Source organism: Rhodococcus sp. P1Y (assembly GCF_003641205.1).
In the GTDB taxonomy this organism is placed as follows: domain Bacteria; phylum Actinomycetota; class Actinomycetes; order Mycobacteriales; family Mycobacteriaceae; genus Rhodococcoides.
The window spans coordinates 4,670,001-4,727,671 of the sequence record NZ_CP032762.1 but is presented as its reverse complement, the minus strand read 5'-3'; the positions used below and the strand labels follow the sequence as shown (position 1 = coordinate 4,727,671).

Annotated in this window: 47 protein-coding genes and 1 pseudogene (1 of these 48 only partly in view); 20 read left to right on the top strand and 28 right to left on the bottom strand. The window is 62.9% G+C overall.

Features of this window, described 5'->3' with window-relative positions; genetic code table 11:
• Nucleotides 1-433, bottom strand: the 5' portion of a protein-coding gene (locus D8W71_RS21735; protein WP_121116464.1) for an SDR family oxidoreductase. The gene continues 293 nt to the left of window position 1, outside the view; 433 of the gene's 726 nt are visible here — the first part of the coding sequence; the start codon lies at nt 431-433; the stop codon falls past the left edge of the window.
• 373 nt (nt 434-806) lie between these two features.
• Here D8W71_RS21735 and D8W71_RS21725 point away from each other — a divergent pair, with 373 nt between their 5' ends.
• The 7 genes from D8W71_RS21725 to D8W71_RS21695 all read left to right on the top strand — a co-directional run bounded on the left by D8W71_RS21725 (nt 807) and on the right by D8W71_RS21695 (nt 7,573).
• Nucleotides 807-1,493, top strand: a complete 687-nt coding sequence (locus D8W71_RS21725; protein WP_236077551.1) for a nucleoside/nucleotide kinase family protein — start codon at nt 807-809, stop codon at nt 1,491-1,493.
• A gap of 76 nt (nt 1,494-1,569) precedes the next feature.
• On the top strand, nt 1,570-2,349 hold the full coding sequence (locus D8W71_RS21720) for an ATP-binding cassette domain-containing protein (protein ID WP_121116460.1): 780 nt from the start codon (nt 1,570-1,572) through the stop codon (nt 2,347-2,349).
• On the top strand, nt 2,346-3,440 hold the full coding sequence (locus D8W71_RS21715) for an ABC transporter permease (RefSeq protein ID WP_121116458.1): 1,095 nt from the start codon (nt 2,346-2,348) through the stop codon (nt 3,438-3,440). Before D8W71_RS21720 ends, D8W71_RS21715 begins: the two co-directional genes overlap by 4 nt.
• Nucleotides 3,441-3,486: 46 nt before the next feature.
• Entirely contained in the window at nt 3,487-4,452 is a 966-nt protein-coding gene (locus D8W71_RS21710) for an ABC transporter substrate-binding protein (RefSeq protein WP_121116456.1), read from the top strand.
• Nucleotides 4,453-4,554: 102 nt separating this feature from the next.
• Nucleotides 4,555-6,027, top strand: coding sequence for a mannitol dehydrogenase family protein (locus D8W71_RS21705; RefSeq protein WP_121116454.1), 1,473 nt, complete (start codon nt 4,555-4,557; stop codon nt 6,025-6,027).
• 68 nt (nt 6,028-6,095) lie between these two features.
• Nucleotides 6,096-7,142: an SMP-30/gluconolactonase/LRE family protein gene (locus tag D8W71_RS21700; RefSeq protein ID WP_121119743.1), complete on the top strand. Its 1,047-nt coding sequence runs from the start codon at nt 6,096-6,098 to the stop codon at nt 7,140-7,142.
• Nucleotides 7,143-7,195: 53 nt separating this feature from the next.
• On the top strand, nt 7,196-7,573 hold the full coding sequence (locus D8W71_RS21695; protein ID WP_121116452.1) for a VOC family protein: 378 nt from the start codon (nt 7,196-7,198) through the stop codon (nt 7,571-7,573).
• 47 nt (nt 7,574-7,620) lie between these two features.
• On the opposite strand, the pseudogene D8W71_RS21690 reads toward D8W71_RS21695, so the two are convergent.
• The 6 genes and pseudogenes from D8W71_RS21690 to D8W71_RS21665 form a co-directional block, all read right to left on the bottom strand.
• A pseudogene (locus D8W71_RS21690) lies at nt 7,621-8,102 on the bottom strand (SRPBCC family protein).
• The gene (locus D8W71_RS21685) at nt 8,099-8,446 is read right to left on the bottom strand and encodes an ArsR/SmtB family transcription factor (protein ID WP_121116450.1); all 348 of its coding nucleotides are present in this window, start codon (nt 8,444-8,446) and stop codon (nt 8,099-8,101) included. The pseudogene D8W71_RS21690 and the gene D8W71_RS21685 overlap by 4 nt, the downstream one beginning before the upstream one ends.
• Nucleotides 8,447-8,487: 41 nt before the next feature.
• Nucleotides 8,488-9,711 carry a type II toxin-antitoxin system HipA family toxin gene (locus D8W71_RS21680; protein ID WP_121116448.1) on the bottom strand — a complete coding sequence of 408 codons (1,224 nt, stop codon included), beginning with the start codon at nt 9,709-9,711 and terminating at the stop codon, nt 8,488-8,490.
• The gene (locus D8W71_RS21675) at nt 9,708-9,962 is read right to left on the bottom strand and encodes a helix-turn-helix domain-containing protein (RefSeq protein WP_121119741.1); all 255 of its coding nucleotides are present in this window, start codon (nt 9,960-9,962) and stop codon (nt 9,708-9,710) included. Before D8W71_RS21675 ends, D8W71_RS21680 begins: the two co-directional genes overlap by 4 nt.
• 149 nt (nt 9,963-10,111) lie before the next feature.
• Nucleotides 10,112-10,594, bottom strand: a complete 483-nt coding sequence (locus tag D8W71_RS21670; protein WP_121116446.1) for an SRPBCC family protein — start codon at nt 10,592-10,594, stop codon at nt 10,112-10,114.
• Entirely contained in the window at nt 10,591-10,938 is a 348-nt protein-coding gene (locus D8W71_RS21665) for an ArsR/SmtB family transcription factor (protein ID WP_121116444.1), read from the bottom strand. Before D8W71_RS21665 ends, D8W71_RS21670 begins: the two co-directional genes overlap by 4 nt.
• A gap of 94 nt (nt 10,939-11,032) precedes the next feature.
• Between D8W71_RS21665 and D8W71_RS21660 the strand changes: the two genes are divergently transcribed.
• Nucleotides 11,033-12,025 (top strand): isopenicillin N synthase family dioxygenase, encoded by a 993-nt coding sequence (locus D8W71_RS21660; protein WP_121116442.1) that lies wholly within the window; start codon nt 11,033-11,035, stop codon nt 12,023-12,025.
• A 2-nt stretch (nt 12,026-12,027) separates the two neighbouring features.
• On the opposite strand, the gene D8W71_RS21655 is transcribed toward D8W71_RS21660, so the two are convergent.
• Nucleotides 12,028-13,260 carry a DUF2786 domain-containing protein gene (locus D8W71_RS21655; protein ID WP_121116440.1) on the bottom strand — a complete coding sequence of 411 codons (1,233 nt, stop codon included), beginning with the start codon at nt 13,258-13,260 and terminating at the stop codon, nt 12,028-12,030.
• Nucleotides 13,261-13,429: 169 nt separating this feature from the next.
• Between D8W71_RS21655 and D8W71_RS21650 the strand changes: the two genes are divergently transcribed.
• Entirely contained in the window at nt 13,430-14,278 is an 849-nt protein-coding gene (locus D8W71_RS21650; RefSeq protein WP_121119739.1) for an aldo/keto reductase, read from the top strand.
• A gap of 52 nt (nt 14,279-14,330) precedes the next feature.
• On the opposite strand, the gene D8W71_RS21645 is transcribed toward D8W71_RS21650, so the two are convergent.
• Both D8W71_RS21645 and D8W71_RS21640 read right to left on the bottom strand, forming a co-directional pair.
• Nucleotides 14,331-15,872 (bottom strand): FAD-dependent oxidoreductase, encoded by a 1,542-nt coding sequence (locus D8W71_RS21645; protein ID WP_201265159.1) that lies wholly within the window; start codon nt 15,870-15,872, stop codon nt 14,331-14,333.
• Between the two features lie 59 nt (nt 15,873-15,931).
• Nucleotides 15,932-16,969, bottom strand: coding sequence for an AurF N-oxygenase family protein (locus D8W71_RS21640; RefSeq protein ID WP_236077550.1), 1,038 nt, complete (start codon nt 16,967-16,969; stop codon nt 15,932-15,934).
• A gap of 227 nt (nt 16,970-17,196) precedes the next feature.
• On the opposite strand from D8W71_RS21640, the gene D8W71_RS21635 reads away from it, so the two are divergent.
• The gene (locus D8W71_RS21635; RefSeq protein ID WP_121116436.1) at nt 17,197-18,132 is read left to right on the top strand and encodes an ADP-ribosylglycohydrolase family protein; all 936 of its coding nucleotides are present in this window, start codon (nt 17,197-17,199) and stop codon (nt 18,130-18,132) included.
• Between the two features lie 31 nt (nt 18,133-18,163).
• On the opposite strand, the gene D8W71_RS21630 is transcribed toward D8W71_RS21635, so the two are convergent.
• From D8W71_RS21630 to D8W71_RS21605, 6 genes are all read right to left on the bottom strand, one after another.
• Entirely contained in the window at nt 18,164-18,844 is a 681-nt protein-coding gene (locus D8W71_RS21630; RefSeq protein WP_121116434.1) for an NUDIX hydrolase, read from the bottom strand.
• Between the two features lie 171 nt (nt 18,845-19,015).
• Nucleotides 19,016-19,723: an excalibur calcium-binding domain-containing protein gene (locus D8W71_RS21625; protein ID WP_121119735.1), complete on the bottom strand. Its 708-nt coding sequence runs from the start codon at nt 19,721-19,723 to the stop codon at nt 19,016-19,018.
• Between the two features lie 174 nt (nt 19,724-19,897).
• Nucleotides 19,898-21,010: a hypothetical protein gene (locus tag D8W71_RS21620; RefSeq protein ID WP_236077549.1), complete on the bottom strand. Its 1,113-nt coding sequence runs from the start codon at nt 21,008-21,010 to the stop codon at nt 19,898-19,900.
• Between the two features lie 126 nt (nt 21,011-21,136).
• Nucleotides 21,137-22,549, bottom strand: coding sequence for a dicarboxylate/amino acid:cation symporter (locus D8W71_RS21615; RefSeq protein ID WP_201265158.1), 1,413 nt, complete (start codon nt 22,547-22,549; stop codon nt 21,137-21,139).
• 232 nt (nt 22,550-22,781) lie between these two features.
• Nucleotides 22,782-23,135 (bottom strand): VOC family protein, encoded by a 354-nt coding sequence (locus D8W71_RS21610; RefSeq protein ID WP_121116430.1) that lies wholly within the window; start codon nt 23,133-23,135, stop codon nt 22,782-22,784.
• 133 nt (nt 23,136-23,268) lie between these two features.
• Nucleotides 23,269-24,849 (bottom strand): FAD-dependent monooxygenase, encoded by a 1,581-nt coding sequence (locus D8W71_RS21605; protein ID WP_121119731.1) that lies wholly within the window; start codon nt 24,847-24,849, stop codon nt 23,269-23,271.
• A gap of 254 nt (nt 24,850-25,103) precedes the next feature.
• Between D8W71_RS21605 and recC the strand changes: the two genes are divergently transcribed.
• Genes recC through recD form a run of 3 tightly spaced genes read left to right on the top strand, consistent with a single transcriptional unit; the run spans nt 25,104 to nt 33,582 of the window.
• The gene (recC, locus tag D8W71_RS21600) at nt 25,104-28,382 is read left to right on the top strand and encodes an exodeoxyribonuclease V subunit gamma (protein ID WP_121116428.1); all 3,279 of its coding nucleotides are present in this window, start codon (nt 25,104-25,106) and stop codon (nt 28,380-28,382) included.
• Nucleotides 28,379-31,720 carry a UvrD-helicase domain-containing protein gene (locus D8W71_RS21595; protein WP_121116426.1) on the top strand — a complete coding sequence of 1,114 codons (3,342 nt, stop codon included), beginning with the start codon at nt 28,379-28,381 and terminating at the stop codon, nt 31,718-31,720. Before recC ends, D8W71_RS21595 begins: the two co-directional genes overlap by 4 nt.
• Nucleotides 31,717-33,582 carry an exodeoxyribonuclease V subunit alpha gene (recD, locus tag D8W71_RS21590; protein WP_121116424.1) on the top strand — a complete coding sequence of 622 codons (1,866 nt, stop codon included), beginning with the start codon at nt 31,717-31,719 and terminating at the stop codon, nt 33,580-33,582. The genes D8W71_RS21595 and recD overlap by 4 nt, the downstream gene beginning before the upstream one ends.
• On the opposite strand, the gene D8W71_RS21585 is transcribed toward recD, so the two are convergent.
• The 3 genes from D8W71_RS21585 to D8W71_RS21575 all read right to left on the bottom strand — a co-directional run bounded on the left by D8W71_RS21585 (nt 33,544) and on the right by D8W71_RS21575 (nt 41,759).
• Nucleotides 33,544-34,386 carry a TY-Chap domain-containing protein gene (locus D8W71_RS21585; RefSeq protein WP_153275410.1) on the bottom strand — a complete coding sequence of 281 codons (843 nt, stop codon included), beginning with the start codon at nt 34,384-34,386 and terminating at the stop codon, nt 33,544-33,546. The two genes, recD and D8W71_RS21585, sit on opposite strands and share 39 nt — an antisense overlap.
• Before the next feature lie 80 nt (nt 34,387-34,466).
• The gene (locus tag D8W71_RS21580) at nt 34,467-36,251 is read right to left on the bottom strand and encodes a sulfite reductase subunit alpha (protein ID WP_121116419.1); all 1,785 of its coding nucleotides are present in this window, start codon (nt 36,249-36,251) and stop codon (nt 34,467-34,469) included.
• Between the two features lie 21 nt (nt 36,252-36,272).
• The gene (locus D8W71_RS21575; RefSeq protein WP_442971986.1) at nt 36,273-41,759 is read right to left on the bottom strand and encodes a glutamate synthase-related protein; all 5,487 of its coding nucleotides are present in this window, start codon (nt 41,757-41,759) and stop codon (nt 36,273-36,275) included.
• 343 nt (nt 41,760-42,102) lie between these two features.
• Here D8W71_RS21575 and D8W71_RS21570 point away from each other — a divergent pair, with 343 nt between their 5' ends.
• A complete protein-coding gene (locus D8W71_RS21570) occupies nt 42,103-42,330 on the top strand; it encodes a DUF2510 domain-containing protein (protein WP_121116417.1) in 228 nt (75 codons plus the stop codon).
• Nucleotides 42,331-42,334: 4 nt separating this feature from the next.
• Here the strand turns inward: D8W71_RS21570 and D8W71_RS21565 are convergent, their stop codons facing one another.
• Entirely contained in the window at nt 42,335-43,309 is a 975-nt protein-coding gene (locus D8W71_RS21565; RefSeq protein ID WP_121116415.1) for a GTP pyrophosphokinase, read from the bottom strand.
• A gap of 142 nt (nt 43,310-43,451) precedes the next feature.
• Between D8W71_RS21565 and D8W71_RS21560 the strand changes: the two genes are divergently transcribed.
• Entirely contained in the window at nt 43,452-44,426 is a 975-nt protein-coding gene (locus D8W71_RS21560; RefSeq protein WP_121116413.1) for a sigma-70 family RNA polymerase sigma factor, read from the top strand.
• Between the two features lie 74 nt (nt 44,427-44,500).
• Here D8W71_RS21560 and D8W71_RS21555 read toward each other — a convergent pair whose 3' ends face one another.
• On the bottom strand, nt 44,501-44,908 hold the full coding sequence (locus tag D8W71_RS21555) for a VOC family protein (RefSeq protein ID WP_121116411.1): 408 nt from the start codon (nt 44,906-44,908) through the stop codon (nt 44,501-44,503).
• Nucleotides 44,909-45,114: 206 nt separating this feature from the next.
• Here D8W71_RS21555 and D8W71_RS21550 point away from each other — a divergent pair, with 206 nt between their 5' ends.
• Nucleotides 45,115-45,852, top strand: a complete 738-nt coding sequence (locus tag D8W71_RS21550; RefSeq protein ID WP_121116409.1) for an SDR family oxidoreductase — start codon at nt 45,115-45,117, stop codon at nt 45,850-45,852.
• Between the two features lie 82 nt (nt 45,853-45,934).
• Here D8W71_RS21550 and D8W71_RS21545 read toward each other — a convergent pair whose 3' ends face one another.
• Nucleotides 45,935-46,201, bottom strand: a complete 267-nt coding sequence (locus tag D8W71_RS21545) for a hypothetical protein (protein ID WP_121116407.1) — start codon at nt 46,199-46,201, stop codon at nt 45,935-45,937.
• A 399-nt stretch (nt 46,202-46,600) separates the two neighbouring features.
• Here D8W71_RS21545 and D8W71_RS21540 point away from each other — a divergent pair, with 399 nt between their 5' ends.
• The gene (locus D8W71_RS21540) at nt 46,601-47,701 is read left to right on the top strand and encodes a hypothetical protein (protein ID WP_121119727.1); all 1,101 of its coding nucleotides are present in this window, start codon (nt 46,601-46,603) and stop codon (nt 47,699-47,701) included.
• Between the two features lie 45 nt (nt 47,702-47,746).
• Here the strand turns inward: D8W71_RS21540 and D8W71_RS21535 are convergent, their stop codons facing one another.
• Genes D8W71_RS21535 through D8W71_RS21520 form a run of 4 tightly spaced genes read right to left on the bottom strand, consistent with a single transcriptional unit; the run spans nt 47,747 to nt 52,734 of the window.
• Nucleotides 47,747-49,183: a GntP family permease gene (locus tag D8W71_RS21535; RefSeq protein ID WP_121116405.1), complete on the bottom strand. Its 1,437-nt coding sequence runs from the start codon at nt 49,181-49,183 to the stop codon at nt 47,747-47,749.
• Nucleotides 49,180-49,845, bottom strand: coding sequence for a bifunctional 4-hydroxy-2-oxoglutarate aldolase/2-dehydro-3-deoxy-phosphogluconate aldolase (locus D8W71_RS21530; RefSeq protein WP_121116403.1), 666 nt, complete (start codon nt 49,843-49,845; stop codon nt 49,180-49,182). Before D8W71_RS21530 ends, D8W71_RS21535 begins: the two co-directional genes overlap by 4 nt.
• Nucleotides 49,842-51,434: an N-acyl-D-amino-acid deacylase family protein gene (locus D8W71_RS21525; protein WP_121116401.1), complete on the bottom strand. Its 1,593-nt coding sequence runs from the start codon at nt 51,432-51,434 to the stop codon at nt 49,842-49,844. The genes D8W71_RS21530 and D8W71_RS21525 overlap by 4 nt, the downstream gene beginning before the upstream one ends.
• A 10-nt stretch (nt 51,435-51,444) precedes the next feature.
• Nucleotides 51,445-52,734, bottom strand: coding sequence for an alanine racemase (locus D8W71_RS21520; protein WP_121116399.1), 1,290 nt, complete (start codon nt 52,732-52,734; stop codon nt 51,445-51,447).
• A 105-nt stretch (nt 52,735-52,839) separates the two neighbouring features.
• Between D8W71_RS21520 and D8W71_RS21515 the strand changes: the two genes are divergently transcribed.
• Genes D8W71_RS21515 through D8W71_RS21505 form a run of 3 tightly spaced genes read left to right on the top strand, consistent with a single transcriptional unit; the run spans nt 52,840 to nt 55,006 of the window.
• A complete protein-coding gene (locus tag D8W71_RS21515; protein WP_236077548.1) occupies nt 52,840-53,838 on the top strand; it encodes a sugar kinase in 999 nt (332 codons plus the stop codon).
• Entirely contained in the window at nt 53,835-54,584 is a 750-nt protein-coding gene (locus D8W71_RS21510) for an IclR family transcriptional regulator (RefSeq protein ID WP_121116395.1), read from the top strand. The genes D8W71_RS21515 and D8W71_RS21510 overlap by 4 nt, the downstream gene beginning before the upstream one ends.
• 20 nt (nt 54,585-54,604) lie before the next feature.
• Entirely contained in the window at nt 54,605-55,006 is a 402-nt protein-coding gene (locus D8W71_RS21505; protein WP_121119725.1) for a RidA family protein, read from the top strand.
• 73 nt (nt 55,007-55,079) lie between these two features.
• On the opposite strand, the gene D8W71_RS21500 is transcribed toward D8W71_RS21505, so the two are convergent.
• The gene (locus D8W71_RS21500; protein WP_121116393.1) at nt 55,080-56,249 is read right to left on the bottom strand and encodes a T3SS (YopN, CesT) and YbjN peptide-binding chaperone 1; all 1,170 of its coding nucleotides are present in this window, start codon (nt 56,247-56,249) and stop codon (nt 55,080-55,082) included.
• 76 nt (nt 56,250-56,325) lie between these two features.
• Nucleotides 56,326-57,477 carry an alkaline phosphatase family protein gene (locus tag D8W71_RS21495; RefSeq protein WP_121116391.1) on the bottom strand — a complete coding sequence of 384 codons (1,152 nt, stop codon included), beginning with the start codon at nt 57,475-57,477 and terminating at the stop codon, nt 56,326-56,328.
• Between the last annotated feature and the right edge of the window lie 194 nt (nt 57,478-57,671).

The window sequence follows — 57,671 nt, the reverse complement described above, 5'->3', positions numbered from 1 at the left end:
AGATGTGGCCGGTCAGCGCGACGAGGCTGGCCTGGCTCGAGACGTTGACGATGGATCCCGTCCCGGCCGCGATCATCGCCGGTGCGGCGTACTTGATGACGAGTAGGCTGCCGCGGGCGTTGATGCTGATGACTTTGTCGAACACCGAGATGTCGGTGTCCTGAGGTGTGGCGATTTCCCCGCCGAAGCCTGCACAGTTGACCACGCCGTACAGTTCGAGCCCCTCGACAGCCGCCTTGACGCTGTCCTCGGAGGTGAGGTCGAACGGGAGTGTGCGCACCCCGGTCTCAGCGGCCAACTTGTCGAGCGCGTCCACGGATTGGCCTGCCGCGATCACGTCTGCGCCGTCGGCAACCAGCCTTCGTACCGTCGCGGAGCCGATGCCCCCGCTGGCGCCTGTCACCAAGATCGTTCGGCCGTCGAACTGTGCCATGAGGGTCTGCCTTTTCTGTTCGTACTGATCATGTCATCGATGTCACAGGCGGCATGAAATCGCTTGATGTCATCGGTGTCATGAACCGTACCGCAGCGACTTGTTCGGGCGCTCGCAAACGATCGATTCCGGTTGTTTGCCCAGCTGAAGACGGGTCTGTGAACGGATGGGTCAGGGCTGGGGTGGACATTGCGGTGAAAACCGACGCCGTCGTCATGTCACCGGTGACATGAATTCTGGCGAAACACGTGACAAGTGGAGTTGTGTGGGTCACACTGCTAGAACAGCGAACCTCGACACGGGGATCGGCGGCACCGCAGCCCACCTTTCGTGGATGCAGTGCGCGGGCGTCGGCGAAAGATGGAACATGCAAGTGACTAGCGATCGGCCGGTGTACCGGCCAGAGTCCTTCGATCGGATGATCTCCGATCTCGTGGCTCGTGCGCGGACGATCGTCTCCGGTGGACAGAGGCGTCTGCTCGGCATTACGGGCCCTCCCGGATCGGGTAAGTCCACGGTGTGCGCAGCACTCGACGACGCGCTGGGTGTCGATTCCGTAGTGGTAGGGATGGATGGATTTCACCTGAGCAACGAGGAGTTGATCAGGATGTCCCGCCGGGATCGTAAGGGTGCGCCTGATACTTTCGATGTCGACGGGTATGCGGCTCTGCTGCAACGACTTCGGGACCAGCGCACTGATGTGATCTACGCCCCGAGGTTCGATCGCGACCTGGAGCAGTCGATCGGGTCCGCAATCGCCGTTTCTCGAACGACCCCACTCGTCGTCACCGAGGGCAACTACCTCTTGATGCCGGACGGTGGTTGGGAGAACGTCGTTCCGTCGCTCGATGAGGTGTGGTACCTCGACGTCGCCGAGGATGTACGGGCGCGGAGACTGATCGATCGCCAACGTGGACATGGTAAGTCGCTTGCCGACGCACAGCGGTGGACCGAGACGGTCGACCTCCCCAATTCCGACTTCAGCCTCGGCGCCAGGTCACGCGCCGATCTGATCGTCGTCGTTCCTGATCGGCCCTCCCCGGACGGGGACTCGCAGTGACCCTCCCCGGACTGGGAAGCCCAATTGCATCGCCCCACCAATACGTCGAATCATCTCGGTCAATCAAGGAGTACTCATGACAAGCGTTGCACCAGCTGCGACACCGATCCTCGAAGCGAGGGGGTTGTCGCGTAGCTTCGGAAACGTCCGAGCCCTCGACGACGCAGATTTCGACATCTTCCCCGGTGAGGTCGTCGCGCTCATCGGAGACAACGGTGCGGGCAAGTCGACTATGGTCAAGGCGCTGTCGGGGGCCCTCGCGCTCGACAGCGGTTCGATCCTCTTCAACGGCACCGAAGTCGACCTGGGCAGCCCCACCGCTGCAGCAGATCTCGGTATCGAAACCGTATTCCAGGATCTGGCACTTGCGCCTCACCTCAACGCGCAGCAGAACATGTTCCTCGGGCGCGAACTGCCGGCGAAGGGTGTGCTGGGGAGTCTCGGATTCCTCGATGTCGCGACCATGCGCAAGCAATCCCAGGACGCGCTCGACGAACTTGGTGCAACCGTGCGGAGTTTGTCGGTGCCGGTCGGGTCGATGTCCGGTGGCCAGCAACAGGCCATAGCGATTGCTCGCGCCGTCGCGTGGGCGAAAGGCGTTGTCTTCCTCGATGAACCGACTGCAGCGCTTGGGGTGGTGCAGACCCGTAACGTACTCGACACCATCCGCCGAGTTGCGGACAGGGGAGTGGCTGTTGTCTTCATCAGTCACTCGATGCCGCATGTGATCGAGGTTGCCGACCGAGTCCAGGTGCTGCGGATGGGCAAACGAGTGGCAACCCTGGACGCCAAGAACACCACCATGGAAGAACTCGTCGGTGCGATGACCGGCGCAACTACTGGAGCATCACGATGAGTCAGACGATTTCCCCATCCCTCGAGCCGTTGCCGCCGAGCGAGAAGCCCTCACGACACTCGTTCGATCTAGTCGAATCTCTCGGCAAGCTTGCGCGAATCCAGGTATTTCAGATCGTGCTGGTGCTGGCAGCGATCTTCATCGTGTTCTCGATCATGGCACCTGGGAGCTTCCCCGAGTGGGGCAACATCCGCCAGATCATCCAGAACGTCTCCATCCTGGCCGTGCTCGGCATCGGGATGACGTTCGTGATCGTCACGAGCGGTATCGACCTCTCTGTCGGTTCGGTACTTGTGTTCTCCGGTGTCGTTGCCGCCAAGACTATGGCCGCCATCGGCGGAGACGGTTGGGGCGTTGCAGCGATCGGCATCGTCGTGTCCGTATTGTGCGGTCTCGCTTGGGGATTGCTGAACGGATTTCTCATCGGAAAGGCGAAAGTGCCCCCGCTGATCGTCACCTTGGGTACTCTCGGCGGTGCGCTCGGACTGTCGCAGGTCATCACCGGTGGCGTCGATATCCGTGACGTTCCACCCGTGCTGGTCGACACGATCGGATACGGCAACCTACCCGCCACGACGATCCCGCTGATCTCCAGCATCGCTCTTGTTCTCGTGGTCGTCTTCGGAATCATTTTGCACCGCACCAAGTTCGGCCTGTACACGTTCGCCGTGGGTTCCAAGGAGCAGTCCGCGCGGCGGGTCGGAATCAAGGTGGACATGCACCTGGTCAAGATCTACGCTCTCTCCGGTGCCCTCGCCGGACTCGCAGGCATCCTGTCGCTGTCGCAGTACGGAACCACAGCCATCGCCGGTCAATCGCAGACCAACCTCAACGTGATCGCAGCCGTCGTCATCGGCGGCACAAGCCTTTTCGGTGGAATCGGCACCATGTTCGGCACCGTGGTCGGATTGTTCATCCCCGCCGTCCTCCAGAACGGCTTCGTGATCGTCGGCGTTCAGCCCTTCTGGCAGCAGGTCGCAGTCGGCGCGGTTCTGATCGCAGCCGTCTACTTCGACCAGCGTCGTCGAGATGCGGCTAGCCGCGGCCAATCGACGAGCTCCCTCCGAAAACTCTGGTCCCGAAGTCCTTAGTTCTACCTCCTCGTAGCTCACCTCATCCCATACAAGAGAGTCGACCATGTTCACATCACGCACCACTGTCGTTGCACTGAGTGTCGCTTCCGTCTCTGCAATGTTCCTCGCGGGTTGTTCGTCCGACTCGGGCGGTGACAGCAACAAGATCGCGTTCATCCAAGGCGTCAGCGGCGATGAGTTCTACATCAGCATGCAGTGCGGAATCGAAGCCGCCGCTCAGGAAGCCGGCGTCACCGTCGACGTCCAGGGACCGGTGAAGTTCGATCCGACGCTGCAGAAGCCGATCGTGGACTCCGTTGTGGCGTCACGCCCTTCGGCGATTCTCATCGCGCCGACCGACGTGGCCGCCATGCAAGCCCCGCTCGCCGCAGCCGCGAATGCCGGTATCAAGGTGGTCCTCGTCGACACCACTATCGACGATCCGTCGATTGCTGTCTCGGCCATCTCGTCGGACAACAAGGGTGGCGGCGCCGAAGCGTTCAACGCTATCGAGGGTCTCAACCCGTCGGGCGGCAAGATTCTCGTCATCTCGACCGATCCGGGTGTCTCCACCACAGATGCGCGCGTTGCAGGATTCGAGGAAGCTGCGGATGCCAATTCGGCGTTCGAATACCTCGGAGTTCAATACAGCCACAACGATCCGGCCGAAGCCGCTCGTCTGGTCTCCGCCGCGCTGTCGAAGGATCCCGACATCATCGGAATCTTCGCGACCAACACGTTCGCTGCCGAGGGCACGGCAACCGGCGTGCGACAGGCCGGCAAGCAGGACCAGGTCAAGATCGTCGGCTTCGACGCAGGCCCCGCGCAGGTCAAGCAGCTCCGTGAGGGCACAGTGCAGGCACTCATTGCGCAGCAGCCGGACACCATCGGCACCGATGGAGTCGAGCAGGCAATGGCTGCCCTGAACGACAAGCCTGTGACCGCTGAGATCTCGACCGGTTTCCACGTGATCACCGCCGAGAACATCGACGGTGACGGCGCCCAGTACGTCTACAAATCCGCCTGCTGATCCCCGATACTGCGGTGGTGCTCCTGGCGGCAGTGATGCCCGGGAGCGCCACCGCTCACCAACTGTCACCATCGAGGCGCCACCATCGAGGTAGGAACGGACATGTTCGATTTGCGACGCAGCACGCTGGGTGAGATCGGATCGGAGGTCTCGCGACCTGCTTACGCATTCGACGAGCTACACTGCGGGATAGTTCATTTCGGAGTCGGAGCATTCCATCGATCGCATCAGGCCGTCTACGTCGAGCAGCTACTGAACAATGGCAACCTGGACTGGGCGATCTGCGGAGTAGGCGTACTGCCGGGCGATCGCAGGATCGCCGACGTGTTGGAAGCCCAGGACCACCTCTACACGGTGGTGACCGTAGATCCCGAGGGGAACCGCGATGCGCGAATCGTCGGTTCGATCGCTGACTTCGTCTACGCCCCCGATGATCCGGTAGGTGTGGTGGAGTTGCTCAGCTGTCCGTCGACGATGATCGTGTCTCTGACCATCACCGAAGCGGGATACGGCGTCAACGATGCGACCGGTGCGTTCGAGCCGAAAGACGAAGCAGTGCTGCACGACCTGTTGGATCTGTCGGTACCGTCGAGCGTGTTCGGATTTCTGACCGTAGCCCTCGGACTGCGGCGTAACCGCGGCATCCCACCGTTCACGGTGATGTCCTGCGACAACATCTCCCACAACGGTGTTGTTGCGCGGACGGCACTTACTGCGTTCGCCAGACATCATGACGCCGATCTCGCCGCCTGGATCGACACCGAGGTTGCGTTTCCAAGCTCGATGGTCGACCGTATAACTCCCGCAACCACTTCCGATGTGCTCGATGCGGTTCGCGACAGTGTCGGCATCGTCGACCAGTGGCCGGTACGCTCCGAATCGTTCACACAGTGGGTACTCGAAGACACCTTCTCGTTCGGACGGCCGCCTTTCGGTGACGTCGGAGTCCAACTCGTCGCCGATGTGGTGCCGTACGAGAACATGAAATTGCGCTTGCTCAATGCGTCGCACCAGGTCATGAGCTACCTGGGTATTCTCGCCGGGTACACCTACGTTCACGAGGTTCTGGCCGACCCAGACCTGGGAGCCTTCGTCGAGTCGTACATGCGAAACGAAGCGGCGCCCACGCTGGCGGAGGTGCCAGGGATAGACATCTCGCAGTACATCGATCAGCTACTCGCGCGCTTTTCCAGCCTCGCGGTGGCCGATACTCTCGAACGACAGATCGTCGACGCCTCGGCCCGAATCCCTAAGTTCGTACTACCGGTGGTTCGAGACCGACTTGCGCGGGACGATTCGATCGAGCATGCAGCACTTGCTCTTGCAGCTTGGTGTGGTGTCTACGAGCGCGGCGATGTGGCGATGATCGATGGAGAGGCCGAGCACTTACGTCGACTGTCCTGGACCGATCATGACAATCCGGGGCAGTTCCTCGACAATCCCGCGCTGTTCGGGGCTATGGCGTCGAGTCCTCGGCTGCGTGGTGCCTATCAGCGAGCGAAGCGTGCGCTTCAGGATCACGGTGCCATCGGTGCTGTACGGACGATTACGGCAGGTGCGTCCGCTCGGGGTTGAAGGCCGGCAGTAGGCCCGCCGATTCGACTTCCGCCGAGCATATTCGGACATATGGAACACTGGTGAGTGTGAATCGCGCACTCCTCGCCGTCCCTGCCCTCGCCACCGCCGCGCTGCTCGTCGGCGCATGCAGTTCCTCCGAGTCCAGTACCACCGGTGCCCCGACCAGCAGCTCGCCGAGCACGCAGGCGTCCTCCGCCCCGGCGTCGACTGCCGATATCTACACGCTGCCCGGCACGGGCGTGTTTCCCGAAGGCATCACCGCCGACGACGAGACGTTCTACGTGACAGCCACCGGAGACGGCACAGTGTTCCGCGGGACGCTCGGGACACCAGAGCTGCAGGTGTTCCTGCCCGGCGGGGCAGACGGCCGGATCGGTGCGGCCGGCATCGACGTGACCGACGGCGACGACGACGGGGATGACAACGACGTCGACGACGTGAACCGGCTCGTCATCGCAGGCGGCGCGACCGGAAAGGTGTGGGTCTACGACAGCGTTTCCGGTGCCCTGGTCGGAACCTTCACCAACGGACTCGGTGAGGACGCCACCTTCTTGAACGACGTGGTCATCGCCGACAACGGTGACGCGTTCATCACCGATTCGAGAAGCCCGGCCTTGTTCCGTATCCCCGCCGATAAGGTGCGTGACGGCGCTCAAGAGGGACCGCTCGAAGCGTTCGTCGACTTCACCGGTTCGCCGTTTGTCTACGGCGAGGGTTTCAACGCCAACGGGATCGTCGAAGTCGACGACGACGCGCTCGTGGTCGCGCAGTCCTCGACCGGCAATCTGTACCGTGTCGACGCGCGCTCGAAGGAGATCACGCAGGTAGACCTCGGGGGCGAGACGCTCGTGAATGCCGACGGGCTCGAGCTCGACGACGACACGCTCTACGTCGTGCGCAACCGGGACGGGCTCATCTCCCGGGTCGATCTGTCCGACGACGGACGGACCGGTCGTGTTCTCGGTGAGATCACCGACGAGTCGTTCGCGTACCCGACCACCGTGGCTGCAACAGAAGACCGACTCCTCGTAGTCAACAGTCAGTTCGACAAGCGCGGGGGAGAACCTGTGGAGCCGTTCACCGTCAGCTCGATAGGGGCTCCGCGCCCGTGAACGAAAATACATAGCCCACTACGTATTTTCGTTCACGTGGGTAGGGTTTCGGCATGACTACCAACCAGCACCATCGACTGAATTACATCGAGCTGACGGTCACCGATCTGGCCGCAGCGCAGGCGTTCTACGCCGATGCGTTCGGATGGGAGTTCAATGCGTACGGGCCCGAGTACGCCGGAATCAAGGGCGCCGACGGCGAGGAGGTCGGGGGCTTGGCCTTCTCGACTGAACCGCCACTGTCCGGCGGACCCTTCGTGCTTCTCTACTCGGACAACCTCGACGCATCTGTCGACTCAGTGACGTCTGCCGGTGGAGAGGTGACCAACGGACCGTACGAATTCCCTGGTGGCCGGCGTTTCCATTTCACTGATCCAAGCGGAAACGAACTGGGAATCTGGAGTGCGGCGGGAGTGCAGCCTGCGGAATGACCCGTGGGGGCGGGAGTGCCGCCTGCGGAATGACCCGTGCGGTGGCGTCAGCGCAGAATCTCGTCGATCTGACCCATCGCGAGGCTCATGCCCTCTTCCATGCCCATCTCGATCATTTTCTGCATCTGCTCGGCACTGTCGAAGTTCGACGACGTCGTCATCCTGGTCCGGCCGCCGAGGTCTTCCAGGGTGACGACGGCCCGTGTGACACCCAGAGAATCGACCGGATCCCAGTTGTCGTCGGCGAAACCGTCGTTGAAAGCCAGTGAGTTGGTCGCGTCGATCTTTGTGAAAACCCACCAGCCGCGGGCTTTTTCGCCGTCGGGACCGGTCATGTAGTAGTTGGCTTTGCCGCCTGGGGTGAACTCGTGCAGCTCGAACGTTGCGGGCCAGGTGGGTGGGCCCCACCAGCGTTCGAGCTGGCGGGGTCTTCCCAGATCTGCCAGACGCGTTCGACTTTCGCGTCGAACTCGGCCACGATCGTGAAACTCAGTTGTTCTGGGTTCTGCGTGGTGCTGATGACAGTCATGAAAGGTCTCCCTGTTCTTCGGCGAGAATGTCGGCGATCCGGTCGACGCGCTGTCGCCAGATCTTTTCGTACTCGGCCAGCAGTGATCGCGCTCTTTCTATGCCCAGCAGGTGGATTCGCACGATCTGCTCCCGTCCACGCTTCTCCTTCGTCACGACCGAAGCGCGCTCCAAAATCGCAACGTGTTTCTGCACGGCTGCGAAACTCATGGAGTAGTGAGCAGCGAGGCCGGACACCGAGTGCTCTCCGGAGAGAACCCTCGACACGATGTCGCGACGAGTGGTGTCTGCGAACGCCTGGAACAGGCGGTCGAGGTCGGCGTCACTGACTTCATCTACAACCATTTGGTTGTAGATTACGACGCGAGGTCTGCGGCGTCAAGGGCTTACGAGGACAGTTCGCGGCATCGAGTCGTGACGAAGTCGCTGAGCCGCGTGGTCTCGCGGTCGTCGAAGCCAATCGATTCCACCGACAACATAGCCGCGCGAACACCTCCGATTACCTCGTCGAGCATGCGGTGCGTAGCTCGTTCCGGTAGCCCGAGTCGAGTAGCGGACTCCACCACGTGCGCTCGGTTCCATCGGTTCGCGCGGCCGAAGAGGTTCAGTGCCATTGGATCCTTCCATCCTGCGTACGGCTGAGTGCAGAGGAGGTCGTAGCCGGGCGTCACCGACCAGAGTCCGCGCTCGTTCAGGTGAATCGAATAGTTCTTACCGTGGAGGTCGCCGTTGCCGATCAGGTACGAGTATGCGGTGAGCCGCAAAAGCTGAAGCGTTGTTTGACGTGCGGAGCCACCGCCCCGTTCGACGGTGCCAGCCAAGGTCTGGACGACACCTTCGGTCTTCATCCGGTACTTCGCGGCCGGATAGACCGAACTCACTTGGCACGCGTCTTCCTGCGGAATCCGGAGGTTTTCGCTCCGGTCGAACCTTTCGACGAGGAGCGCTGCTATTCCGTTGACATCGTGGATGATTCGGGTATGTGGTGTGGCGATGCCGGCGGCCCGCGCCGCATTCATGAAGAAGTGTTCATTCTGTACGAGCAGGGGAAGCCTCGCCGGCGGCGCGAGTTTCAGGATCGCCGGGCCGGTCGTCGTCGCGATCGGGGTCGAGTACATCTGGGCCGACACCTTGCCCTGCACGCCGGGCAGCGCCGTTGCGTCGAGGTCGAGGGATCCGACTCCGGTTACAGCGTCGAACAGCGCGCGGAAATCGGGACTGGGCTCACGTGGGTCGAAGGCGGCAACTGTGGTGGTGAGTTGCGCTCCGTGTGGAACAACTCGAACGTCGCCGACGGTGTCCGATCCGACGGCCAGCAGAATTGTGAAATGGTCGTCCTCCGAAGTCTTGGCGGCTGTGACCACGCCGGACAATCGCGCCCCCTCCGGTAGAAGGCCTGCAAAGAATGGCGGCACACTACCGCCGGTCGCGATGCTCGCAACCGACGATTTCGGGATGGACCAGGCCAGATCGGCGGACGCTGGATCGTCTAGGTATCCGGGCGAGTACCGGAACTCGACGTTGTTGCCTGCGCGCGTCAGAGTTCCGGCGAATCTGTCCGCCTTGTAGACGTCCGCGACGTCCACCTGGCGCAGGTCTGTGGTGCTCATGGACCGGGCGCGATCGGTGCCCCCGCGCGCGTGACGAGGGTGATGTCGCAGCCCAGTGCATCAGCAACGGCTCGAACGCCGTCCAGTTGAATCGAGTCCTTTCCCGATTCGATGGATTGCACGGTAGATCGCCCGACGCCGGCAAGTGCAGCCAAGTCGGCCTGGGTCAGTCCGAGTCGATGCCTGCGTTGGGTGAAAGCCTCGGCCAACAGGCTGGGTGACGTCTTGGTCCGCCGCCGGGGGAATGCCATCTTCGACTCCTGGGCTTGCGTCGGCATGCTTTAGCTCAATTTAGGCCAAAGGGCCCGGAATGTCGAGAGTTAGGACTGTCGTCGCAAGCTTAAGGGCGCTGATCGAGCGTGTGGGTGCGACATGACCGCTATGCATGTGGACGTAGGCGTTAACCGCTGTGAGTAGCTTCGGTGAGAGCGGCCAGCTGTTCGGTCACCGTTCCCCATCCGTCGTAGAAGCCGAGATCTCGGTGCTGGGCGGCGTCCGCCGTGTCCTTGTGTTTGACCAGCGCAGTGTATTCGGTGCCTTCGGGGTGCTCGGCGAACGTGATGGACGCGGTGATGAACGGATTTTCGGCTGGACGCCAACCGGACACGAGCGCATTGGTGAAGACGATCCGCTCCAGCGGATCGACGGCGAGAAAGCAACCAGCGATGTGTGGACCGAATTCCCCACCGCCCTCGCTGATTTCGGTGAGGAACGAACCACCGGGGGTGAGATCGAGTTCGACGACTCTGGAACGCGCAGGCGCGGGTACCCACCACTGCTCGAGCTGTGAAGGTGTCGTCCAGGCTGCCCACACCCGCGCTCTCGGCGCTTTGATGATGCGCGAGACGGTGAGGTCGAGCTGGGAATCTGTCGTTTGGGTCATAGGGGATCCTCCTGATGTGCGACGGGTGAGGTGACGAAGTGTTCGAGGCGGTCGGTGTGTGCTTCCCACACTCGTTGTTGGTGATGCAGCCATTCCTCGATGGTGGTGAGCGGCGATCGCTGCAGGGTGCACGTCCGAACTCGTCCCACTTTGCGTGTGGTGATCAGTCCGCCGGATTCGAGCATTCGGACATGTTTCATGAACGAAGGTAACGCCATGTCGAACGGTTCGGCCAGCTCGCTCACGCTGGCCGGTCCTCGTCCGAGCCGGTCGACGACGGCTCTGCGTGTGGGGTCCGACAGAGCTTGAAAGACATCGTCGAGCAGGTTCGAATACTGAGCCATAAGGCAAAGTATCAGTCGGTGAACAGTTAGCGCAAGGGCTAAGTGATGGTGGAAACGGTGGCGTTCGTGTAGCCAGTTGCCGATACTGGAATGCATGCTTCCGGTACTCGATTTGGCGCGAGCCGACACCGAACCCCACACCTTTCGCGCAGAACTTTTGGCCGCCGGTCACGAGTCCGGCTTCTTCTACCTGGTGGGTCATGGGGTACCAAGCGGCCGAATTACCGAGGTACTTGGACTCGCGCGCCAGTTCTTCACGCTGAGCGACGCAAGCAAGAACGAGATTTCGCAGCTGAAAAGTCGTCACTTTCGTGGCTACTCGCGGCTGGGCGGCGAACTGACCAACGGTGCCGTCGACTGGCGCGAGCAGATCGACATCGGTCCCGAGCGTGAAGCCATCGCCGATGCCGACGGGTACTGGAACCTCCAAGGTCCCAATCTGTGGCCGTCGGCACTGCCGCGGTTGCAACCAGCATTCGAGGCATGGGAGAACGAACTGTCCGATGTCGGCCTACGGCTGTTGCGTCAATGGGCGCGTGCGCTCGGGGCATCCGAGGACGTGTTCGACCAGGCCTTCGCTCACTACCCCGCGACGCTGATGAAAGTGGTGCGCTATCCCGGTAGCGCCGAGAACCCTCAGGGAGTCGGGGCGCACAAGGATTCGGGTGTCTTGACGCTCCTTCTCGTCGAACCAGGTTCGCTGGGGCTGCAAGTCGAACTGGGTCCCGACGAATGGATCGACGTACCTCCCGTCGAAGGGGCTTTCATCGTCAACATCGGCGAGCTGCTCGAAGTGGCGACGCAAGGATATCTGCGCGCAACTCGGCACCGGGTCCTTGCTCCCAGACCCGGCGCCGATCGTGTGTCGATTCCTTTCTTCCTCAATCCTGCTCTGGACGAGGTGATTCCGATCATCGAGCTACCGGAAGAGCTCGCCGCGCGGTCGCGAGGCGTGGAAACCGATCCGACCAATCCGATCTTTTCGACCTACGGAGAGAACGCTTGGAAGTCGCGGACACGTGCTCACCCCGACGTCGCCGAGCTCCATCACGGCATCGTTCCAACAGGAGAGGCGTCGGCGTACTGACTTCAATCCTCGATCGTCTCGCGCCCACCGGTCAGATCTGCGCGCTCCGCAGCCAACCTGCCCTGAGCGACCCCACCTCGGTTGGATACCGAGATCGTGCTCGAGACGAGGTCCGGGAAAAGGTCATCGAACACCGAGGTGACCGCGCGGTCCCGTTCGGCAAGTATCGGTACCAGCGAGGGTCCGTACGACTCGCCTGCCGCTCGATCCGCTCGTGCGCGCGCCTCGGTGAGACGCTCGCCGATCCTCCATGCATACCCGAAGAGGAAGGCGCGTCTGAAACCCCTGCTCCGAGTGGCAGAGTCGACACCAGCGTGGGCGAGTGCCTGCGCCGATTGCACGAGCAGTGAGGTGTACAGAAGTTCGCACAAATCGAGGTCGATCGGCAGACCGGTGATGCTGTAGAGACCAAGCTTCCGGTATCGCACTGTTCGAGCGCCGTTGGAGTGCGCCACACTCGACATCAACTGCATCTTCGCATCGGCGTAGGGATTGTCGACCACGATTCGCCTCGTCACGACGTGTTCGTCGAACTTCGAGCTCTCGGTCGCGTCGAGGACTACGCTGTCGATCGCATATCGCGTCATCAATTCCTGAGCCTTGGCCGACAGCGAGTCGGATTCCTCGGTGAACGTGGTCGACTCGGCTTTCGCCAACAGGCCGCGAATCTTGGTCAGTACCTTCGGATCCGGACGTTGACCGGTGGTCTTGGTTGCGCCGGTCACCCACCTGGATGGTGGGGGAGCGATGATCGTCATCGACCCCATGTACCTGAGCTGTACCAACAGGCGAAACAGCGACGTCCAAAATGTCCGGGGATGAATCCTACTGGTTCGGCGATGTCGAATGAGATCGGTGCTGGGATCGATTGCGAGTGAACGTAACTGGCAGCGCCATTCGGGCGGTGCGCTCGACAGGGCAAGCGTTCTTCGCGAGTGCGAGCCGATCATGGCTTCGAGCATCGGGACTGCGGTCTTGTCGACGCGCCGGGTGACTACGTGAACCAGCTCGGCTGGCTGCCATCCGCGTTCGAAGGTGTCCGATAGAACGGAGTCCGCGTAGTCGACGCACTTGCTGTCCAGACCGAGCGACGACCCACTCGACTCCAGCTGCAGAATCTGGTCGACCACTCTGCCGAGTGCGCCACGCGAGGTTGCGGGATCGGCTGCCAGCGCCATTGCAGCGCGCATCAGTGATTCGGCGTCGATGGTTCGGTTCAACTGGTGAACGTTCATGGGTCCCCTCGTCCAAGTTTCGGTTCGACGACCAGTGAGGGGGTGCTGGAGCATCGGTGTCCGGGAATTTGTACCAAGAGGCACCGACACGTTCGCCCGACGTGTAGATCTCCGTGCCGCGGGTACCCGAGAGCGACTACTCGATTACCGAACGGAGATGACAACACTCGTGAGCGTTGTACCCACCATCACTTTGAACAATGGTCAGACGATTCCGCAGCTCGGATTCGGCGTTTTTCAGATCGACCCGGACAAGACCGCCGATGCTGTGAAGACCGCCCTCGACATCGGCTACCGGCACATCGACACCGCCGAGATGTACGGCAACGAGAAGGAAGTTGGCCAGGGCATCCGCGACGCCGGGGTCGACCGCGCCGACGTGTTCGTCACAAGCAAGCTCAACAATGGGTTTCACGAGCCGGACAAGGCTCGCCAGGCGTTCGAGCAGACCCTGAAGGACCTCGGCACCGACTACGTGGATCTGTTTCTCATTCACTGGCCGCTGCCGACTCGCTACGACGGTGATTTCGTCTCGACGTGGAAGACGCTCGAAGAATTCGCGAAGGACGGGCGTGCCCGCAGCATCGGTGTGTCGAACTTCCAGCCCGCTCATCTGGAGCGATTGGCCAAGGAGACCGACACGGTTCCTGCGGTGAACCAGATCGAGGTCCATCCGTACCTGGTCAACGAAGAAGCCCGGAGTTACAGCAGGAACAACGCCATCGCGGTCGAAGCGTGGTCGCCGATTGCTCAGGGCAAGGTGCTCGACGATCCGGCGATCGAGAAGATTGCGTCGGCTGCAGGAAAGTCGACTGCTCAGGTCGTGTTGCGCTGGCATCTGCAGCGCGGTGACATCATCTTCCCGAAGTCCGTCACGCCGGACCGAGTCAAGGCCAACTTCGACATCTTCGACTTCGAACTCAGCGCATCCGACATAGATGCAATCACGGCGCTGGACAAGGGCGAGGAAGGCCGGACCGGCCCGAATCCCGACACGTTCGACATGATTCCGGACTGAAATTGCTCCACCGCATGTGAACGAAAATACATAGTGCCCTATGTATTTTCGTTCACATGCGCCAGCGGCGCCTACGCTCGGGCGCGAGTTCGATGTCCGGCAACACGCCCTTGTTGAAGTCGCTGACGAGGTTGAGCACGGTGCCCTGCGCACACGACTTGTTGGTGCCGATGTACCCCGACGGTCCGCGCTTGATCCAGCCCGTGACGTACGTCCCGCGAACCGGTTCGCCACCGGCGGCGTCGAGAACACGACCGTCGCGATTGGGAATGATGCCGCGTCGGTCGTCGAACGGAACGCCCGCGAGTGCTACGCCCTTGTAGCCGATCGATGTCAGGACAAGCCCGGTCTCGACAGTCTCTGTCTCGCCAGTGGGGACGCTCAGTATCGACCCGTCAGCGGCTGTGTCGAGCGACATTCTGGCGAATTCGATACCCGTCGTAGCAGTCTCGCCGAGTACTCGCGTGGGAGACAGCAAATAACGTAGAACTATTCGCTTGTGATCGGTCCCCGGGACATTGTCGACGCGACGCAACAGCTGAAGTTTCTGAGCGACGGCGTGAGGCAGATCGTTCGTCTCTGCAAGCGCGACGGTTGCCGCGTCCAGAACGATTTCGTCGCGGAGGATCGAAACGTCGATACCGGGTGTTGCCAGCAATCCGGCGAACTCGGGAACGGTGAACGCCGACTGTGCAACACCGCGGCGACCGACGACAAGCACTTCCTCGATGTTCGACTCTCGCAACGCTTTCAGCGCGTGCGGGGGAACATTCGTGCCAACGAGACGATCTGGATCGATGGTAAGGATCCGGGCGACGTCGAGCGCGACGTTGCCGTTACCGATGACGACCGCTCGCTTGTGGGAGAGGTCGTAGCGACGGTGCGCGTGGTCCGGATGGCCGTTGTACCACGCGACGAAATCCGTTGCGGAGGAACGGCCGGGGAGGTCTGCTCCGGGGATCGTCAGTTCACGATCGCGAGATGCGCCGACGGCGTAGATCACGGCGTGATGATTCTCGAGCAACTGTTCGTGGGTGACGTCTTTACCGACTTCCACTCCGAGGTGGAACTCGAATCCGGCCTGCGCGGAGATCTGGTCGAACAAGCGCGAGACCTGACGGGTCTTTTCGTGATCGGGGGCGACACCCAGTCGCGCCAAGCCATGTGGCTGAGGGAGCTTGTCGTAGACGTCGACCTTCACACCGGGCTGAGTGAGCAACTCGTCCGCTGCGTACATGGCTGATGGACCGGATCCGACTATTGCGACTCGAAGCGGCTGACGTTCTTTGGTGACGGTGGGTGCAGGTGACACCGGCGCCAGGAGAGGTCGTTTCGGTCGTTCCTGCTTGTAGAAGTCGGCGTTGATCGTGAGAAACGGAAGCTGTGACTCGGTCAGTTTGGACTTCGGGACGATGGCATCGACTGGGCACGCCGAGACGCAAGCGCCGCAGTCGACACACGACGCCGGGTCGATGTGCAGCATTTCTGCCGTCAGGAAGTCCGGTTCGTCCGGAGTCGGGTGGATGCAGTTGACGGGGCACGCGTAGACACATGACGCGTCGCTGCAACAAGATTGAGTGACTACGTGGGGCATGACGGATTCCTGACGGCAGGCGCTGCTGTGGTGATAACTGGCGCTGTGAGGGAGGGAGATCAGGCAGCGAACTGGGCGGAGCTGCGGTCGGGCTCGCTGCGGAAACGTGATGCCTTGCCGTCGATTCCGCACAATTTCCACACGAGCTTCGCCGCGCGGTTCATCATTCCGGTTTCGGTGGCAAGCATGCGCACGTCACCGAAGTAGTCCTGCAAGGTGTGCTGCGCTTCCTCTGAACCCCAGAACAAGTCGTCCTTGACAGACTTCGGGATGTCGAATGTCTGCCAGAACTTCTTCGGCGGAATGACGATGGCGTCGCACAGGATTCGCATGGTGATCGGAAAGAGAAGCGAGAGGAAGAACCGACCGACCTTGGACATCTTGGGGACGCGTCGACGCAGCAGCTGGTGCGCGAATGAAATGTGGCGTGCTTCCTCGGCAACGTGAATAGCCATGACGCCCTGCATGATCGGGTGAATCTCTTCGCCGGACCGCAGCACCGACTTCTGGATGTGGTCGATGGGCTCCTCGCCGGCAAGGACTCCCACGAAGAACAGTTCGGGCGTCAGCGTCGCGAACAGTGGAATGATGGGGGAGAGCATCTTCATCGGGCGGCTCATCCCGGGTGCATCAGCGCCGACGCGGTTGACCATCTCCTGGAACATCAGAGTGTGGTTGCACTCCTCGACCGATTCGTGGGTGCAGTAGCGCGCCTCCGGATCGCCGTTGGGCAGGGAGAAGACGTACTGCATCATTCCGCGAATGAGGATGTTCTCGAACTGCAGGCCGACCTTCGCCACGTTGGCCTGGCGCCACATGCCGATTGCGATCTGCTTGTCCTCGGGCAGCGCCTGATACCAGGAGTGGCTGCCGATCGGATCGGTCTTCGACGGAAGAATCCAGCGTCGATCGTTCGGGGTGACCTCGAACTCCGGGGATTCCCAGTCGATGTCCACATAAGGATCGAAATGCTTGTGCACCGATCCCTCGGACAGAAGCCGCAGAGTCTCGTTGTACTGCTCGGTCTCCGCGTCGTACTGCTCGGTCTCCGCGTCGGTGTCGATCCCGCGCGCCTTGGCTACTGACGTCGTTGTCATCGCTTCTCCCTACGTGGTGCGAACATAGAGTTAATGTAACTCGAAGTATCACCAAATGGAAGCCAATCAGGAATTTTCCTGAATTCAACTCCTCTGCCTCGGGCGGTCTGTCGGATCTGGGCGGGGCAATCGGTCGCCTGCGCCCATGTCGACCAGAGAGGAGTTGCGATTTCGACCATTGCTCGAATGTGCGCTAAGGTAAGCGCAGAAACGAGCTAAGGAGTTCCATGAACTTGAGCAACGAACAGATCGACCGTGCCGCTGGAGTACTGCTCGGTACCGCAGCAGGTGACGCCCTGGGCGCCGGTTACGAGTTCACTCATCCGTCGGCGGACACCGTCGTCGACATGATCGGGGGAGGACCCTTCGATTGGGCTCCGGGAGAGTGGACGGACGACACGTCGATGGCGGCGGCAGTTGCATTGGCTGCGCGAGGCGGTGTCGACATCGGCTCCGGTACCGGGCTCGATGCGGTCGCAGCGAACTTCGTTTCCTGGTACGACACGAAACCTGCCGATATCGGCAATCAGACACGGGCAGTGCTGGGCTACCGGAGTCGATCGGCTGCGGAGATGACGCGGCGGGCGGCGGGCCTTACCGGACGCACCGGAGGAAATGGATCACTCATGCGCACGGCGCCCGTTGCGCTCGCCTACCTGGACGATGTCAACCGGTGTATGGACGCTGCGCTGGTGATCAGTGAACTGACCCACTCGGATCCTCGTGCAGGTCAAGCCTGCCAATTGTGGTCATATGCAATCAGACACGCTGTCCTGTGTGGAACTTTCGACGGAGTTCGTCTCTGGCTGGACACGGCGGAGTCCAGAGATTTCTGGGCTCCACTGATCGACCAAGCCGAGCAGGGAACGCCGTCGGACTTCGCCAACAACGGCTGGGTGGTGCACGCGCTGCAGACTGCGTGGTGGGCGATCTTCGGGGCCGGTCAGGACGGACCGGACCACGTGGTCTTGGCTCTCGAGCGCTGTGTGCTCGCGGGCGGCGATACTGATACCACTGCAGCAATAGCGGGCGGGTTGGTCGGCGCACGTTGGGGAGCATCGGCCGTACCGGACCGCTGGCGCGCGAAGCTCCATGGCTATCCGACACTGGACGGAAACGATCTGGTCGCATTGGCCGCCGACATCACGGGAGAACGCGCATGACCATCGTCGACGCGACTGCCAGACTGTTGACTTAGGCTCTGAAGAGTACTGCGGCCGACTCTGGTAGGGATATTTCGGTCTTTCGCCGGTACATTTCTGCCGGGCGGCCGCCGCCTGCCGTGGACGTGTCTCCAGTTCCTTCGAGCGCGCTGGACACATGCCTACGGAACGTGTCCTTGGGTAGTTCCCGGTCGTAAACGACCTCGTACAGCTTGCGTAGCTCGAGCAAGGTGAACGCATCCCCGAGCAACCGCCCGGGGTCGATGCTTGCTGCATATCGTCGCCGCATGTCCTCGACCGACAAGGTCACCATTTCGGCATGGTCGAACGCCAACGGCGAGGTGGCAGAGCCATCTTCGATCTCGACCTCGACGATGTCGTTCGAATTCGCGAGTGACTCGTGCGGTACGACCGACCCGTGGGCCATCGACAGAACCCAACCGCGGTCGTCGCGGTCCGGTGCGTCGAACATCCCGATCTGGTGAAAGTCGAGGGCCTGAAGGCCGGCCTTCGACGAGAGCGCACGTCTTGCAGCTTCCGCGAGTCGTTCTCCCGGGTGAAGGAATGTTCCGGGAAGTGAAAGCCCCCTGGGGGATTGGACAGCAACTACACGAAGCGCGTCATGTCGAACCGTCAGCACGGCCACGTCCACTGCAACCGACGGCCTCGGGTAGTCCGTCAGTGCCGTCTCGGTCTTTGCGTGCTCGGCCACGAACGGAGCTTAGCGCAGTGTTGAGTAAAGGGGGTCGGGCGTCGAACAGGGCAGGCTCGCCCGCAGCTCCCTGTTCGGGCGCGAAACGCGCTGACCGTCCGCTCCCGATCCCTTTACGCGGTGCGTGCGTAATTACGTCCCTCTGTCATTACGCACGCACGGGGGCCGCACTTACTTCTCGCAGGCGACTCCGTCACCATCTCGGTCGAGCTTGGAGCTGTACCCCGGCTCGCCGGCATAGATCGGTGCTGCACCCGCGGCTTTGACAGCAGTGCAGTTCGCGTAGGACACGGACGACGGAACTTCGGCGACAGCCACCGGCGCAGGCGGCACGTACACCGGCTCCGGCACGTACACCGGCTCCGGCTCGGCAATGTAGGCGGGAGCGGGTGCCGGGACGTACTGCGACGTGGTGGTCGGAGGCGGTGCGTAGACGGTGACGGTCTCGGGAGCTGGAGCGACGGTGGTGGTCGGTGCAGGCGTCGTCGTCGGTCGAGCAGAGGTCGTCGTGGGACGTGCCGTCGACGTCGTCACCTCGGCGATCGCGGGCGCCGCGAATGCGGCAGGGGCGGGCCTCTCGGGTTCGGGGGTTGGACTTGCGATCCCGAAAGCAATGAGTGCAGGGATGGTCGCGACCGCTGGGGTCGCCCAGATCAACCGGCCCTGCGACGGCTTGCCGAACAAGTAGAGCGCACCAGCCGCAGCGGCACAGAGCCCCAGCACGATGCCCGCGATCGAAAAGGTGATCAGTGACGAGAGCAGGATCAGAAGACCGAGCACAAGGCCGACCCAACCGGCAATCTTTGCGAGCACGGGTCGGGCAGGTTCGGGGCGCTTGGCGCCGGGGAAGACGTAGGGCTGAGCGAAGGGGTCGGTCATAGTGGCATTCCTCGGGATCGGCTTGCGATTGCGACGCATGAGCACCGCAGGTGATTGCTGCAGATCGACCGAGGGGCTCGAAGCGGGAATCGACCGTCGCGGACTGGTTCACCACGGTCGTTGCTGTTATCCGAGCACCATGTCGGCGGCGACGGCCCCGCCGTTACAAACCGACTAGAACGATTCCTCGGGATCGTGTTCGCCGAACGGTTCGGCGAGCTCGATGCCGGCCAACACGGCTGCTCGCAACGGGTCCGGGACCGACAATGCGTCGCCGACCGGCACCAGAACGCCCTGCTCCTGAAGGGACCTGATGCGATAGTCGATCAGCTGAGCCGTTCGCAGATCCTCGCCTTCGAGCCCGTCGTAGTTCTCCTCGGCGTTGTCGAGGGGTAGATCTTCGGTCATTGCGGCGAGCAGTGTCTGGATAGCGAACGTATTGGACAGCGCCATCGACACGTCGACCTCGCTCAGGCTGAGTTGATGCCTGATGTGATGGGTGAGAAGTGAACGCAGGACCTCGGCGGAGCGCGTACCGAACCCGTCGAGCGCAGGTCCCGGGGCGACGTCAGTGGCATCTACTTCGAGCACGTCCGCGGCTATGGCAGCCGCCCAGTGATCCAAGAGGACGATGTTCTCGGGCGAGGCGTCGTGGTCGTGGTCCTCGGCGAGAGCCGAGGAGAGTTCGGGTACGTCGGCTACCTTCGACCCGGTCCCGACACGCGCGACGATGGCCTCGACGCCAGGTACGAGCGGCAGGGCCGAGAGCGCGGCCAGCTCGTCCTGCTCGGTGACGACCGGCAATTCGATGTCCTCGGGATCCAGGACGTCGGGGTCGTTGTCGATGAAGTCGGTGAGGTCTTCCATGCAGTGTGCGAAGTCCTCGTCGGTGCCGGTCCAGGTATCGGTCTCGTCCAGAAACGTCAGGAACTCGAGCAGCGTGATGACGATGTTGGTCGCTGCGGCCGCGCCGTTCTCTTCGTCGGATTCCTCGATGCGCTCCACGGCGTCGACGATGAAATGCGCGTCGTTCGGGGTCCACGACGTCACCGAGAATCCGGGATTGGCCCGGTCGATCTGGGTCAGGGTAGTGCGTACGAGACCGACGACGCGCTCGGCATGTTCGCCCATGTCGCGATCGGCGAGCCACTCGGCGAAATGTTCGAGAACGCCGGCCGGGAATGTGGGGAGTTGATGTGAGGACGGAGTGGATTGCTGACGTCGCTGACGTGCCTTCGTCTTGGCCGCGCGCTTCTGTCCTCGACTTGCCGGTCCCTTGGATCCCATGGTGGACAGACTAATGGCTGTGATTGCCGCAATGCTCACGTGGCACTGAACCCCTACTCGAACGCACTGCGTTCGTGTAGGGGGTTCAGGTCGTGGACTACGCCGCAAAGCGCGCAAAGATGCTCTCTAGCTGGACAATTGAGCCTCTTTGGCAGCCGTCGGTTCGACTTCGTCGTCGCTGAAAGGATCGCCGTTTCGGGGAGCGTTGTACCTTTCCTCGTCGAGGATCCCTTCGCGCTTGGCAACGATGGTGGGCACGAGTGCTTGACCGGTAACGTTGACGGCGGTGCGGCCCATGTCGACGATCGGCTCGACGGCGAGGAGCAGTCCGACGCCCGCGAGCGGAAGACCGAGAGTGGACAGAGTCAGCGTGAGCATCACGGTGGCGCCGGTGGTTCCGGCGGTAGCAGCCGAACCGATGACCGAGACGACGATGATCAACAGGTAGTCGGTGAACGTCAGCGAGACACCGTAGAACTGGGCGACGAAGATCGCTGCGATCGCGGGATAGATTGCAGCGCAGCCATCCATCTTGGTCGTCGCGCCGAGGGGAACTGCGAACGACGCGTATTCGCGGGGAACGCCGAGGTTGCGCTCGGTGACCCGTTCGGTGAGCGGAAGCGTACCGATGGACGAGCGCGACACGAACCCGAGCTGGGTCGCCGGCCACACACCCGAGAAGAACTGCCGGACCGAAAGGCCATGCGCTCGAACGATAATGGGGTAGACCACGAAGAACACGATCGCCAGTCCGACATAGATCGCGACCGTGAACACTCCGAGTGAGCCGATCGCATCCCAGCCGTAGGTCGCCACAGCGTTGGCAATCAGAGCTGCAGTGCCGATGGGTGCCAACCGAATGATCCACCACAGGACCTTCTGGACGATGGCGAGAAGCGATGCGTTGAAGGCGAGGAACGGCTCCGCCTTGTCGCCGATCTTCAGCGCTGCGATACCGATGGCAGCGGCGATAACGAGGAGCTGAAGAATGTTGAAGCTCAGCGAAGATGTTGCGGTGCTGGCGAATCCGTCACCGGCAGCCTGTGTCGTGACAGACGTCTTCGAGCCGAGCGCGAAGAAGTTGTTGGGTACGAGGCCGGTCAGGAACGACCACCACGATCCGACACTGCTCGGATCCTTGGCGGCTGTTGCGTCGACACCGGTTCGCGAGCCGGGTTGCGTCACGAGGCCGATGACGATGCCGATGATCACCGCGATGAAGGCCGTGATGGCGAACCACAGCAGGGTCTGGACCGCCAGCCGGGCTGCGTTCGCAACCTGGCGGAGGTTGGCGATCGAGGAGACGATCGCGGTGAACACGAGGGGCACCACCGCGACGGTGAGGAGCTTGACGTAGCTCGAGCCGATGGTTGCGACGGTGCCGACCAGCCAGTTCTCGTTGCCGTCGGCGGCGTCGGGCATCGATCGAGCGATGAGGCCCAGAACGACGCCGAGGATCAACCCGGCGACGATCTGGGGCCCGAACGACTTGGCCCACGTGGGTATGCGGGACGTGCGGGTAGCGCTGGGCGCAGACATGGACATGCCTTTCGAAAAGAAGATAAGCCGAGGAAGTCCCCGAATCAGAGAATGTGTCGCCGAGACGAATCGGTCAGCGACAGAGAGAACTCGCCTGCAGACGGAGGTCGACGTAGCGTCGAGAGGTCAGGAGCGGAGTCACTTACTGGAGATTACCCCCAGCTGATTTCGGATCTTCGGCCTGGCTCCATGGGCCGAAAGCGCGTGTCCGTGAGACGGACGGACCACGGGGTCAGTAGTCGACCCGAAATCCGCCGATGAGGGTGATGGTGTTGCCGTCGGGATCGGTGGTCGTCGACAAGCGCACTCCCTTGTTGGCGTCGACGATCTCGCCAGCGACGATGCCGCGCGAGGCGAGTTCGGTGACCTGAGCGTCGAGGTCGTCGGTGGCGAAATTGAGCAACGTGGAGCCGGCTCGTGCTTCGTCGACGGTCACCTGCACCCAACCGAAATCCGCAACCTTCCACTCGACGAGTACTGGCATCGGGTTGTTGGTGGCGGGCATGCCGAAGAATGCTTCGTACCAAGCGTTCGCCGTGTCGATGTCCGTCACCGGTACGACGGCGAGTACGTGTTCGAGGGCCATGAGCGTCTCCAGTTCACGAGAAGGCAGTGCTTCTTACACAGATGATGACCTGGCGGAACGGCCGAACTCACCGTGAATTCACTCCCTGGTTGTGTGTACTTCGACCAAGAAGCCGTACAACGCGGGGGTAGATCTACGCGAACGTCCCCTTCAAATATGCAAGAACCTCGGCCGACACGGGAAGCCCTCGGTGACCGATATACCCGTCGGGCCGCACGATGATTGCCGACGGACCATCGATTCCGTACGCCGCACGGAACTCGCCGTCGGCGTCGACGATCGAAGGCAGCGTCGACTCGGCCCGCTCGGATGTCACCAGATACACATCGAGCAGGTCGTGTGCAGCCTGGACTGCCTGGGCGGCCAACTCCTCGTACTCGGCGACCGAGCCGTCCGACCACAGCAGGAGTGTGTGGTTCACGCCGGCAAACAGGTCGAACAAACGAAATGGAAAAGCCACGATGTCGCGGCGTAGCCCCCGTGCGTCCGGTGCCCGCTCGCCCGGCTGAACGGTCCCCGACGCCGTGTCGACGGCGGATACCAGCGGTCCCTCCTGGTAGGCGATCAGGAGTTGCGCTTGACGTCGCATCGCCGTCTCGAACGAACTTTCGTGCGCACCGACTCCCTCGCGGGCATCGACGACGGTCCTCCCGACCACTTCCTCGCCGACCGGCCTGCGCTCGGCGTCGTACGTGTCCGTCAAGCCCGCCGCGGCGACGCCTCGAACTGCCAGCGCGACCTTCCATGCGAGGTTGTGCGCGTCCTGGATGCCGGTGTTCATGCCTTGCGCGCCGGTCGGGGGGTGAATGTGGGCAGCGTCGCCCGCGACGAACACCCGACCGCGGCCGTAGGCGTCGACGATGCGGTGACTGATCTTGAACACCGACGACCATCGCAGATTCGACGCCGTCGTCGGCTCGGGTGCGAGCCGATCGAGTACAGCCTGGATGTGGTGGAGTTCCGGCGCCGGCCCGCCCGTGAATCCATGCACGATGCCATCTCCACCGCTGGGAGGTGCGGTCAATTCAGGAGGGACGAGCATCGACAATCGATAGCGGCCGTGGCCGGGAAGGGGAATGGCGACGAGTAGGTCGTCGACCGTGCCGTCGGCAGCCTTGTGGTTGCTCCGGATGCCGTATCCGGCGGGCAACGACCAGTCGACCTCGACGTCGCCGAGCATGTATCCCTCGGCGAATGCCCCGCCCTCGAACGTGAGCCCCAACGACTTGCGGACGACGCTGTGGGCGCCGTCGCAACCCAGCAGGTACTGCACCTGGGCGATCGATCCGTCGCTCAACGTTGCCGACACGCCGCTGTCGTCCTGCTCGAACGAGACCAAGCCGACGCCTCGTTCGACGGTGGTTCCGAATTCGGCCAGCCGCTGCGCGAGTATTCGTTCCGTCTCGTACTGAGGGAGCATGGCGAACCAGTACGGAACATCGGATGGCAGGCTCAGGTCCATTCGACCGATTTCTGTACTGCCGTCGTACGCGATTTGACCTCGCATCATGATCGACGCGTCGAGAACGGTCTTCACGACGCCCATGTTCTCGAAGACTTCGAGCGTGCGCGGCTGTATCCCAACCGCTTTGGCGTACTGGGGCGGCTCGGTCAACGGATCGACGATCCGGCAGCCGATTCCTCGGCGTCGAAGTTCGATCGCGGCCGTCAGTCCAATCGGTCCAGCACCAGCAATCAATACATCTGCACTCAACGTGTCCACCGTCCTCGCTCGACTGCAGACGAGTATGAGCCGGACAAACCGACCACAGGCGCGCGTGGACCGATTTCATGCTTTACGGGTGAACACGGGGTCGGTGAGAGGTGACCCACGATGGGTCGAGCACGTTGCCGACTCCACTGCGTCGTACATGCGGTGCCGAGCCTCGCACCGAGAATTTGTCGGTGGCTCGAGTAGGGTCAAGTGGTTCGGTCGGTCGTGTGAGCTATGCAGGGGGAGACGCAAAGGTGCTGAGGGTTCATCGCGCCGCACGTGCGGATGCACTGGCGTCGGGATTGTCGCAGGTGTTGGCGACGCCTTTGACGGACCCGTTCGCTTCCGAAGTGGTTTCTGTTCCTGCACGCGGCGTGGAACGGTGGCTGACGCAGCGTTTGTCGATGTCGCTCGGTGCCGACGGTGACCGAACCGACGGCATCTCGGCCAACATCGAATTTCCCTCGCCCGCAGCACTCGTCGACCGTGCCCTGTCTGCCGTCGAAGGGGTCGAACCCGCCGACGACCCCTGGTCTCGCGGGCGGATGTTGTGGACGATTCTCGTTCTGGTCGACGAATCGATGAACGAACCGTGGTGCTCCGTGCTCGCAGCACATCTCGGGCACGGTGAAGACGACCACCGCGCAGGTCGACGATGGTCCACCGCAGCGCATCTCGCCGATCTCTTCCGAGCGTACGGTGCGGACCGGCCGGGCATGCTGGTCGACTGGGCCGACGGGCGAAACACCGACGGCCTGGGTGGCGCACTTGCGGACGACCTACTGTGGCAGGCGGACCTGTGGCGCGCACTTCGGATGCGCATCGCACACCCGAGTCCAGCGGAGAGGTTGGATGCGAGTTGCGCTGCGTTGGAGGGGGATCCGGGTATCCTCGCGGACCTGCCCGAGCGGCTGTCGATATTCGGCGCCACGAGGATGACCACCGATCAGTTGCGTGTCGTCTCGGCGCTCGCCGTCCACCGAGAAGTACATATGTGGATCCCGCACCCCAGTGAACCGATGTGGGACCTACTGGCCGGCCGCACGCCTGCTGTCCGACGTCACGACGATCAGTCTGCGGTCCTGCTGGAGCATCCGCTGTTGTCCAGTCTTGCCCGCGACGTACGCGAACTCCAGACTCGAATCTTGGGCCTGCCCGTCGACACCGTCTACACGGTGGCGCCCGAGACCACGCGCCCCTCGACGCTGCTGGGACACATCCAGTCGGATATAGCGCAGGCCAGAACGCCGATCCGATCCGCAGAGCCGGACGGAACGATCGCTGTACACGCCTGCCACGGCCCGGCGCGGCAGGTCGAGGTGCTGCGTGAGTGCCTGCTTCACCTGTTCGACGACGATGCAACGCTCGAACCGCGGGATGTCCTCGTTATGTGCCCGGATGTAGAGACGTACGCACCTCTGATTCGCGCGGCCTTCGGTCAGCGCGGACTCGGGCACCCGGGTCACGAGCTGAGGGTCCGACTTGCCGATCGGGGGCTCAGGCGAACCAATCCGCTCCTCGCGGTAGTGGCGACAGTCCTCGAACTCGCCGTGGGGCGCGTGACCGCAAGCCAGGTCCTGGATCTCGCTGCGTCCGAACCGGTCCGGCTTCACTTCGCATTCGGTGACGACGATCTCGAACGCCTTCGAGAATGGACTCAGGTGTCCGGCGCCCGGTGGGGAATCAACTCACGGCAGCGGAGTCGATTCGGTCTCGGGGACTTTGCGCAGAACACGTTCAATTTTGCTATGGATCGATTGCTGCTCGGTGTCGCCGCGGACGAAACAGCCCATGAATGGCTCGATCTCGCGCTGCCGGTCGACGACGTCGACAGCAACGACATCGACCTCACCGGACGTCTCGCAGAGCTCGTCGATCGTCTGGCCGTGGTCGTCCGCGATCTGCAAGGCCCGCAGACTGTCGAGCAATGGCGAACCGCACTTGTGCGTGCACTCGATCTCTTGACCGACACCAGTACGGCCGATGCATGGCAGCGGGCGCAGGCACTTCGGGAAATCGAGCAGGCGACTCGTCACGGCGGCAGATCGGAACTGAAACTGGCCGACGTCCGTGCGATGCTCACGCAAGCGCTGGCCGGCCGCCCGTCCCGAGCAAACTTCAGAACCGGTGAGCTGACGGTATGCACAATGGTGCCGATGCGCTCGGTGCCGCATCGGATCGTCGTTCTTCTCGGACTGGACGACGAGGTGTTTCCCCGCGCAGGTTCGGAGGACGGTGACAACGTCTTGAGCCGTGATCCGGCACCGGGGGAGCGGGACGTGCGAAGCGAGGACCGACAACTGCTGCTCGACGCCGTCATGTCGGCCGGCGAGAAGCTGCTGCTGTTCTACACGGGGGCAGACCCGGTGAGCGGTGCCGTCAAGCCCCCGGCCATCCCGCTGAGTGAACTGCTCGACGTCGTCCGCACCACGGCCGACGCCGACATCGTCACACGACATGCGTTGCAGCCGTTCGACGCTCGAAATTTCGATCCAGCGGAGCCGTTCAGCTACGACCGCGCCGCTCTCGCGGGGGCGCGCGCAACCGAGCGAGAACTTGCTCCGATGCCGGCCCTTCTCGCCTCGCCCCTGCCCCCGGCGGCGCATGACGACGTCGAATTGAACGATCTGATCGCGTTCGTCGAGCATCCGATCTCGGCGTTCCTCAGACAGCGCCTCGGTGTCCGTATCCCCGAGGCAGGCGACGACGTCTCGGATTCGCTGACCGTCGAGCTGGACGGCCTGCAGAAATGGGACATCGGCGACCGCATGCTCGCCGAAAGGTTGGGCGGAACCCCGGTTGCAGATTTCCGGGCAGCCGAATGGCGACGTGGGACTCTGCCGCCCTTCAAGCTAGGTGAGGTGCAGTTGCAGGACATCACGAGGGCCGTCGACGCGCTCGTGGAGGTATCTCGAGACGTGCACGCAGGACAAGCGGACGTGCTCGACATCTCGGTTCTGTTGCCGTCGGGTCGCCGCGTCACCGGGTCTGTGACCGGCGTGCACGGCGCGACGATCGCTCGAACCTCGTACTCGCGGCTTGCACCGAAACATCGTCTGGCGGCCTGGGTGCGCCTCCTGGCCGCACAGTGCCAGGATGATTCGCGCGTGTGGCGCGCGGTCACCACGGGGCGTGGTTCGGGGCGTCGCGCGGCGTGGCGGTCCACCATCACTGCTCCCGTCGACGCCTTGGCTCAGCTCGAGCGGCTGGTCGAACTCCGCGATCGAGGATTGGCTTCTCTCTTGCCTGTCGGACCGACCGCGTCGGCGGTATACGCAGAGCGACGTTACCGAGGTACACCGGTGAAGGAGTCGATGGAAGCCGCTGAGAAACAGTGGTCCGACAAGTTCGGCGACGTTCACGACCGAAGCATCGTCTACGTTCACGGAAAGGGCGCACCGTTCGCCGCTGTCTCCGGCATCGACGTCCCCGAACATTTCCCGAGATGGTCAGACGAGAGCACGATGTTCGGAACCGTTGCACGCACCCTCTGGGTGCCGCTGCTGGACGCTGAGACCGAGGGGCAACCGTGACGGACTTCGACCTTCTCGGTCCGCTGCCGGCCGGTACCACCGTGCTCGAAGCCAGCGCGGGAACGGGCAAGACCTACGCCATCGTGGGCCTGGCAACTCGGTATGTGGCCGAGGGAATCGCCGAGGTGTCGCAGTTGCTGCTTGTCACCTTCTCCCGTGCCGCGACCCAGGAACTTCGTGAGCGCACTCGAAGTAGATTCGCCGAAGTCGAAGCCGCGCTGGGAAACCCGACAATCCGTAGCTCCGATCCATTGGTCGCATATTTGTCTGCCGCGTCCGAGAGCGAGGTGGCTCTGCGGCGTGCTCGGTTGGCCCGTGCGCTGTCGGAGTTCGACTCCGGAACCATCGCCACCACGCATAGTTTCTGTCAACGCATGCTCGACGGCCTCGGCATCGCGGGCGAGCGCGAACCCGAAGTAACTCTCGTCGAAGCCGTCGACGACGTGACCAACGAAGTCGCCGACGATATTTACCTGCGCCGGTACGGACGTTCGGAATTCGGAGCGCCGATCGGACCGGCCGATGCCAGGCAGGTGGCGCGTGAAGCGGTGCGCGATCGCCAAGCGCAACTCGTGCCCGAGCCCAGCGAGGAGACCGAAGCCGGACACCGCGTGCTCTTCGCTACCGAGGCGCGCGAGGAGGTGCAGCGCCGCAAGCGATCCTCGGGTGTGCGCGATTTCGACGATCTGTTGAGTTTGTTGCACGGAGTTCTGACCGACCCAGTGCACGGCGCAGCCGCCTGTGTTCGCGTGCGGGACCGTTTCAAGGTCGTCCTCGTCGACGAATTCCAGGACACAGACCCACTGCAGTGGGACATTCTGCGCCGAGCGTTTCACGGAACATCGACACTGTTGCTGGTGGGTGACCCCAAGCAAGCGATCTACGCTTTCCGCGGCGCCGAGGTCCTCAGCTACCTCGACGCTGTCGCGCTCGCCGACAGACACCTCGAGCTGACCACCAATTGGCGCAGTGACGCCGGACTTCTGAGGGCACTCGAAAGCGTATACGCCGGTGCAGCATTGGGTCACGACGAGATCGTGGCGCACCCGGTGGGATCCACGCACGACGGCTCACGAATGTCCGAAAGACCGCCGCTTCGCCTGAGGGTTCTGCCCCGAACCGGGGCAGGACCCCTGAACAAATCCGGATTTCCCGCAGTGGGGCCGCTGCGGGATCGAGTCGCCGACGATCTCGCCGCAGACATCGTCGATCTCTTGGAGTCCGACACGAGACTTGCTCTGCCAGCCCGTGATTCCGCGGTGACACCGGGTGACGTAGCCGTGCTCGTGCGCACCCGTGCGCAGATCGCACTCGTTCGCGAAGCGCTCGATCGAGCAGGCGTTCCCTCGGTCCTCGCAGGCGGTTCGAGCGTGTTCGAGACGCCAAGTGCGCTGCAGTGGCTCTGGTTCCTGCAAGCGCTCGAGCAACCTCACCGAGGCGACCGCATACGGCTTGCGGCACTGACCCCGTTGCTCGGGTTCACGGCGGAATCTCTCGACGAGCGAGGCGACGACGCTGTAGCCGAAGTCAGTACCCTCTTTCGCGAGTACGCCGTGTTGTTCGCGCAGGCCGGTTTCGCTGCAGTGTTCGAAAAGGTGGCTGCGCATTCCCGCCTCGAAGCTCGACTGCTCGGATACCGCTCGGGCGAGCGCCAATTGACCGACCTACGCCATCTCGCACAACTGCTCAATCGTGCGTCCGTCGAGGAGTCGTTCGGGCCGAGCGCGTTGACGAGATGGTTGGCTGATCGCGTCGAGGATCCTGCCTCGGGCAGCGTCGCCGATCGGAGCCGGCGCCTCGACAGCGATGCCGCTGCCGTGCAGATCGCTACGGTTCACGCGAGCAAGGGCCTGGAATTTCCCGTCGTCTACGTGCCGTTCGCGTGGGACGCGTCGAAAAACCCGTATCCGAGCACGCTGCTGCTGCACGACGAGGACGGCAGGCGAGTTCTCGACGTCGGCGGTCGGACCGGCCACGGATACGCTGCGCGAAAGATTGTCCGAGATGCAGAAGAAGCAGGCGAAGAACTTCGGTTGCTGTATGTCGCGCTGACCCGTGCTCAGTGCCAGGTGGTCTTGTGGTGGGCCCCGTCGTACTCGACTGCTGTATCACCACTGCATCGGTTGCTCTTCGGACGTGCACTGGGGTCCGCAGCGCCCGAGGACAAGATCAAAGTACCCGAGGACGCGGTATCCCTCCGGCAGCTCGAGGCATGGGCGTCCCCGGCAGGTGGCCTGATCTCGGTCGAACCCGGCGGCGCTGTGCGTCCGCGACCGATACCCGAGCACGTTCACAACGCGGGGGCGAAGCTGGAAGCCGCAACGTTCGGCAGATCCCTCGACATGCTGTGGCGTCGGACGTCGTATTCGGCGCTGACCGCCTCCGCACACGACGGGCCCGGCGTCACCAGTGAACCCGAGCGTCCCGAGAAGGACGACGAACCGAAGGAGGCACCTCCTGTCGACGATGTGCTGGCGGGCATACCGTCACCGATGAACGGCCTTCCCGCCGGGGCCGCGTTCGGAACTCTCGTGCACGAAGTACTCGAGCATCTCGACACCGCGGCGGAGAATCTGGGCGCGGAGTTGCTCGCACGATGCACCGAGGCGATCGAGGAACGACTGGCCGACATCGAACCCCAGGCGCTGGCGGATGCGTTGATGCCAGTGCTGAAGACGCCCTTGGGTTTCGGAACGCTCGCCGACATCTCACCGAACGATCACCTGGCCGAACTGGACTTCGAGCTACCGCTCGCCGGTGGAGAACACCCTGTCGCGCACGCCGTCATGCTCACCGGAATCGCGCGACTTCTGCGCGAGCATCTACCGGCCGACGATTCTCTGCGGTCGTACGCAGACCAACTGGAGAACCTCGAATCTCAGCCACTGCGTGGGTATCTCACCGGCAGCATCGACTCCGTACTGCGCATTCCCATCAGTGGAAGCCCTAGTAGCGACACCACAGACAGCGACACCACGGATGACGACATCACCGGCAACGGAACCTCGAAGTACGTCATTGTCGACTACAAGACCAACAGATTGTCCAGGGGAGACCTCACCGTCATGCACTTCACTCGCGAACGCATGGCGCAGGAAATGTTGCGCTCGCACTACCCGCTGCAGGCATTGCTGTACGCGGTGGCACTGCATCGCTACTTGCGGTGGCGCCAGCCCGGTTACGACCCCGAGCACCATCTCGGTGGCGTTCAGTACCATTTCGTGCGCGGTATGGTCGGTCCTGAAACACCTTCGGGCTGCGGAGTTTTCGATTGGTACCCGCCGGCGAAACTGGTGGCCGACGTATCCGACCTCTTAGCCGGAGTGGAGCCTGCATGATCGACGCGCAGTTGGTTCAGCGTGCTCGGGGTCGCCTCGGGGTCTTCAACGGTGCAGGAATTCTCGCCGCTGCCGATGTGCATGTCGCGCTCAGGCTCGGCGCCCTCGGTGGCGAGACGGACGAGGATGTGCTCTTTGCCGCCGCTCTGGCCGTGCGAGCAGTCAGGTCGGGCTCGGTATGCCTGGATCTGCGGCGCCTTCGAGATGTGACGGTCGACGAGGAATCCGATGTCGACGTAGACGCTCTTCCTTGGCCGGAACTCGCCGACGTGCTGGCAGCGTTGCGCGCCAGTCCGCTCGTCGTCGGCGGACAGCGCGGTCCACTCAGGCCGCTTCGGCTGGTCGACACCGACGAAGGCGAGTTGCTCTACCTCGACCGGTATTTCCTGCAGGAACGAACCATCCGCACGGTGTTGGATACGCGCGAGGGCACCCGACCCGAGGTCGATACGGCAGCGGTTCGGGCATTGTTGGATTCCCTGTTCGTGGATGGCTCCAATCGACCGACGGCTGTTCCGGACCGTCAGCGCATAGCGGCGGCGCTGGCGGCCACGCAATGGACGACCGTCATCGCGGGCGGTCCGGGAACAGGTAAGACGCACACGGTCGCTCGCGTACTGGCAATGTTCGTCGAGCAACTGGGTCCGTCCATCAGGATCGGGCTGGCCGCGCCGACTGGTAAAGCCGCTGCGCGGCTGCAGGAGTCGGTGACAGACCAGTCAGCGGAACTCGGTTTACCCTCGAACCTTACTGCGATGACGCTGCATCGGCTGCTGGGCTGGCAGCGAGGCAGCAAGAGCCGGTTCCGGCACAACGCGTCGAACCGGTTGCCCTACGACGTGATCGTCGTCGACGAGACGTCCATGGTGTCCCTGACGATGATGTGTCGGCTTCTCGAAGCGGTCCGCGCGGATACGAGATTGATTCTCGTCGGCGATCCTGATCAGTTGACCTCGGTCGACGCGGGTGCAGTGCTGGCCGATCTTGTTGCGCGACCTGTACGCAGTACCGTGAGCCCCGACCTCGTCACGCTGGTCGGCGGCGACCTGGACGCACGCGACGACCCGAACGAGACTGCACTGTCGCCGAAGGAGCAATCCAGGCTCGGGGGCGGAGTCGTACGACTGAGCCGTGGCAGGAGGTTCGGGGGAGCCATTGCCGAATTGGCCGTCTCGGTCCGCGACGGTGATCCGGATCGAGCGATGCAGCTGCTTCGTGCCGATACCGAAGAACTGTCTTTTCACGCGCCCACCGATCTCGATGCGCTCCACTCCGACATCCTCAGCGCTGCGTCGACCGTGACGTCTGCAGCTCGTGCAGGGCTGGCTGCAGAAGCGCTCGCCGGGCTCGAAACGCATCGGTTGCTGTGTGCGCACAGGCAGGGGCCATACGGAGTTCAGGCCTGGGCGCGACGGGCGATGGAATGGGTGGGCGAGTCGTCGGGGGCGTTTCTGGATCCGGCTCAGTGGTACCCGGGCCAGCCGCTGCTCGTCACCGCGAACGACCATGAAGCTCGCATCTACAACGGCGACACCGGAGTGATCGTCGACGTCGGAGACGGGGCGCTCATGGCAGCATTCCAGCGTGGAGCCCAGCCGTTACTCGTCCATCCCAACGTGTTGTCCTCGGTGCAGACGGTGTACGCGATGACCATCCACCGCAGCCAGGGCAGCCAGTACGACACCGTATCGGTCATGCTGCCCGAACAAGCATCGTCGCTGCTGACCCGGGAACTTCTCTACACCGCCATCACCAGGGCGCGGCGGCACGTGCGGATCATCGGAACCGAGGACGCCGTGCGTGCAGGAGTTGATCGGCAGGTTCTACGAGCCAGTGGACTTCGCCGGACGATCCTCCCGTGACAGTGCACTTCCGGATTGGGTGACGGCACCGCGGAGGCTGATGGCAGTGTCGTTCCAGGATCGAGCTAGCTTGCACCACACCCGCGACGCGGTGCGTTCACCGTTGCGCGAGAAGTGTGCGGATCGAGCGGCGCAGTTGTCGGCGTGAACAAGGGCGCGGCGGGCCAGTTCGTCGAGATCGTCCTCACCGCAGACCGCTAGGACAGTGGCTGCATCGACGCGCGCACCGACGACCTCGCACCAGGCGTGTAGTGAGCGCAGACCGACCGGCGGTTCGGCGTCGCGTGCGGGGGTCGGCGGGACGGTGGGATGTGCGAGTGAGACCGGACCGTCCTGTTCGCCGTTCTGCCCGACCCTCCACGCGCTGAGGAACGACGGATGCGGAACGTTCCACACCTCGCGGAACGTGGCCACCGTCAAGGTGACTAGGAGATCGGATTCATCGGGTGCGACGTCGAGCACGTAGTCCATCACCGTGCCGTCGACGGTCGGTCTGCCCGGTTCCGACCATCCGAGTCCGTGGAATCGGCGGTCGACCATCTCGATGGCCGGTGCATCCGGGTACAGGTACGACGGTAGCGAGGCGACGCCGAGAGTCTGGTCCGCATCGACGGCGACCACGTCCACGTACGGACGCTGACCTCGCTGACCGTGGGACGCCTGCGCCGACGTGATCGTGATGTACGTCCCGACGGTCAGCGCGGCGACCTTCGATGCCAGGTTCGTCTCGAACTGCTCCCACGCATCCGCGACGACGGTATCGAAGACGCCGCCATCGGACCGGTCTTCACGTCCAGTTCTCACGCGCGCTCCTTCGTCGATTCCCGGCTCATCCATCTACGAATCGAAAGATAGCGGGTGGGTCCGACAAAGTTGCCGAGGCGTCAGTAGACGTCGCGCAGGTAACGCTTGGAGCGCTTGAGTTCGGCGAGATAGTCCTCGGCTTGGTCCGCGGTGCGACCACCGTGCTCGACGATGACGTCGTGCAGTGCGGATTCGACGTCTTTGGCCATTCGCGTAGCGTCGCCGCACACGTAGAAGTGCCCGCCCTCTTCGAGCCAGGCGTAGAGCTCCCTGCCGCTCTCACGCATCCGGTGCTGGACGTAGACCTTTTCGGTGTGGTCCCGCGAGAAGGCGAGGTCGAGACGAGTCAGGATCCCGTCGCGAGACAGGCTGTTCAGCTCGTCCTCGTAGATGTAGTCGTGCGCGCGATGTTGGTCGCCGAAGAACAACCAGTTCCGTCCCGACGCATTGCGAGCACGCCGTTCGTGCAGGAACGCGCGGAACGGCGCGATACCGGTGCCTGGCCCGACCATGATGACCGGTGCGTCGTCGTCCGTGGGAAGTCGGAAGGACTTGTTGGCAGACAGGAAGACTCCGGCGGATTCGCCCTCGGCGACGCGGTCCGCTAGGAACGTCGAGCAGACGCCACCTCGGTCCCGCTCGGCTGAGCGGTACCGCACGCTCGCGACCGTCAGGTGAACGGTGCCCTCGTGCGCGAGAGGTGAGGAGGAGATCGAGTACACCCGATGCTGAAGCGGCCTCAGCAGCTCCAACAGCTCGGCCGGGTCGAATGCAAGGGTCTCGTCCAGCGCAAGGACGTCGAGGACGTCCTTGCCCCATGTCCATGCGTCGAGTGCTTCTCGGTCGCCGGTGGCGAGGACATGCGCCAGTTCCTCGTCGCCCGTTCGTTCGGCAACAGCTTCGATGAGGTCCATCGACGGCACGCCGATTTCGTACGAGTGCGTCAGCAGTTCGTCGAGTCGCTGCTCGGAGCCCTTGACGGTGACAGTCGTGTCCGGAACCACCCGCAGCCTGCCGATCAGGGCGTCGACCAGTTCGGGATTGTTGACCGGCTTGACGCCGAGGCCGTCCCCCGCCTCGTAGGCGAGACCGCTGTCTCCCAGAGCAAAGGCGAAGTGGCGGACTTCCTTCGACGACTCGGGTCCGGACAGAACGCGGTTGGCCAGAACCGTCGCGCGGTAGGGGTTCTTGCGGTTCCACGGTGAACGCTTGGATGCAGCCTTCGCGGGTTTGGTTGCAGCTGCGGCAGGCGCACCACCACCACCACCACCACCATCGACGGCGGCTATGGCAGGCACCGTGGACGACAACCACGCTGCTGCGGCGTCCTCGTACTCGACGTCGCAGTCCAGACGATCTGCGCTGCGAGTTGCCCCGAGTGCTTCCAGTCGTGCGTCGATGTCTTTCCCCGCTTTGCAGTATCCGTCGTAGCTGGTGTCGCCCAGCGCCATGACCGCAAAGTATAAGCCCTCGAGTCTCGGCGCAGAGTCGGCGGCAACAGCATCCCAGAACAGTTGGGCATTGTCCGGCATCTCGCCCTGGCCGTAGGTGGAGGTCACAACGATCAGTCGCCGCATAGCGGACAAGGCGTTCATGTCGACGGCGTCGAGAGAGGAGACGTGCGGGTCGAGTCCGTGTTGCCTCGCCAGGTCGGCGGCGTCCTGCGCAAGGCTTTCGGCGTTTCCGGTCTGGCTGCCGTAGAGGATCTGGAGAGGAACCGACGCCGAGATCGCCGACGCGTCGGCCTGCGCGCCGGGCGCGGTCGGCATGGCCATCCGCGAGTGAAGCCCGGCTAGGAAGCCGGACAGCCAGGCACGCTGGTCGCCGGAGAACGGCGCATCGTCTGGAATGTAAGGAATGAGCACGTCAGTGGTCGCTTCTCTTTGTCAGGACACGAGGTCGGGGACGGATCGCGCAGCGAACAACTGGTCGAAACTCGGCAGCGAACCGAGCTTTGCGCGGTTCTTGGCGTCCTGGTAGATGATCCAGCCGTAGGTGGCCGGGCTGTCGGTGGAACGAACGTTGCGTGCAGTAAGGGCGTGCTTGTAGTCGGCGACTCGCTTCGTACCGATCAGCGCGGCGAGCTGGTCGTCCTCGTAACCGGCCAGGACGTCCTTCGCATAGCTGCTCAGGCGCTGGACCAGTGCGAAGTCCTCGGTCAGCACCAGGTTGCGCGCTGCCTTGTGCACGGCGGGATCGTCGTGGGTACTCGCTCCAGGAACCCGCAACAGTGCGACCTCGTGGGCGTAGTGCAGCACGGTGTAGTGGTTGAGCAGCGCGTAGACGGCGTCGGTGTCGGTCTCGCCGTATCCGGGTACGGATCCGCCGAGCACGGGGCTTCGGTCGCGAAGGCTGAGTTTGTACGAACGCACCTGCTGTACCGCGAGAGAGCTCGCCAGCTCGTCGAGCAGCTCCTTGCGCGTCTTGGCTGCCAGGATCGCGTCGCTGTCCTGGTACAGCAGCAGAGCGCGCGGCATCGCGTAGACGAATCTGTGTTGCTCGACCTCCCAGTTCTGCAGCAGGCGGGTTGCAGCGGCGGAACCGGTAGCTTCGGCGTGCCATTCGAGCAGCATGCGCACTGCCAGGTTGTGGATCTCGGCTTGGTCGTCGTGCGCCGTAATCGAACCGAGAATCACCGAGTCGGCGCTGGCGCGAAGCGGAAGTAGCCGGTTGGGGTCGTACTGGTAGAAGAACCCGCCGCTCATACCGTTGCAGACACCTTTGCCGAATCCACCGAGGTTGAGCACAGCGCCGCCGGTCATGTACTCGCAGGCGAAATCGCCCACGCCCTCCACGACAGCGGTGGTGCCCGAATTTCTGACGCCGAACCGGTCACCCGACTCACCCTCGACGAATGCGCGACCGCCGGTGGCTCCGAACAACGCGAAGTTACCGATCAGCACGTTGCCTCCGGCCTCGGGTGACCCGCCGCCAGGGGAGCGCACGACGACTGTTCCGCCGCTCATCGACTTTCCGACGCCGTCGTTGCAGGTTCCGGTGTGGTCCATGACCATTCCGTCGTTGCAGAATGCCGCGAACGAAAGCCCGGCCGCCCCGTAGGTCCGCACGTCGACGGCACTCGGCGCGAGGTACCGGCGGCCCCTGTCGTCGGTGAACACCGAGGGCATCGCGTCGGTGACGCCGCGGGGTAGTTCGTAGTTGAGCATCCGTTCGATGTCGATGCCCAACTGTCCACCGACGCTCTTGTTCAGGTTGCCCAGATGCGTCCGCTCGCCAGGCACAACCGATTCGGCGCGGCCGTCGACCAACGCGGTCCGTACCTCCGCGAGCAGCATGTCGTCGATGTCGTACTCCCGTTCGAGATAAACAGGATCGACGACGACCGTCTCCGGTACGACCGTCAGCATCGCGTGCACGTCGAGGGCCCCGACCGTGGCCGGATGATCGAGGAGATGCAGCAAGTCGGTGCGGCCGCGTGCCTCGCGCAGCGAACGTAGGCCGAGATCGGCGAGGTGTTCGCGGACCTCGTGGGCGATGTTGAGCAGATACTGCGCCATCGAACGCGGATCGCCGTCGAAGACCTCGGGGTTGGTGGTCAGCCCGGCCGGACACTTGACGTTGCAGTTCTTCGCCATGACGCAGCCCATCATCATCAGCGCCGTCGTCCCGAATTCGAAGCTGTCTCCGCCGAGCAGCGCCGAGGTGATCACGTCACGTCCGGTCTGATGTGCACCCGAACATCGGAGTACAACCTTCTGTCGTAATCCGTTGGCGCACAGTGCCTGGTGGACTTCGGACAGTCCGATTTCGGCGGCGCGGCCTGCGTACTTCAGGCTCGTCACCGACGCTGCTCCGGTGCCGCCGGTGTTTCCGGCGACGTTGATGACGTCGGCGCCGGCCTTGGCGACGCCGACCGCGATGGTGCCGATGCCCTCGGAAGACACCAGCTTGACGACGACCCGAACACGAGCCGCCTTGCAGTCGTGGATCAGCTGAGCCAGGTCCTCGATCGAGTACGTGTCGTGGTGCGGTGGGGGAGAGACGAGTTCGACGCCGGGGGTGCCGCTTCGGGCGGCTGCGATATCCACGGTCACCTTCGGTGCCGGAAGCTGGCCGCCCTCACCCGGTTTCGCTCCCTGACCGATCTTGATCTCGATCTCCTCGAGCATCGGGTCGGCGAGGTAGCCGGCCCAGATGCCGAACCGTCCCGACGCGAACTGCTTGATGCGGGAGGCACGGACAGTGCCGTAGCGCGAGATGTGTTCTCCACCTTCGCCGCTGTTGGACATGGCGCCGACCATGTTGGTGCCGTGCGCTACTGCCTCGTGTGCGTTCGCGTTGAGGGCCCCATGGCTCATGGCGCCCGACGCCAGCAGCGGGGTGATCGTGCTTGCCTTTTGAACTTCGACCAGTGGCAGGGCGTGGGGCGCAGTGTCGGTCTTGGCGAGCAAGTGCCGTGCGCGGCCGCGCGCGGTGACGAACACGGTGCCGCTGCGGTTCTCGCACTCGACGTCGCTGCCGAACAGGAGTGCGAGTGCGTCTGCCAACGCGTCGGCTCTGCCCGGGTCGCCGCCGAGTGACAGCTCGAAATCACCGTCGGACAGCGCTCGCACGCGGAGACCGCGAACGCGAATGCTCGTGTTTCCCTCGATGTCGAGTCGGCCGAGTTCGATGGCGAAATCCTCGGCCGAGGTGCACTGCGATACGTCCGCTGGAAGCGTCAACACGTCACGCAGCGCCGCGGGCCGCCGGGATCGCTCCTCGTTCATCGATCGTACGAAGGCGCGGTAATCGGACGTGATGTCGAACGCGTCGATCTGCGCGTCGGTGAGCCTGGAGAAACTTGTGGAGTTGTAGGCGTCGGCACCGAGCCCGAAGGAATCAGCCAGTTTCGTGATCGTCAGAAGCCGAAGCGCGTCGGTGTGGGCGATGTCGGTCTCGGCTCCCGCGGCGGCAAAACTGATTTTCTCCTTCGTCATGTCCACGAATCCACGCACTGAGGTCGCCCCGAACGAGTGGCCCGCGCCGTCTGCGCGTTCCTTGAACAAGCCGAGGTTCGGCAGATCGGCTTCGCTTGCGGAAGCACACGCATTCGCGTGCCAGTCCGCGACCGATGCTGCGATCGCGCCGAAGTCGACGCCGCCGACAGGAGAGACCATATTCGGGAACCATTGGGCCAGAACAGGATCAGAGGTGTCAAGAAAGTTCGGCTCGAAGAACTCACCGCCGATGTAACTCTCGACCGTGCAGAGTCCGACACGGCCCATGGTTTTCATCAACGACTTCTCGGCTGCCTTGACGAATTTGGCGAACGCGAGATCGGGGTCGGTGCCGAATTTGTCCTCGGCCCGCAACTGCACCGTGAGCGGATGGACCGCGGCGGCGCCGAAGCCGAGTGCCAAGGCGACGTGGTGCGAGGACGAGATCTGTCCGCTTTCGACGACAAGAGACACCCGCAGCCGAACGCCTGCATCGATGAGTCGCTGGTTGACGTACGACACCACGGCAATGGCAGGTAGTGCGGCGAGTTCGCGGGTGATGTCGCGGTCGCTGAGGATGGCAATTCCGCCACCCCGGGCGAAGCGAACAACGTCGTCCGCAAGGCTGCCGACAGCGTCGATCAAGTCGCGTTCGTTCGCTGCCCTGTCGCCGTCGGTCGCCCGGTACACCATCGCGAACCGCGCGACCGGGGTTTCGGACTGCTCGCCGATACGGCGAAGATCCTCTCGGCTGAGCAGTGGCGTCGGAATCACGATTTGACGGGAGCTCGGACCACCCACGTTCGGCTTCGACCCGAGCGAGACTCGCAGTGTCATACCGTCGCCCTCGCGAATGCTGTCCAACGGCGGGTTGGTAACCTGCGCGAAGCGCTGCGAGAAGTACTTGGCAAGACCGCCTTCACGGTCGGTGAGCGCGTTGATGGCGTTGCCGTAGCCCATCGCTGAGACACGCTCGACTCCGTTGGCCAACATCGGGTCCATCAGAAATTTGAAGCTCTCCTGATCGAGGGAGTAGGCGACGTATCGCTGATGAAGATCCAGATCGCCGGAGTAAGTGTCGGACACGTCCTCGAGAGCCTCGGGGATGTCATCGAGTACGAGGCGCGAATTCTTCAGTAGCGCTGCGTAATCGCGTTCCGCGGCAAGCTTCTCGAATGCCTCGCGCGTGGTGTAGGTGTGTCGATCGCGATGATCGAAGTAGATCATTCCACCCGCCTCGACGCGCCCGCGATGGGTGATGGTCTCGGGCGCGAAGCGAACCTGGCCTGCCTCGGAGAACGCGCAGAGGTAGTCGTTGGTTTCCACAGTGCGCAAGGGCCGCAGCCCGAGTCGGTCGAGCCGTGCGCCGATGACGGTGCCGTCGCCGAACACCAGGGCAGCAGGACCGTCGTTCTTCTCCTCGTACAGCGAGAAGTACTCGAACATCGCGCGTACCTGCGGTGAGAGTGTGTAATCGTTCTCCCACGCCGGAGGCATCATCGAGACGACGGCGGTGACCAGATCGACGTTGTCCTCGATTACGCGTGCCTGCACCGTCTGATCGAGTCGACAACTGTCCGATTGGCCGGGCGGCCGGACGATGGCGCGGCGCTTGGCGCTTGCGACCGCAGCCTCGGCCAGTCGATTCTTCTTGTCGGTGTTCAGTTCCCCGTTGTGTGCCATGAATCGGAACGGCTGAGCCATGGTCGGGTGCGGATCGGTGTTGGTGGAGAACCGCGTGTGAAAGAAGATCGTGTGGACGCAGTGATCGGGATCGAGCAGGTCGCGGAAGTACGGCACGACTTCGTCGGAGTTCAAGCGTCCCTTGAGCACCTGTGTGCGTGCACTCATCGACAGCGGATACAGGCCCGCGAGCGCCGGGGTGGTGTAGGCGATCGATTCGATGTGCAAGAGCGCTTCGTGGATCAGGCGGTCCACTGCGGCAGGCTCCGGACGTGGCCGCGGTACTTCCCAGATCCACTGACGAATGGTCCGTTGGAATTTCACTGCCGCTGGCCGAATCGCCGTGTTGTCGACGGGAACGTCGCGGACCACAAGGGGAGTGAATCCACGATCGATCATTGCGCGATGAATCAATTGGACAGCGTGGCCGTGCTGCGATTCGTCCTCCGGCAGAAAGAAGTTGCCGACGCAGAAGCGGCCGAGTTCGAGTGTTGGACGACCGGTGATACCGCGAAAGAAGTTCAGCGACAGATCGAGCGAGACGCCCCCGCCGTCTCCGACGCCTTCGGCCGACATCCCGCCGCGGTGGGGTACCGAGCACAGCGCCTCACTGGCTTTGATCAAGACGTCGTGCGACTGGACGCCGTCCTTCCGCGTGATGAAGCCGACGCCGCAGCTGTCGGAGTCCAGCGACGGGTCGTACAAACCGACCGAAGAGTGCACGTCTCGACCTCTTCCCTGTCCGGGCATGCGCGGCAATCGAGGCCGTCGCACGCAATATCGACGGCGAATACCGTCACGGCAGGGCGTCGCTGCTTCGGTGAAGCGGCACCCGGAAGTGTCAGACTACTAAGATTAGCCTTGCCTTTGTCAATTCGCTGGGTTCGGTGCTGCACGTCGGCCTTACCCGATGAAGCCGAGACGCGCTGGATGGGGGGCTGATCGGCCCCGGCGCAGGCCCGGTTCGAAACCGGTCGGTATTCGTAACCGACAAAAATGTGCCAGTATCGAACGACACGCAACACTCGGTCCGGGGGGATCGAATACACAGGCTTGAATCGTCGGGATTTGGCAGGGGCGGGACTTGGGTGGCATGAATCTGTTCGAAATTGTCGTTATTGCGGTGCTCGCACTCGCATCGGTTGCCGTGGTTTTCGGACTCGTGGTGATGCTCATCAGTAGCGAGCGGCGCGCGCCCGCACGGCGCTCGAAGGTCCGAATCGCTCCGGGTTGGTACCCGGACGCGCACGACGAGTCTCTACTGCGCTACTTCGATGGCAGGGTTCCGACTCGTAGGACCTCTAGGCGGGAACTGACCTGAGCGATCAGCTGCGTCGCTTTCGAGACCTCTTCGAGGGCGGCTGCGACGAGAGGTGATAGTAAAGAGCATCTTCCGCGTCCTCGACGACTACCTGCACGACGTCGCCCACTTCGAGGTAGTCGTCGACTGCGATGCGATCCTTCGCGCCTATGACCGCCTTGACCGAACGCGCTGGGATCAGACCTCTTCGTCCGTCCGGGCCGACAGCCAATGCGTACCGCGGGCCGGTACGGGTGACCCGGGCCGAGATTATCGCGGAGTCCTTGGGTACCAAGCTCGGCTGCGCTACAGCATCTTTCGACACCGCTGTCTGCGAATCGAGCTGGGCGGCCAGGTCGTCGGCCATCAGGTCGACCTGAAGCAGAAGGTCGGCCATCCGGCGCGCATAGCCGTTGTGCGCCTCGGTGGGTTTCAACGCCTCGCCCGGCTTGTACATGTCCTCGTGCGTCAGCTCGCCCCATGCGTCCTGAAGTCGCGTCTTGACTTGAACCTCGACCTTGACATCGAGATCGCCCTGATGCGTTGCGACTCGCACCAGCAGCACGGCGTGATAAGCGCGATACCCGCTAGGTTTTGGATACGCGACGTAGTCCATCGGGTCCTTCGCGAACCGTACCGAACACTCCGGGTCGCGGCACGCCCGTTCCAGGGCGTCGACGAACGCGTGCAGGTCTCGTGGGCTCTTGCACAGGACTTTGATCCCGATCAGGTCGCCGAGTGCGTCCACCACATCGGACACGGTCGAAGGCTCGGGAATGCGGCCTTCGGCGATCTTGCGACGAAGCTTGTCCGCAGCCCGCGCCGGATCCTTGATGCGGGCGCTCTGAGCGTTCAGGCGGTCGCGATCGACGTTGTCGAGAATTTCGTCGGCGATGGTCTCGAGAAAGTTCTGGGCAGTGACCAAGGCCGCCTGCCATGCGCGCCGACGCACCGAGTAGGCCTCGTCGACGAGATCGTCGATGGCGGTCGGGGCAGTCATGAACCTAGCCTCCGATCGAAAGTCCGTTCGTCCACCGACGAGGCTAGCGCAGTGCACTCACGATCTTCGTGAACCGAACCCTGGACACCACTGCGCTGAACAATCTCACATCTGTCGCACTGTGGGATTAGTCTCTTGATTCATGACGGCCACGGTCGCAGAGGGCGACGCATTCGTAGCGCAGTTCGATCCATACCGACGTGAGCTTCTCGCTCACTGCTACCGCATGACGGGGTCGATTCACGACGCCGAAGACCTGGTCCAGGAGACCTACATCCGTGCGTGGAGGGGATACAGCAAGTTCGAGGGCCGATCCTCGATGCGGACGTGGCTCTACCGTATCGCCACCAACACGTGTCTGACGGCGCTCGACGGTAAGTCGAAGCGCCCGTTGCCCACGGGATTGGGCGCACCCAGCTCGGATCCGACCGACGAATTGGTTGCCCAGCACGAGATCAGCTGGCTCGAGCCCATCGCCGACTCCGAGTTCGACAACTCCGATGACCCCGCCGCCATCGTCGTCGAAAAGGAATCGATTCGCCTGGCCTTCGTGGCTGCCCTGCAGCATCTCTCTCCGCGACAGCGGGCCGCTCTGCTGATGCGCGAGGTACTGCAGTGGAAGGCTTCCGAGGTAGCCGAAGCGCTGGCGACGACGACAACCGCCGTCAACAGTCTGCTTCAGCGCGCACGAGCGCAGCTCGACGAGATCACGCCGACCGAGGACACGGTCGTCGAGCCGGCGGCAGCGGAAACGCGCGAATTGCTCGCGAAATACGTGGACAGTTTCGAACGCTACGACATCGACCAGCTCGTGCAGCTGTTCACCGACGACGCGGTGTGGGAGATGCCGCCTTTCGTCGGGTGGTACCAGGGCGGGGAGAACATCGGAAACCTCATCCGCGGCAACTGCCCTGCGCAGAAGGCAGGCGACATGCGAATGGTCGCGACATCGGCCAATGGGCAGCCCGCCTATGGCCTGTACATGCGCAACGAGGCAGGCGTACACGAGGCGTTCCAGCTGCACGTGGTGGACGTCACCGCCGGCGGCGTAGCACACGTGGCGTGCTTCTTCGATCTTCGGTTGTTCGAACGGTTCGGACTTCCCGAACGGTTGTAGCGGCCACGGATTCGGCTATCGCGGGTTTGGAGGTCGGCAAAACCCGGGCGGCCGCCGCCGCCCGGGAGTCAGCCCTACTCCGGCGATACGGCGCTCGGATCCATCCACATCACTTCCCACACGTGATTGTCGAGGTCGCGAAAGGCGCGGCCGTACATGAACCCGTGATCCTGGGGTTCCATCCAGCTAGATCCGCCTGCTGCGATCGCCGAGTCGACGAGCGAGTCGACTTCGTCGCGGCTGTCGGCGCTGATGCACATCAGTACTTCGCGGGACTGAGTGGTGTCGGTGATGCTGTCGGAAATGAAGTCCTTGAAGCGGCTCTCCGACAGGAACATCACCGTGGCGTGGTCACTGATGATCATCGACACGCAGTTCTCGTCGCTGAACATGTCGTTGAACTCGAATCCGAGCCCTGCGAAGAATGTGCGGGTGGCATCGACGTTCTCGACGGGCATGTTGGCGAACAGCATTCGGGACATAGGGGCTCTCCATTTGGCATCGGTGGCTGTGGGCGACCTCGGTGTGGGTCTCACAGGTATGGACACCGAACGAATCGCAAACTCATCGCTGATTCGTCGGAACGGTTCCCGCGGCATTCGATTTTGATCTGCGCCCTGTAGCAAGATGGGGCAGCGGGAACGAGCGAAGAGCTGTGTTCTAGGTTTTTCGTCGAAGAGGAGAGTTCATGGATTTGGGTCTGTCGGGCAAAGCGTTCGTGGTCACAGGAGGAACCGAGGGGCTTGGTCTCGCCAGTGCACGAGAACTGCTTCGTGAAGGCGCGAAGGTGACCGTGTCGTCTCGGTCGCAGACCAAGGTCGACGACGCCGTCACCGATCTCGGTGCACATCGTCCAAACGCTGTCCACGGCATGGTCGCCGACAACGGCCATCCCGCCAGCGCCGAACTGCTGGTGGAGTCGGCTCTGGCGCACTGGGGGAAGCTCGACGGTCTTGTCGTCAGCGTCGGCGGACCGCCGCCGAGCACTGCATTGGGCGCCTCCGACGAGGACTGGGAGAGCGCGTTCACGTCGGTCTTCCTCGGAGCGGTCCGACTCGCTCGAGCAGCGTCCGCCGCGATGACCGAGGGAGGTGCAATTGTGCTCGTCCTGTCGACGTCGGTGAAATCTCCACTGACAGGTCTAGGTATCTCGAACGGTCTGCGTCCCGGTCTGGCCATGGTCGGAAAAGACATTGCCGACGAGGTGGGGCCACGCGGTATCCGTGTGGTCAGCGTGCTTCCTGGGCGTTTCGACACGGCCAGGGGAGGACAGTTGTCGGACGACGCGCTCGCTCGCATTCCTCTGGGGAGAATCGGCGAACCGGAGGAACTGGGACGTACCGTCGCATTCCTGGCCTCACCCGCAGCGTCCTACATCACGGGTTCGACGGTCACCGTCGACGGCGGTGCGACGCGCGCTCTCTGAGAGCTTCTTCGAAAACGACGAGGCCCCGACCGGTTGAACCGATCGGGGCCTCGTTGCAAACGAAGGAGGGGGACGTAACGACCTAGCGGGCTACCGAGGCAATGCGAGCGAGCATTCGCGAGAATGCCGAGCCGTCGGAACCGAGGTCTTCGTACGCTGATGTCTCAGCCGTGATAGCTGCGTCGCTCGTGGCGGCAGCAAGCTTGCGCACCAGCTCGGTGCGAAGTTCGATGGCGCCGAGGATATCGGCGTCCAAGGCGGCAACCTGCTCATCGAGCTGGTCGATCTGCGTGTCGTGCGTGCGTGCTTCGTCGGCGGTGATAGCGAGTGAATCAATCTGCAAAGTCACATCGTCTCCTTTTGTTCGCGTCCTGAGGAGTGAGTCGTTTCGCCTCTCAGAACTGTTACACGGTCGCCATATGTGTCAACGATGTTTCGTAGCCCTTACCAACATGCCCAGTGATGTGGCCTGCGCCAACCATTTGGTGCTGTGATGCTGCCAACAATCGTGGTTCGGAATCCGAAGTGAATCATCGAGCCATCGCGAACGGCGACCAGGCGAGTGACAACCTGCCTGGTCGACCGCTGCGTTGCTTTCCATATCGAGTATTCGGAGCCGAGTGCAACAGGTACTGGCCGTGGCTAACCTTTTGACGGCGATCGGCCGAATCGCGGCGTGACCTGTCTCCGCCGCGACGTCGCAAGTTCTGGAACAGTGGAGTTCGGAACACAGCCAAGGAGCGTGGAGATGCCAGAACACCTCGAGATCGGTTCCGACCGCGAACGCGTCGAAGAACGTGTGCGCCGTTGGTGTGAACAAACACGTCTCGATGGGCGACGTCCCCTCTTGTCCGATGCCGCGGCTCTCGCCATCGCCGCCGGCCGGCTCGACGAGCCGGTCAGGACTGTACTAGCGGCGAGGCGTCGCGCGGGTAAGACCATGCCGTCGATCGGCGGGTTCAGCGCCATTCGCGTTCTCGAGGACGAGCGTCGCAGGTGGCTCGCGAAAGAGACGAAGAACAAGCCAGGGTCCGCGCTCGTGTATCGACTTCGTGCTGCCGAGCTGGCCAAGCGACTCGATCACCTACGGACCTCTGTGGTCATGTCCCCTCGTCACTACGCTAGTGGCGTTCGGGCAGTGCGGAAGGACCGGCGCGAAGGTCTACATCTCGATCTCGACGAGCGTGACGCGCTTTTCGATGCCCTGACCCACACTCCGGTTCCGAAGCGGGAATCGGGAACGGTGGTGGAACGGGCGGGTCTGTCTCTCCTGGATTCCGCAGCCGTTCGCGTCGCCGAGGTCTCGAAAAACACTCGTTTCGAGGAGCTCGGCGATCGCGCCGCGGTCGTGATGGCGGAGTTCGCGGACCAGCAGCACGACGCGTTCTCGGACCGCTACGAGACAATGCTCTTCCTCGCGGGATCGGCGTTCGATCAGGTGCAGTCCTCGCCTGCATGGCGGTCTGAACATTTCGTGGTTCAACGTACGCAGCTGGACCTCGTCGAGGAGCTCACCCAGGTCGCGGTCGACGTGAATTCGTTGCGCGACATCGACGACGAGCTCGACGGAATCGCCGCAATGATGTTCGACGACGCCACCCGCGCGCAGGTCGGCAGTCGGCGGGCTGCTCTGGACACGGTGTGGGCACAGTTGATCGATCGCGTCGCCGCGCTGGTTCGCGTGGCGGATCTCGTCACCCGCGCGGAGGGTGATCTGAAGACCATGGACGTAATGCAGAAGGCGCACAGCTTGGATGGCCGAATCGACGATCTCGTCGCGCGGGCCGGTCACCGTGAGTTGTCCGCGGACAATACTCATTTCGTCGGTGACCAGCTCGGCCCCATGTGAACGAAAATACTTAGGCTGCTATGTATTTGCGTTCACATGGGATGGCTAGGCGACGATCGCGAACAGCACCGCCGCCACGGCGAAACTGACCACCGACAAGATCGTCTCGAGCACCGTCCACGTCTGCAGCGTTTGCTTGACGGTCATGTTGAAGAACTTTGCGATGATCCAGAACCCACCGTCGTTGACGTGGCTCAGGATGATCGAACCAGCGGCGATCGACATTGCGACCAGTGCCGTTGCCATCGGTGAGTAGTCCTGTGCCGCAACGAGCGGCCCGACGATTCCGCCTGTTGTCACGATTGCTACCGTCGCCGAACCTTGGGCGATGCGCAGCGCACAGCTGATGACGTAGGCGAGCACGATGATCGGTAGTCCGGCTGCGGCCATGGCGTCGGCGAGCGCGGTTCCGATTCCGGTGGCAGAGATGACCTTTCCGAAGAACGCGCCTGCACCGACGACCAACAGCAACATGCCGACCGGACGCAGCGATTCACCGGTCAGCGTGCTCAGCTGCTGAACGGTCGATCCACGCCTGATCCCGAGCACATAGAACGCGATCAGAACGGCGATGAGTAGCGCGACGGCGGGCGTGCCGAGGAAGGTCAACACCTCGAGCAGGTTGCCTGGATCGAGGAGGATGCTTCCAAAGGTTGCGCCGAGGATGAGGACCAGCGGGACCGCAATGATTGCACCGATGAGCCCGACCGACGGGGGAGTGGTGACGACCGGACGCTTGGTCGTGACGGCGGTGCCGCCGGTCGGCTCGACGTCGTCGTCGGCTTCGTTGATGAAGTCCTCCGGTACTTCCACGATGACGCGCTTGCCGATCCAACTGCCCCACGCCAAGCCTGCTGCGATGAATCCTGGTATTCCGCACACGAATCCCATCAGGATCAGCCATCCGAGATTGACTTCGAGGAGTCCGCCGAGCGCAACCGGTCCGGGATGCGGCGGCAGGAATGCGTGTGTCATGGACAGGCCCGCGAGCATCGGTAGTGCGTACAGCACGAGGGACTTTCCGCCTTGCCGCGCGGCGACGTAGACCAGCGGCGCGAGCACGAAAATGCCGATGTCGAAGAAGACCGGTATGCCGAAGATCAAGCCGAGCAGTCCCATCGCAATCGGAGCCCCGCGGTCGCCGAACACTCCGAGCAGCTTCGATGTCAACGCTTGTGCGCCGCCTGATCGTTCCAGGATGGCGCCGAGCACGGTGCCGAGTCCGATGATCACGGCGATGTGGCCGAGAATCCCGCCGAATCCGGTCTCGAGGAGAGACTCGTTGCTCTTGATCGCGGTCCCGACGATCTCGGACACCGGCAGACCTGCAGCCAGTGCCAGGCCGAGCCCGACGATCAGAAGCGCGACGAACGGCTCGAGTTTGACCTTGATGATGACGACGAGAAGTACTGCGATGGCGAGGCCACACAGAACGAGAAGGCCAGGGGTCGATGTCCTGAGCCAGTCGACAGCGGTGCTCATTGGTTACCTTTCGATGTGGGCGCGGAGCCCGGAGATGACTGGGAAACGGGGCCCAGTGATTCGATGAATGCTCTTGCGCGTGAGGCGATACCTTCCCAGTCGCCTGCTTCGACAGCCGCCGGTGAGACGACGTCGGTGCCTGCCGTCACGGCAACCGCGCCGTGAGCGAGGAAATCGGGGGCATTCGATGCGTTGACGCCGCCCGAGGGGACCAGTTTGGCGTCCGGAAGCGGCCCCAGTAGATCCTTGAAGTGGGCTGGACCGAGTGCCCGTGCCGGGAAGATCTTCACGGCTGCTGCCCCGAGGTCCATAGCGTCCAGAACCTCGGTGGGTGTCAGAGCGCCCATCATGACGGGAATCCCGCGATCGGCGGCGATCTCCGCAACGTGACGCCGAAGCCCCGGCGTGACGAGGAACTGCGCACCGGAGTCGATCGCGGCGCGTGCCTGCTCGGCGGTCAACACCGTTCCTGCGCCGATCACGGCTCCGGCGTCGGCGGCGGCGCGCAGGAGTTCGAGCACCCCTGGCGTCGTGAAGGTCAGTTCGACGGCCCTGATGCCGCCGCGGGCCAAGGCGTCGGCCAGCGCAACGGGATCGGAGATCGACGGTGCCCGAACGACAGCGAGCGCGCGATCGTCGAGAATCGTCTCTAGGGCGCTCATCGGGCAGCACGCAGTGAGTGGCCGGCAAGATTGCCGGTAGGTGCGCCCTCGTCGATGGCAAGGGAGCCGTTGACCATTACATGGCTGATGCCGAGGGCCTGTTGCTTCGGATTCTCGAATGTGGCTTTGTCTTTGACGGTGTCGGGGTCGAACAGAACCAGATCAGCGGCATTTCCTTCGGCGATGGTGCCTCTGTCCGTCAGTCCCAGACGCTGCGCAGGCCGCCCTGTCAGATGATTGATGCAGTCCTCCAAACCGAGAAGTTTCTCCTCGCGCACGTAGTGCCCGAGATAGCGCGGGAATGTGCCCCACGCACGAGGGTGTGGCCGTTCGCCGACGAGGATGGCGTCGCTACCACCCATGTGATGCGGGTGAGCCATGATGGCGCGGACGTTCTCCTCGTGCCCGACGTGCTGCAGAATCGTCGTCGCCAGTTGATCGCGCCGCAGGATGTCGAAGAACGAGTCGACGGGGGATTCACCGCGTTCGGCTGCGATTTCGATCATCGTCTTTCCTACGTAGGAGTCCAGGTCGGAGTGTGCGACACCGCTGATCTGAATGGTCTCCCACTCGACCGTGACGCCGTGGCATCCATCGGACCCGTTCACGTTCACGTCCTCGGTGATTCGAGTACGCATCTCGGGAGAGTCCATTCTGGCGAGAGCTTGATCGGGTCCGCCCGACATTGCCCAACTCGGCAACAACGCCGAAAGTGTCGTTGCGCCGGGTAGGTACGGGTAGGTATCGAGCGTGACATCGCACCCGTCTGCGATGGCGGAGTCGACCTCGTCGAGGAATTCCGCTGCGCGGCCACGGTTCACGCCGAAGTTCATCGTCGCGTGCGTCAGATGCAGTGCACAGCCGGTATCACGAGCCAGGTCGAGCATCTCTTGATATGCCTCCAGCGCTCCTGCGCCGTACGAGCGGGTGTGTGGAGCGTAGAAGCCACCGAAGTCGGCGACTACCTCGCATAGTGCGCGCAGTTCGCTTGTGTCGGCGTACATCCCCGGCGTGTACGTCAAACCGCTCGACATTCCGACTGCGCCCTCACTGAGACCTTCGGCGAGAAGCTCTTGCATACGGGAGATTTCGCGAGGTGTCGCGGGCCGTTGATCTCCTCCGACGGCCAGGTACCGGAGCGTTCCCTGGGGAACCAGGTAGGCCGCGTTGGGCGTGATGCCCTGATCCAGACGCGCCAAGTACTCGGCGACGGAGCGCCACGAAAAGTCGAGATCGGACGGGTTGCCGTTCCACCCGGCGATCTGACGCCGAACTACGTCGAGTGTCGCGTCGTCGATGGGGGCGTACGCAATGCCGTCCTGGCCGATCACCTCGGTTGTGACGCCTTGACTGATCTTCGGGAAATGCCCGGGATCGGTGAGTAGTCGGAGATCCGAGTGTGCGTGCATATCGATGAAACCGGGGCACAGAACATGCCCGGGCGATGCGTCGATCACACGGTCGGCCCCGACGAGAACTCCCGGTTCGGTGACGGCTGCGATGCGGCCGCCGTCGACGAGAACATCACGTCGGATCCGCGACGATCCTGTGCCGTCGACGACGTCGGCGCCGCGAACAAGTAGCTTCATTTTCTCGCTCCTAGAAGAAGGTGTGGACGAGATCCACCACACGAGGATCGTCGGAATCGGCGTCGTCGACGATGGGAACGAGGCGCCATTTGTCGAATGCAGTGCACGGGTGCGAAAGGCCAAGGCGAACAATGCTTCCTATCGGAGCCTTCGATGGGTCGGGATCGAATCTAAGGAAAGCGTGCTGGTCGTTGAGGGCGGTGATCTCACCCTCGACGGATTGTGGCTTCGGCAGGCCCTCGTCGTACGGGAGGTCACGTTTGCCTGCATCGAGGAGTGCGAGCCCCGGTTCCGGCCGGGACACAACGCGGGCCCAGCCGTGCATCGCAGCTTCGAGCGGGCGGTCCGATCGACTCGGAATCATCGGTGATATCTGAGAGTAGAAGCCGTCGTCGTGGATGATGTACGCACCGGAGCGCACGACGACCGATGTTGCGACGCCACGCGTACCGTTCTGGTCGGCGAGATGGGCCAAGTGCCGGACGACGAGGTCCTGATAGGCGCTCCCACCTGCGGTTACGACAGCGTGATCACCGTAGAGACCAGCAGCGTCGAGTTCGGCGTGAAGGGTCGCGACGGTATCCAGATAGTTCGCCACGGCGGTCAAACCTGCCTCGGACCGGTCGTGGCTGAGCGCGCCCTCGTATCCGCCGACCCCGGCAAGTGCGAGATGAGGCGAAGCGGCAATTGCGTCGGCAACCGCGCGGGCCTGCGCGACCGTGCGTGCTCCCGTTCGGCCGTGATCGCCACCCAGCTCGACGACGACGTTCACCTTTCTCGCCGCCCCGATCTCGCTCAGAGTTGCATTCATTGCCGCAACGGTGTCGAGTCCGTCTGCCCAACAGTAGAAATCGAACTGGGGATGCTCGTCGAGTTCTGCTGCAAGCCAGCGCAATCCGACGGGGTCGACGAGAGCATTCGCCAACATGATTCGCTCGACACCGAAGGTGCGCGCCAGCTGCACTTGCCAGATCGTCGCCAACGTTATTGCCCACGAACCGGAATCGAGCTGACGTTTCCACAGAGCCGGCGCCATCGTGGTCTTGCCATGGGGTGCGAGCTCGACGCCGGCCTCCGCCGCCCACGCGGCCATGACGCCGATATTGTGGTCGATACGGCGGTTGTCCAGCGTCAGCAAAGGCGTTTGGAACAGGCTCACGGAGGGATTTTCGGCGACGAAGTCCTCGACCGATAGTCCCCATGCCCGCGGCGGCAGCGATTTGTGTTCGGGTCCGATCGCGAGTGCTCGTAGTGCGCAGACGGCGTCCGAGTCGATCAAGGTGGTGACCTCCGAGCTCATGCAGCGTGTGCGTTGCGTATTTTGCAACGCTGGTTGCGTAGAATGTTTATGGTTTGTAGTGTGCATGCAACAGGGTCACGGCCGCAAGCATTCGAAGGAGATCTCTTGTACTCATCGCCTCGCGCGGTATGCGTGGGAGAAGGTCTCGTGGTTCTCGTGGCCGAGCCCGGCGCCCTGGAAGACTCCGCGACGTTCTCGCGAACGGCGGGCGGTGCCGAATCGAACGTTGCCCGTGTGCTGGTGCAGCTCGGTGTGTCGACTTCGTGGATTTCCCGGGTAGGTGACGACGGGTTCGGGCGATATCTTGTGCGTCAGCTGGACGAATCCGGTGTTGACGTCTCGGGTGTCGCAGTCGACGCGAGCCGGCCCACCGGCATGTACGTCAAAGAACGCGGATCCGGAACGGGCATCGGGGGCGATCTCGGGTCGGGCGAGAGCCGGATGACCTATTTCAGAACAGGTTCCGCGGCCAGTGCATTGTCGGTCGAAGATCTGTCCGCCGAGTTGATCGACGCTGCGGAGGTCGTACATTTCTCGGGCATCACGGTTGCTCTGTCGGAGTCCGCTGAATCGATGACCCGTGCGCTCCTCGCATCCCCATCCTCCGTGAGCTTCGATCTGAACTTCCGTCCTGCACTGTGGGGGAGCAGGATCGATCGAGCTCCGACGATTCTTGCCGACCACGTTCGCGCTAGCGACATCGTCTTGATGGGGGCGGACGAGGCCGAGCTCGTGTTCGGTATCTGTGACCCCGCAGCGTTACGAGCCGAATTTCCCGAGCCACGGCACTTGATCGTCAAGAACGACGCCCACGTCGTGACCGCATTCGACGGTTCCTCACGCGTCGACGTCCCGGCCCTGACGCTCGACGTCGTCGAGAAGATCGGCGCCGGTGACGCTTTCGCGGGAGGATTCCTCGCGGGGTTGTTGACGAAGGTATCGGCGGTGGAGCGTGTGCGGCTCGGGCATCTCTGTGCGGCGGGCGCCTTGACTGCTCACGGTGATGTTGCGACTGTTCCAACCACCTCGGATCTTGCTGCGGCGTTGAGTCTTTCCGACGCTCGATGGAGTTCTGCCGTGTTCACGGATCTGGTGTCGGGGTGAGTCAAAGCCTGTCTCGTGCTCTTACAATCCTCGGTCTGCTCGGTGAGGAAACGCGGTCACTCGACCAACTCGCAGGCGCACTCGATGTGCACAAGACGACCGTGCTGCGTCTGCTGCGGACCATGGAGGCCGACAGGTTCGTTCAGCACGACGCCGACCACAGGTACGTGCTCGGTTCGCGGTTTTTCGAGTTGGCAAACCGTGCGCTCGAGCAGCGAGACATCAGGACGGTAGCCAGGCGACATCTGGCTGCGCTCAACATTTCCACCGGTCAGACAATTCACCTCGCTACATTCGAGTCCGGGGAAGCGGTGTACATCGACAAGTTCGATGCGAAGCAAAGTGTTCGGATGTATTCGCGGGTCGGTAGACCGGCACCCCTTCACTGCACGGCTGTGGGCAAGGTGCTGGTATCGGGAAGACCTCGCGCCGAGCAGGTCGAGATCGCGTCGCGCATCGAGTATGTGCGATTCACGGATCGCACGATCGATACGCCCGAAAGATATCTGGCCGAGTTGGAGCTCGTCGCCGAACAGGGATTCGCCGAGGACCACGAGGAGCACGAGACGTTCGTGAACTGTGTCGGCGTCCCGGTACGAAACGGTACTGGGGAGACCGTTGCCGCTGTGTCGATGTCGGTTCCGGACATGCTCCTCGACCATGCACAGGTTCTCGGGACGCTCCCGGAGATCTTGGCCGTTGCCGACGCGATTTCGGCCGATCTCGGATGGAAACCGGTTTTATGAGTTTCGTAGAAAGGAAGATCATGAGCGAAAAAATCGCAGTTCGAACCGAAGGGGCCCCAGCGCCCGCCCACACGTTCTCGCAGGGTGTGCGCAAGGGCCCGTTCGTGCAGGTATCCGGGCAAGGTCCTGTAGACCCGGCGACCAACGAGTATCTGTTTCCAGGTGACGTCGCGGCGCAAACCACCCGGACGCTGGAGAACGTCCGCGCGATCATCGAAGCAAGTGGTGCATCGTTCGACGATGTCGTGATGCTGCGCGTGTACCTCACCAAACGAGAAGACTTTGCTGTCATGAACGATGCTTACGGCGAGTTCGTGAACAAGCACACCCATGGTGACGTATTGCCCAGCCGCACAACCGTGTTCACAGGTCTTCCGCGCGAAGAGATGCTCGTGGAGATCGACGCTGTTGCAATAGTCTGACCGGCTGTGCTGGCCTGAGACAGGGCAGCGCGCGGTCATTCGGATCGCGTGCTGCCCAAACGGCGTTGCCGTATCAAGCGTTGTCGAAGTATCCGACAGTGCGCAATGCGCTTTGCAGTGCGCCGACTATTCGATCCCACGGCACTGCCTCTGCTTCGTATTCGGCTGCAGTTTCGGACTCGCCGCGCCCAATCGCATCACGTGCGAACTCGCGCCACGAGAGTGCTTGCTCCGAACAGAACGATTCGTAGCACGCGATCTTCGCGCGATCCGCCCCGCACACTGCAACGACGTCGTCGGCTGCTACTGCGCCTCCGGACTGTGCGTCGATCTCCAACAACGTCATCAGCGGCGCCGGCACGTCATCGTCACCGCCCTGTTCGTGAACAGGGTCATGCTCTTCGGAGTCGACTTCGCTGGAGTGAATGGCTGCGACGACGCCGCCGAGATTGCCTGCGAAGGAGTCGTCGACGCTGGCCGCGAACGCGATTACTCGAAGTACGGCATTGACCGCATGTTGCGCGACGAAGGGATGCGCATCGATGCTCGACGCGGTGTGAACGCGGTCCTCTACCAGCAGGAACTTCAAGCGTGGGTGTCGACGGTTGAGATCGGATACCACTTCGGCGGCCCGCGTTCGACCGGCTATCCGCTCGACAACAGGGACGTGGACTCTGACTTCCTCGCTGCTGGCAACGTAGACGTACGCGGCGATCGTGCCAATCGTGACGCAATAGCTGCCGTCGCCGGACGTGCGAACGTCGGCACCGGGTATCGAACGCACGGCCGAGTCGACGGAGTTCGCCAGTTCAGCCTCGGTGTGCGGTACAACATCGATCCTGACATCGGCCTGCACATCGCTGTGAGTTGCGATATCGCCGCCTGCGTTCTGCGCCAGGAACGAAGGATGCGGCACGTTCCACATCGTTCGAATGTGGGTCACGATCGTCGAGACGAACCTGTCGACCCACGCTTCCTCGTCTTCGAGCGTGTGCACGTCTCCCGCTTGCTTCCATGGCGGGGGAGGCGAACTCGTTCCGACCGATTCGCACAGCACCGTGCCACGAGTGGTCTTGCGGACGATCATCGCGGCCTTTGACGTGCTTTCTCCACTCGGCCCGGGCGTGACGGGGACTTCGGTGCCCGTCTCGACGGACGCAATACGATCCGCCAATTCGACGGCGAACGCCGTCCAAGCACGGTCGGTAACGTCGTCCAGGCTCGATCCCTCGAACATCGCCATTGCTTCCCCGTTCCACTACTGATTCGAACATGCGATCGAGAAGAAGCTAGCGCGAGGCACCGACAAGAACTACTTGTCAGCGATCCGGTCGAATGACCACGGCGGGAACCAGTAGCTCCGCCGAGGTGAGCGATCCGTGATGTCCCTCGAGTCGCGATGCGTTCGCCTCGGCCTGGCTTCTGATTACGGCGGAGGAGTCATCGGCGAGCGCCAGGATGTCGCCGATCCGGGCATATGCGTCGGCGGTGACCGTCGGACCGAACCATCCTCGTGCGATCGCGTCGTCCTTGACGACAACAACGAAGTGGTCGTTCAACGATTCACGCCAGGCCGACTCGACATCGTCGGTGCTCCCTTCTCGGGTGTAGATGTAACGCATCCGCGGCTCGCCGCCGAGTAGCCGGACTCCGCGACGCATCTCGGGGATAGCGTCGTAGTCGAACCGCCGCTCCAGTTGCACCATTCCGTGATCCGCGACGACGACGAGAGCCCCATCGTCGGGAAGTCGTGCCGCGATGGACTCGACGACGAGGTCGACGTGTTTCAGATGCAGGCGCCAGGCGAGGGACTTCGGACCTCGGACGTGTCCGACCAGGTCGAGATCGCCGTGGTAGGCGTAGACAAGGGTCGGTCCGGCAGGTTCGAGCGCCCGAGAAGTCTCAGCGGCGAGGTCGGCCAGCGACACCGACGTACGAAACTGCGCGCCGCGGAGAGATCCGCGGGTCAAGCCCGAGCCGTTTTGCATAGACGGCCCGATGTGAACGACCGCGACTCCGAATTCCCTGGCACGTTCGAATGCCGTCGGCGTGGGCTGAAATCGTTCGGGGACCAGGTCGAAGGGCAGATCCGCGGCATCGCTACTTCCATGAAGTCTCCAACGAAGACTGTTCATCAACGTCTTGTGGCCGGGGATTGCAACCGAATACCCCACAATTCCATGCTCTCCCGGAGGTAGCCCGGTACCGAGTGAACTGAGGCTGGTCGCCGTAGTGCTTGGAAAACCCGCAGTGATCGGTGCTGTCGAGCGCGCAAACAAGAACGGTGCTTCGTCCGGATGTGCGGCCAACTGCTCGCTCCCCAAACCGTCGATCATCAGTACACAGAGTCGTCGGACACCGTCCAGGTTCAAACCGAGTCGGTCTGTCTCGGACGGGACGCCCAGATACGACAGAACCGAGGGGAGCACATCGGACAGTGAGCCGGTTCCGTAGCGCGGCGTAAGCAGCATGAATCCACCGTAAGGTGTGCGCGCGCGGGATGCAGCGTCTGTTGTTAACTGGCGCAGCGCACTGACCAGGCGATTTGCGCAGGAGTTCTTCTTGGCGTAACTTTTGTCGAGTCAGAGCGACACGGACACCGGCCAACACCGCAAGGTGATGGAGAACCGGTGAGACGCGGTCCGCCTGGCCGCCCCGAACAATG

Bases quoted from the DNA above. Each gene is read 5' to 3' on its own strand.
- D8W71_RS21525 (WP_121116401.1), bottom strand. From the start codon at position 51,434: ATGAAGCTACTTGTTCGCGGCGCCGACGTCGTCGACGGCACAGGATCG.
- D8W71_RS21555 (WP_121116411.1), bottom strand. From the start codon at position 44,908: ATGTCCCGAATGCTGTTCGCCAACATGCCCGTCGAGAACGTCGATGCC.
- D8W71_RS21535 (WP_121116405.1), bottom strand. From the start codon at position 49,183: ATGAGCACCGCTGTCGACTGGCTCAGGACATCGACCCCTGGCCTTCTC.
- D8W71_RS21655 (WP_121116440.1), bottom strand. From the start codon at position 13,260: ATGAACGTTCACCAGTTGAACCGAACCATCGACGCCGAATCACTGATG.
- D8W71_RS21505 (WP_121119725.1), top strand. From the start codon at position 54,605: ATGAGCGAAAAAATCGCAGTTCGAACCGAAGGGGCCCCAGCGCCCGCC.
- D8W71_RS21665 (WP_121116444.1), bottom strand. From the start codon at position 10,938: ATGGCTCAGTATTCGAACCTGCTCGACGATGTCTTTCAAGCTCTGTCG.
- recD (WP_121116424.1), top strand. From the start codon at position 31,717: ATGATCGACGCGCAGTTGGTTCAGCGTGCTCGGGGTCGCCTCGGGGTC.
- D8W71_RS21620 (WP_236077549.1), bottom strand. From the start codon at position 21,010: ATGGGATCCAAGGGACCGGCAAGTCGAGGACAGAAGCGCGCGGCCAAG.
- D8W71_RS21695 (WP_121116452.1), top strand. From the start codon at position 7,196: ATGACTACCAACCAGCACCATCGACTGAATTACATCGAGCTGACGGTC.
- D8W71_RS21685 (WP_121116450.1), bottom strand. From the start codon at position 8,446: ATGGTTGTAGATGAAGTCAGTGACGCCGACCTCGACCGCCTGTTCCAG.
- D8W71_RS21540 (WP_121119727.1), top strand. From the start codon at position 46,601: ATGCCAGAACACCTCGAGATCGGTTCCGACCGCGAACGCGTCGAAGAA.
- D8W71_RS21560 (WP_121116413.1), top strand. From the start codon at position 43,452: ATGACGGCCACGGTCGCAGAGGGCGACGCATTCGTAGCGCAGTTCGAT.
- D8W71_RS21680 (WP_121116448.1), bottom strand. From the start codon at position 9,711: ATGAGCACCACAGACCTGCGCCAGGTGGACGTCGCGGACGTCTACAAG.
- D8W71_RS21500 (WP_121116393.1), bottom strand. From the start codon at position 56,249: ATGGCGATGTTCGAGGGATCGAGCCTGGACGACGTTACCGACCGTGCT.
- D8W71_RS21645 (WP_201265159.1), bottom strand. From the start codon at position 15,872: ATGCCCCACGTAGTCACTCAATCTTGTTGCAGCGACGCGTCATGTGTC.
- D8W71_RS21495 (WP_121116391.1), bottom strand. From the start codon at position 57,477: ATGCTGCTTACGCCGCGCTACGGAACCGGCTCACTGTCCGATGTGCTC.
- D8W71_RS21520 (WP_121116399.1), bottom strand. From the start codon at position 52,734: ATGAGCTCGGAGGTCACCACCTTGATCGACTCGGACGCCGTCTGCGCA.
- D8W71_RS21710 (WP_121116456.1), top strand. From the start codon at position 3,487: ATGTTCACATCACGCACCACTGTCGTTGCACTGAGTGTCGCTTCCGTC.
- D8W71_RS21705 (WP_121116454.1), top strand. From the start codon at position 4,555: ATGTTCGATTTGCGACGCAGCACGCTGGGTGAGATCGGATCGGAGGTC.
- D8W71_RS21570 (WP_121116417.1), top strand. From the start codon at position 42,103: ATGAATCTGTTCGAAATTGTCGTTATTGCGGTGCTCGCACTCGCATCG.
- D8W71_RS21635 (WP_121116436.1), top strand. From the start codon at position 17,197: ATGAACTTGAGCAACGAACAGATCGACCGTGCCGCTGGAGTACTGCTC.
- D8W71_RS21610 (WP_121116430.1), bottom strand. From the start codon at position 23,135: ATGGCCCTCGAACACGTACTCGCCGTCGTACCGGTGACGGACATCGAC.
- D8W71_RS21720 (WP_121116460.1), top strand. From the start codon at position 1,570: ATGACAAGCGTTGCACCAGCTGCGACACCGATCCTCGAAGCGAGGGGG.
- D8W71_RS21675 (WP_121119741.1), bottom strand. From the start codon at position 9,962: ATGGCATTCCCCCGGCGGCGGACCAAGACGTCACCCAGCCTGTTGGCC.
- D8W71_RS21625 (WP_121119735.1), bottom strand. From the start codon at position 19,723: ATGACCGACCCCTTCGCTCAGCCCTACGTCTTCCCCGGCGCCAAGCGC.
- D8W71_RS21575 (WP_442971986.1), bottom strand. From the start codon at position 41,759: ATGCCCGGACAGGGAAGAGGTCGAGACGTGCACTCTTCGGTCGGTTTG.
- D8W71_RS21670 (WP_121116446.1), bottom strand. From the start codon at position 10,594: ATGACCCAAACGACAGATTCCCAGCTCGACCTCACCGTCTCGCGCATC.
- D8W71_RS21660 (WP_121116442.1), top strand. From the start codon at position 11,033: ATGCTTCCGGTACTCGATTTGGCGCGAGCCGACACCGAACCCCACACC.
- D8W71_RS21715 (WP_121116458.1), top strand. From the start codon at position 2,346: ATGAGTCAGACGATTTCCCCATCCCTCGAGCCGTTGCCGCCGAGCGAG.
- D8W71_RS21530 (WP_121116403.1), bottom strand. From the start codon at position 49,845: ATGAGCGCCCTAGAGACGATTCTCGACGATCGCGCGCTCGCTGTCGTT.
- D8W71_RS21615 (WP_201265158.1), bottom strand. From the start codon at position 22,549: ATGTCTGCGCCCAGCGCTACCCGCACGTCCCGCATACCCACGTGGGCC.
- D8W71_RS21640 (WP_236077550.1), bottom strand. From the start codon at position 16,969: ATGACAACGACGTCAGTAGCCAAGGCGCGCGGGATCGACACCGACGCG.
- D8W71_RS21550 (WP_121116409.1), top strand. From the start codon at position 45,115: ATGGATTTGGGTCTGTCGGGCAAAGCGTTCGTGGTCACAGGAGGAACC.
- D8W71_RS21565 (WP_121116415.1), bottom strand. From the start codon at position 43,309: ATGACTGCCCCGACCGCCATCGACGATCTCGTCGACGAGGCCTACTCG.